54 protein-coding genes (2 of these 54 running past the window's edge) are annotated in these 56,247 nt (G+C 66.0%); 44 read left to right on the top strand and 10 right to left on the bottom strand.

All coding sequences use genetic code 11. From position 1 onward, the window contains the following. Positions 1-126, bottom strand: the 5' portion of a protein-coding gene (locus G7Y50_RS12040; protein WP_255464126.1) for a molecular chaperone. The gene continues 225 nt to the left of window position 1, outside the view; 126 of the gene's 351 nt are visible here — the first part of the coding sequence; the start codon lies at positions 124-126; its stop codon lies off the left edge, out of view. A gap of 106 nt (positions 127-232) precedes the next feature. After that, positions 233-445 (bottom strand): hypothetical protein, encoded by a 213-nt coding sequence (locus G7Y50_RS05825; protein WP_165056967.1) that lies wholly within the window; start codon positions 443-445, stop codon positions 233-235. A 12-nt stretch (positions 446-457) separates the two neighbouring features. Between G7Y50_RS05825 and G7Y50_RS05820 the strand changes: the two genes are divergently transcribed. The 24 genes from G7Y50_RS05820 to G7Y50_RS05705 all read left to right on the top strand — a co-directional run bounded on the left by G7Y50_RS05820 (position 458) and on the right by G7Y50_RS05705 (position 25,981). Then, complete coding sequence (locus tag G7Y50_RS05820; RefSeq protein ID WP_241156635.1) at positions 458-667, top strand: helix-turn-helix transcriptional regulator; 210 nt, start codon at positions 458-460, stop codon at positions 665-667. Between the two features lie 52 nt (positions 668-719). Beyond that, on the top strand, positions 720-2,087 hold the full coding sequence (locus tag G7Y50_RS05815; protein ID WP_241156636.1) for an aminoacetone oxidase family FAD-binding enzyme: 1,368 nt from the start codon (positions 720-722) through the stop codon (positions 2,085-2,087). Beyond that, positions 2,084-3,763, top strand: a complete 1,680-nt coding sequence (locus G7Y50_RS05810) for an NAD(P)/FAD-dependent oxidoreductase (RefSeq protein WP_165056643.1) — start codon at positions 2,084-2,086, stop codon at positions 3,761-3,763. The genes G7Y50_RS05815 and G7Y50_RS05810 overlap by 4 nt, the downstream gene beginning before the upstream one ends. Continuing rightward, complete coding sequence (locus G7Y50_RS05805) at positions 3,756-4,178, top strand: MGMT family protein (RefSeq protein ID WP_165056644.1); 423 nt, start codon at positions 3,756-3,758, stop codon at positions 4,176-4,178. The genes G7Y50_RS05810 and G7Y50_RS05805 overlap by 8 nt, the downstream gene beginning before the upstream one ends. Positions 4,179-4,400: 222 nt before the next feature. Beyond that, positions 4,401-5,000 carry an L-threonylcarbamoyladenylate synthase gene (locus G7Y50_RS05800; protein WP_165056645.1) on the top strand — a complete coding sequence of 200 codons (600 nt, stop codon included), beginning with the start codon at positions 4,401-4,403 and terminating at the stop codon, positions 4,998-5,000. A gap of 147 nt (positions 5,001-5,147) precedes the next feature. Beyond that, positions 5,148-6,110, top strand: a complete 963-nt coding sequence (locus G7Y50_RS05795) for an alpha/beta fold hydrolase (protein WP_165056646.1) — start codon at positions 5,148-5,150, stop codon at positions 6,108-6,110. Positions 6,111-6,540: 430 nt separating this feature from the next. Beyond that, positions 6,541-6,981 (top strand): ribose 5-phosphate isomerase B, encoded by a 441-nt coding sequence (gene rpiB / locus G7Y50_RS05790; RefSeq protein ID WP_165055229.1) that lies wholly within the window; start codon positions 6,541-6,543, stop codon positions 6,979-6,981. Positions 6,982-7,005: 24 nt separating this feature from the next. Next, entirely contained in the window at positions 7,006-8,262 is a 1,257-nt protein-coding gene (glyA, locus tag G7Y50_RS05785) for a serine hydroxymethyltransferase (RefSeq protein ID WP_165055231.1), read from the top strand. Between the two features lie 201 nt (positions 8,263-8,463). Then, complete coding sequence (locus G7Y50_RS05780; protein ID WP_165055233.1) at positions 8,464-8,745, top strand: hypothetical protein; 282 nt, start codon at positions 8,464-8,466, stop codon at positions 8,743-8,745. Positions 8,746-8,766: 21 nt separating this feature from the next. After that, positions 8,767-9,570 carry a F0F1 ATP synthase subunit A gene (gene atpB / locus G7Y50_RS05775; RefSeq protein ID WP_165055235.1) on the top strand — a complete coding sequence of 268 codons (804 nt, stop codon included), beginning with the start codon at positions 8,767-8,769 and terminating at the stop codon, positions 9,568-9,570. Between the two features lie 165 nt (positions 9,571-9,735). Further along, positions 9,736-9,954: a F0F1 ATP synthase subunit C gene (locus G7Y50_RS05770; protein ID WP_206214578.1), complete on the top strand. Its 219-nt coding sequence runs from the start codon at positions 9,736-9,738 to the stop codon at positions 9,952-9,954. Between the two features lie 50 nt (positions 9,955-10,004). Further along, positions 10,005-10,616, top strand: a complete 612-nt coding sequence (gene atpF / locus G7Y50_RS05765; RefSeq protein WP_165055237.1) for a F0F1 ATP synthase subunit B — start codon at positions 10,005-10,007, stop codon at positions 10,614-10,616. Continuing rightward, complete coding sequence (gene atpH, locus G7Y50_RS05760) at positions 10,606-11,184, top strand: ATP synthase F1 subunit delta (protein WP_165055240.1); 579 nt, start codon at positions 10,606-10,608, stop codon at positions 11,182-11,184. Before atpF ends, atpH begins: the two co-directional genes overlap by 11 nt. Continuing rightward, positions 11,178-12,749, top strand: coding sequence for a F0F1 ATP synthase subunit alpha (gene atpA, locus G7Y50_RS05755; protein WP_206214777.1), 1,572 nt, complete (start codon positions 11,178-11,180; stop codon positions 12,747-12,749). The genes atpH and atpA overlap by 7 nt, the downstream gene beginning before the upstream one ends. A 12-nt stretch (positions 12,750-12,761) precedes the next feature. Further along, complete coding sequence (gene atpG, locus G7Y50_RS05750) at positions 12,762-13,688, top strand: ATP synthase F1 subunit gamma (RefSeq protein ID WP_165055244.1); 927 nt, start codon at positions 12,762-12,764, stop codon at positions 13,686-13,688. Next, entirely contained in the window at positions 13,689-15,131 is a 1,443-nt protein-coding gene (gene atpD, locus G7Y50_RS05745; protein ID WP_165055246.1) for a F0F1 ATP synthase subunit beta, read from the top strand. Continuing rightward, entirely contained in the window at positions 15,131-15,574 is a 444-nt protein-coding gene (locus G7Y50_RS05740; protein ID WP_165055248.1) for a F0F1 ATP synthase subunit epsilon, read from the top strand. Before atpD ends, G7Y50_RS05740 begins: the two co-directional genes overlap by 1 nt. Positions 15,575-16,307: 733 nt before the next feature. Next, positions 16,308-19,754 (top strand): DNA polymerase III subunit alpha, encoded by a 3,447-nt coding sequence (dnaE, locus tag G7Y50_RS05735; RefSeq protein ID WP_165055250.1) that lies wholly within the window; start codon positions 16,308-16,310, stop codon positions 19,752-19,754. 885 nt (positions 19,755-20,639) lie between these two features. Then, positions 20,640-20,849, top strand: a complete 210-nt coding sequence (locus G7Y50_RS05730) for a hypothetical protein (protein WP_165055253.1) — start codon at positions 20,640-20,642, stop codon at positions 20,847-20,849. Positions 20,850-21,024: 175 nt separating this feature from the next. Then, entirely contained in the window at positions 21,025-23,391 is a 2,367-nt protein-coding gene (locus G7Y50_RS05725) for a molybdopterin-dependent oxidoreductase (protein WP_165055255.1), read from the top strand. Beyond that, the gene (locus G7Y50_RS05720) at positions 23,363-23,719 is read left to right on the top strand and encodes a 4Fe-4S dicluster domain-containing protein (protein WP_165055257.1); all 357 of its coding nucleotides are present in this window, start codon (positions 23,363-23,365) and stop codon (positions 23,717-23,719) included. Before G7Y50_RS05725 ends, G7Y50_RS05720 begins: the two co-directional genes overlap by 29 nt. A 28-nt stretch (positions 23,720-23,747) precedes the next feature. Next, positions 23,748-23,945: a hypothetical protein gene (locus G7Y50_RS05715; RefSeq protein WP_165055225.1), complete on the top strand. Its 198-nt coding sequence runs from the start codon at positions 23,748-23,750 to the stop codon at positions 23,943-23,945. 76 nt (positions 23,946-24,021) lie between these two features. Continuing rightward, positions 24,022-25,425 (top strand): MFS transporter, encoded by a 1,404-nt coding sequence (locus G7Y50_RS05710; RefSeq protein ID WP_165055259.1) that lies wholly within the window; start codon positions 24,022-24,024, stop codon positions 25,423-25,425. A 241-nt stretch (positions 25,426-25,666) separates the two neighbouring features. Beyond that, positions 25,667-25,981: a hypothetical protein gene (locus G7Y50_RS05705; protein ID WP_165055261.1), complete on the top strand. Its 315-nt coding sequence runs from the start codon at positions 25,667-25,669 to the stop codon at positions 25,979-25,981. Between the two features lie 17 nt (positions 25,982-25,998). Here the strand turns inward: G7Y50_RS05705 and G7Y50_RS05700 are convergent, their stop codons facing one another. Then, a complete protein-coding gene (locus tag G7Y50_RS05700) occupies positions 25,999-26,316 on the bottom strand; it encodes a hypothetical protein (protein WP_165055262.1) in 318 nt (105 codons plus the stop codon). 138 nt (positions 26,317-26,454) lie between these two features. After that, a complete protein-coding gene (locus G7Y50_RS05695) occupies positions 26,455-27,726 on the bottom strand; it encodes an MFS transporter (protein WP_165055264.1) in 1,272 nt (423 codons plus the stop codon). Positions 27,727-27,988: 262 nt separating this feature from the next. Between G7Y50_RS05695 and rimI the strand changes: the two genes are divergently transcribed. Beyond that, positions 27,989-29,311, top strand: coding sequence for a ribosomal protein S18-alanine N-acetyltransferase (gene rimI, locus G7Y50_RS05690; protein WP_165055266.1), 1,323 nt, complete (start codon positions 27,989-27,991; stop codon positions 29,309-29,311). Here the strand turns inward: rimI and G7Y50_RS05685 are convergent. Continuing rightward, a complete protein-coding gene (locus G7Y50_RS05685) occupies positions 29,306-29,527 on the bottom strand; it encodes a hypothetical protein (protein WP_165055268.1) in 222 nt (73 codons plus the stop codon). The two genes, rimI and G7Y50_RS05685, sit on opposite strands and share 6 nt — an antisense overlap. Positions 29,528-29,816: 289 nt before the next feature. Here G7Y50_RS05685 and G7Y50_RS05680 point away from each other — a divergent pair, with 289 nt between their 5' ends. The 4 genes from G7Y50_RS05680 (at position 29,817) to G7Y50_RS05665 (ending at position 33,289) form a co-directional block, all read left to right on the top strand. After that, entirely contained in the window at positions 29,817-31,748 is a 1,932-nt protein-coding gene (locus G7Y50_RS05680) for a response regulator transcription factor (protein ID WP_165056966.1), read from the top strand. Positions 31,749-31,860: 112 nt separating this feature from the next. Next, positions 31,861-32,580 carry a hypothetical protein gene (locus G7Y50_RS05675; protein ID WP_165055272.1) on the top strand — a complete coding sequence of 240 codons (720 nt, stop codon included), beginning with the start codon at positions 31,861-31,863 and terminating at the stop codon, positions 32,578-32,580. A 135-nt stretch (positions 32,581-32,715) separates the two neighbouring features. Further along, positions 32,716-32,991 (top strand): type II toxin-antitoxin system Phd/YefM family antitoxin, encoded by a 276-nt coding sequence (locus G7Y50_RS05670; RefSeq protein ID WP_165055274.1) that lies wholly within the window; start codon positions 32,716-32,718, stop codon positions 32,989-32,991. Beyond that, entirely contained in the window at positions 32,966-33,289 is a 324-nt protein-coding gene (locus G7Y50_RS05665; RefSeq protein ID WP_165055276.1) for a type II toxin-antitoxin system RelE/ParE family toxin, read from the top strand. Before G7Y50_RS05670 ends, G7Y50_RS05665 begins: the two co-directional genes overlap by 26 nt. Before the next feature lie 120 nt (positions 33,290-33,409). Here the strand turns inward: G7Y50_RS05665 and G7Y50_RS05660 are convergent, their stop codons facing one another. From G7Y50_RS05660 to G7Y50_RS05645, 4 genes are all read right to left on the bottom strand, one after another. Beyond that, positions 33,410-34,519 carry an LCP family protein gene (locus G7Y50_RS05660; protein ID WP_165055278.1) on the bottom strand — a complete coding sequence of 370 codons (1,110 nt, stop codon included), beginning with the start codon at positions 34,517-34,519 and terminating at the stop codon, positions 33,410-33,412. Positions 34,520-34,530: 11 nt separating this feature from the next. Beyond that, positions 34,531-35,679, bottom strand: coding sequence for an LCP family protein (locus G7Y50_RS05655; protein ID WP_165055282.1), 1,149 nt, complete (start codon positions 35,677-35,679; stop codon positions 34,531-34,533). Then, positions 35,660-36,445: a class B sortase gene (locus tag G7Y50_RS05650; protein ID WP_165055284.1), complete on the bottom strand. Its 786-nt coding sequence runs from the start codon at positions 36,443-36,445 to the stop codon at positions 35,660-35,662. The genes G7Y50_RS05655 and G7Y50_RS05650 overlap by 20 nt, the downstream gene beginning before the upstream one ends. Before the next feature lie 176 nt (positions 36,446-36,621). Beyond that, positions 36,622-37,344: a hypothetical protein gene (locus G7Y50_RS05645; RefSeq protein WP_165055286.1), complete on the bottom strand. Its 723-nt coding sequence runs from the start codon at positions 37,342-37,344 to the stop codon at positions 36,622-36,624. 310 nt (positions 37,345-37,654) lie between these two features. Between G7Y50_RS05645 and truA the strand changes: the two genes are divergently transcribed. The 4 genes from truA to G7Y50_RS05625 all read left to right on the top strand — a co-directional run bounded on the left by truA (position 37,655) and on the right by G7Y50_RS05625 (position 42,626). Beyond that, on the top strand, positions 37,655-38,443 hold the full coding sequence (gene truA / locus G7Y50_RS05640) for a tRNA pseudouridine(38-40) synthase TruA (protein ID WP_165055288.1): 789 nt from the start codon (positions 37,655-37,657) through the stop codon (positions 38,441-38,443). Next, the gene (locus tag G7Y50_RS05635; protein ID WP_165055227.1) at positions 38,443-38,730 is read left to right on the top strand and encodes a hypothetical protein; all 288 of its coding nucleotides are present in this window, start codon (positions 38,443-38,445) and stop codon (positions 38,728-38,730) included. Before truA ends, G7Y50_RS05635 begins: the two co-directional genes overlap by 1 nt. 170 nt (positions 38,731-38,900) lie before the next feature. Next, positions 38,901-40,937: an arsenosugar biosynthesis radical SAM (seleno)protein ArsS gene (arsS, locus tag G7Y50_RS05630; RefSeq protein ID WP_165055290.1), complete on the top strand. Its 2,037-nt coding sequence runs from the start codon at positions 38,901-38,903 to the stop codon at positions 40,935-40,937. A gap of 159 nt (positions 40,938-41,096) precedes the next feature. After that, positions 41,097-42,626 (top strand): sodium:solute symporter, encoded by a 1,530-nt coding sequence (locus G7Y50_RS05625; RefSeq protein ID WP_165055293.1) that lies wholly within the window; start codon positions 41,097-41,099, stop codon positions 42,624-42,626. Here the strand turns inward: G7Y50_RS05625 and asnB are convergent. Next, positions 42,569-44,551, bottom strand: a complete 1,983-nt coding sequence (gene asnB, locus G7Y50_RS05620) for an asparagine synthase (glutamine-hydrolyzing) (RefSeq protein WP_165055295.1) — start codon at positions 44,549-44,551, stop codon at positions 42,569-42,571. The two genes, G7Y50_RS05625 and asnB, sit on opposite strands and share 58 nt — an antisense overlap. Before the next feature lie 394 nt (positions 44,552-44,945). Between asnB and G7Y50_RS05615 the strand changes: the two genes are divergently transcribed. From G7Y50_RS05615 to larB, 11 genes are all read left to right on the top strand, one after another. Next, a complete protein-coding gene (locus G7Y50_RS05615; protein ID WP_165055297.1) occupies positions 44,946-46,346 on the top strand; it encodes a sodium-dependent transporter in 1,401 nt (466 codons plus the stop codon). Positions 46,347-46,598: 252 nt separating this feature from the next. Then, positions 46,599-47,672, top strand: a complete 1,074-nt coding sequence (ychF, locus tag G7Y50_RS05610; protein WP_165055299.1) for a redox-regulated ATPase YchF — start codon at positions 46,599-46,601, stop codon at positions 47,670-47,672. Positions 47,673-47,818: 146 nt separating this feature from the next. Continuing rightward, a complete protein-coding gene (locus tag G7Y50_RS05605; RefSeq protein ID WP_165055327.1) occupies positions 47,819-48,931 on the top strand; it encodes an aldo/keto reductase in 1,113 nt (370 codons plus the stop codon). Between the two features lie 225 nt (positions 48,932-49,156). Beyond that, complete coding sequence (locus G7Y50_RS05600; RefSeq protein ID WP_165055301.1) at positions 49,157-50,119, top strand: DUF5692 family protein; 963 nt, start codon at positions 49,157-49,159, stop codon at positions 50,117-50,119. Positions 50,120-50,135: 16 nt separating this feature from the next. Further along, a complete protein-coding gene (locus G7Y50_RS12035; RefSeq protein ID WP_241156510.1) occupies positions 50,136-51,452 on the top strand; it encodes a TetR family transcriptional regulator in 1,317 nt (438 codons plus the stop codon). 169 nt (positions 51,453-51,621) lie between these two features. Then, complete coding sequence (gene gatC / locus G7Y50_RS05590) at positions 51,622-51,933, top strand: Asp-tRNA(Asn)/Glu-tRNA(Gln) amidotransferase subunit GatC (protein ID WP_165055303.1); 312 nt, start codon at positions 51,622-51,624, stop codon at positions 51,931-51,933. Next, on the top strand, positions 51,933-53,435 hold the full coding sequence (gatA, locus tag G7Y50_RS05585; protein WP_165055305.1) for an Asp-tRNA(Asn)/Glu-tRNA(Gln) amidotransferase subunit GatA: 1,503 nt from the start codon (positions 51,933-51,935) through the stop codon (positions 53,433-53,435). The genes gatC and gatA overlap by 1 nt, the downstream gene beginning before the upstream one ends. 3 nt (positions 53,436-53,438) lie before the next feature. Then, positions 53,439-55,013, top strand: a complete 1,575-nt coding sequence (gatB, locus tag G7Y50_RS05580; RefSeq protein WP_165055307.1) for an Asp-tRNA(Asn)/Glu-tRNA(Gln) amidotransferase subunit GatB — start codon at positions 53,439-53,441, stop codon at positions 55,011-55,013. Positions 55,014-55,028: 15 nt separating this feature from the next. After that, positions 55,029-55,292, top strand: a complete 264-nt coding sequence (locus tag G7Y50_RS05575) for a holotricin-3 (RefSeq protein WP_165055309.1) — start codon at positions 55,029-55,031, stop codon at positions 55,290-55,292. A 281-nt stretch (positions 55,293-55,573) separates the two neighbouring features. Beyond that, the gene (locus G7Y50_RS05570; protein ID WP_165055315.1) at positions 55,574-55,966 is read left to right on the top strand and encodes a MerR family transcriptional regulator; all 393 of its coding nucleotides are present in this window, start codon (positions 55,574-55,576) and stop codon (positions 55,964-55,966) included. A 6-nt stretch (positions 55,967-55,972) separates the two neighbouring features. Further along, positions 55,973-56,247 carry the start of a nickel pincer cofactor biosynthesis protein LarB gene (gene larB / locus G7Y50_RS05565; RefSeq protein ID WP_165055317.1) on the top strand. 523 nt of this gene lie beyond the right edge of the window, so 275 of the gene's 798 nt are visible here — the first part of the coding sequence; its start codon is at positions 55,973-55,975; its stop codon lies beyond the right edge, outside the window.

Here is a 56,247-nt window from a genome sequence, read left to right as displayed (position 1 = left end):
CTGATCGGCGGCTTCGCGATACTCTCCGCTCGGCGCAAACCCGGCTTCGACGAACAGGCGGTTCAGGCTTTGGACGACGGCGCTTTCTGGCTCGTTTGCGTAAAGCGACTCGTACGGCGGGTTGATGCATTGGGCGTCTACGTGGCGTATCAGCCTCGCGCGGGTCGCGGTCGTAGACCTCCCGCAGCTTCTCGGCTGCGATGCCGATGGCCTCGTCCCAGGTGATCTCGACTCAGCCAGGATCGACGTCCATGCCCTTCTCAGGGTTGGTGCGCTTCATGGGCGCCTTGATGCGGTAAGGGTTGTACATGTTCATGATGGCGCCCTTGCCACGCGGGCAGAGCGTTCCTCTGTTGCTGGGTCGCGCAGGGTCGCCTTCGATGCTGACGACCACGCCGTCCTTGACCGTGGTGATGTTGCCGCAGGAGCCTCGTTCCATGCGCATGGCGCAATAGCCGTGACACTCTCCGTCCTTCGCGTCAAGCTTTCCGGCTTCGGACGCTGGTTCGCACCATGCTTCCTGGGGCGCAACGCAAAGTACGTCGGGGAGCGGCTCTACATATCGGAGCATACGGTGCGCAGCCACATCTACCGCATCTACCAGAAGATGGACGTCCACTCGCAACAGGAGCTGCTGGATGTCATTGATAACGAGAAGCGGCCCTGAGACGCAGATTGGCAGCGGGTTGCGCACGCGGCGTTGCCTTATAATGGCACCCATGAGGACTCTTGCGATCATAGGCGGCGGGGCCGCCGGGCTGGCGGCCGCCGTGGCGGCTGCGGAATGCGCGCGCGCGGACGCGGGCGTGCGCGCGAATGGGGACGGCGGCGCGAGCTCACCCGCAGGCGCGTTCGCGGCCTCGACGCTGGACGCGGGCGTGCGCGTGGTGGTGCTTGAGGCTGACGAGCGGGTGGGGCGCTCCATCCTCGCCACGGGCAACGGGCGCTGCAACTTCTCCAACGCGCGCATCGACCCGAAGCTCTACCGCAACGCGAAGTTCGCGGAGGCCGTGCTCGGCAACGCCGAGGCGCTCGCCGACGGCCGAGAGCCCTCGCGTCGGGCGCGCTTCGCCCCCGGCCCGGGCGCCGCCGTGCTCGACTTCTTCGCCGCTCACGGCCTCATGTGGCGCGAGGAGTCGGAGGGGCGGCTGTACCCGCAGGCCAACAAGGCGTCCGTCGTGCTCGACGTGCTGCGCGCCGCAGCTGCGGCGGCGGGCGTCGAGATGCGCTGCGACGTCCGCGTCGACGTCGTGGAGCCGCCGCGCGGGCCGGGCAGGCCCTTCACGCTGCGCCTGCATGACGGCGCGTTCTTCCGCGCTGACGCGGTGGTGGTTGCCTGCGGCGGGCGCGTGGCGCGTGCGATGCTGCCCGACGCGCTCGCGTTCCGCGAGCAGCGCCCGGTGCTCGGGCCGATCGCCACCGAGACGCGCCTCGTGCGCCAGCTCGACAACATCCGCGTGCGCGGCGCGCTCGAGCTGCGGCGCGCCGGCGAGCTTTTGCGGCGCGAGCAGGGCGAGGTGATGTTCCGCAAGTACGGCGTGTCGGGCATCGCGGCGTTCAACCTGTCGCGCGACGCGCGCCCGGGCGACGAGCTCGCGGTGGACTTCCTGCCCCGCGTCGAGCTCGCGAGCGCGCCCGACTTCCTCGCGCGCCGCCGCGCGCAGCTGGCCTCCCTCTTCGGCGATGCGCTCACCTGCGAGGACTTCCTGCGCGGCATGGTGCTGCCGCAGGTGGCCCACGTGCTGCTGGAAAGCCTCGGGTACGAGGACGCCGCGCCGCTCGCGAGCGCCTCCCTTGACGACCTCGCGCGCGCCCTCAAGCGCTTCGCGCTGGTGGTCGAGGGGCCGGGCGACGAGCGCCAGTGCCAGGTGACGCGCGGCGGCTTCGACGTGGCGGGCTTCGACATGCGCACGCTCGAGGCGCGCGCGGTGCCGGGACTCTACGTGGCGGGCGAGGCGCTTGATGTGGATGCGCCCTGCGGCGGCTACAACCTGCACTGGGCGTGGGCGAGCGGCCTGCTCGCGGGCCGCAGCGCCGCGCGCGCCCTCGGCGCCGCGCAGGGCGCGGAAGGCGCGGTGCGCGCATGACGCGGTGCGTGGAGGCCTCGAACATCCCGGTGTCGCTCGACGCCCTGCTGCCCGACAGCGCGAGCCTCCTGCGCCGGGAAGTGGCCGTGGCGCTCGGCGTCGCGCCCGATGAGGTCGCGGACGTGCGCCTGCTTCGGCGCAGCGTTGACGCGCGCAAGAAGAGGAACGTCCACTTCGTGGTGACCTGCGCCGTCGAGGTGCCGGACGCCGCGTCCCCGCGCCCTGCCAAGGGCGTGAGCGTGAAGCCCCACGTGCCGCCCGAGCCCCTGCGCGTGCCGGACTGCGCGGCTGCGCTCGCCGAGGCGGGCGAGCCGCGGCCCGTCGTGGTGGGCACGGGCCCCGCGGGCCTGTTCTGCGCGCTCTACCTCGCGCGCGCCGGCCTGCGCCCGCTCGTGGTCGAGCGCGGCTGCGCAGTTGAGGAGCGCCTCGCCGCCATCGAGGCGTTCGCGGCGGGCGGCGAGCTCGACGTGGCGGCGAACGTCCAGTTCGGCGAAGGCGGCGCGGGTACGTTCTCCGACGGGAAGCTCACCACGGGGACGAAAAGCCCCCACATCCGCCACGTGCTCGAGGCGTTCGCCGAGGCCGGCGCGCCGCGCGAGATCCTCGTGGCGGCCAAGCCCCACATCGGTACCGACAAGCTCGCGGACGTGGTGCGCAACCTGCGCAAGCGCATCGTCGCCGAGGGCGGGGAGGTGCGCTTCCTCACCCAGCTGTGCGGCATCGACGTCGCGGGCGGGCGCGTGGCCGCGGTGCGCCTGCGCGACGTGCGCACGAACGCGGAGCGCGTCGAGCCCGCCTGCCGCGTCGTGGTGGCCTGCGGGCACTCCGCGCGCGACACCTACGAGATGCTGCGGCAGGCCGGCGCGGCGCTCGAGCGCAAGCCCTTTGCCGTCGGCGTGCGCATCGAGCACCCGCAGGCGCTCATCGACCAGGCGCAGTACGGCGCGGCGGCGGGCCATCCGGCGCTCGGCGCGGCCGACTACAAGCTCGCGGCGCACACGAAGGCGGGCCGCGGCGTGTACACATTTTGCATGTGCCCCGGAGGCGAGGTGGTGGCCGCGGCGAGCGAGGAGGGCGGCGTGTGCGTGAACGGCATGAGCCGCTTCGCGCGCGACGGCGCCAACGCCAACAGCGCGCTGCTCGTGAGCATCGAGCCCGACGACTTCCCCGGCGCAGACGCGCTCGCCGGCGTGGCGTTCCAGCGCCAGATCGAGCGCGCGGCGTTCGACCTGGGAAGCGCCGGCGGACGAGCGCCCTACACGGCGCCCGCGCAGACGGTCGGCGACTTTTTGGCGGACGAGAGCGGGCATGCGAGCACGCTCGTGCGCCCGAGCTACCCGCGCGGCGTGGCGTGGACCGACCTGCGCGCGTGCCTGCCGCCGCTCGTGACCGACGCCCTGGCCGAGGGGCTGGTCGCGCTCGACGCCAAGCTGCGCGGGTTCGCGCACCCGCAGGCCGTGATGACGGGCGTCGAGGCGCGCAGCTCGGCTCCTGTGCGCATCCTGCGCGGCGATGACTTCCAGTCGAAGACGATCGCCGGCCTCTACCCCTGCGGCGAGGGCGCGGGCTACGCCGGCGGCATCATGAGCGCCGCCACGGACGGCCTGCGCATCGCCGAGCGCATCTGCGCGGAGCTCGCCGCGTGCGCGGGCGCGGGGGAGGCGTCCCGTGGCTGAGTTCTCGGACCAGGTGTTCGCCCAGGTGCAGCGCATACCGCGCGGCAAGGTGGCCACCTACGGGCAGATCGCGCGGCTCGTCGGGCGCCCGCGCTCGGCGCGCTACGTGGGCTTCGCCCTGCGCGCCAACCCCGCGCCCGGCCAAGACGCCTCCTTGATCCCGTGCCACCGCGTGGTGTTCAAGGACGGCAGCCTGTGCCGCGGCTTCGCCTTCGGCGGCCCTGAGGTGCAGCGCGCGATGCTCGAGGAGGAGGGCGTCGCCTTCGCCGACGAGGATCACGTCGACATGGGCACCTGCCAGTGGGATCCCGGCGAAGGGGCTGCGGGTGCGCCCGCCGCAGGCGCCTCTGGCGAGGCGATCCCCACCGCCCCGCCTCCCGGCTTCGACTGGTCGCGCGAGCTCGGCGAGCTGTGAGCAGCTGCGGGCGCCTCGGGTGGCCACGAGTAGCTGCGAAAAACCGTGGGCGGCCTTGGGCGTCTGCGGGCGGCTGACCCCGCGTTGCCCCTGAAGCGAGCCGTCACGCGCGTCTTGCGCGCGCCGCGTCGATGAAAGCGGGCTTGCGGTTCCATCGCGGGCTCGCTTTGCCTTATACTGGCGCCTAACGGCTCAGCATTCAAAGGCAGAAGGAGAGGCGCCGTGAACCATCCCGCCACCGCAGCCGAGGCCGTTGCCGCCCTCAGGCGCGGCGAGGCCGTGATCTTTCCCACTGACACCGTCTACGGCGTGGGCGTGTCGGTCTGCCACGCGGAAAGCCCCGAGGAGCTCTACCGGCTCAAGCGGCGCGACGCCCGCAAGCCCGTCGCGTGGCTCGTGGGGTCCCTCGGCGACCTGGCGCGCTTCGGCGAGGATGTCCCGGCGCCCGCCTCCGTGCTCGCGCGGGCGTTCTGGCCCGGCCCGCTCACGCTCATCGTGCGCGCGAGCGCGGACGTGCCGCGCGCGTTCTGCTCGGCGGCGGGCACCATCGGGCTGCGCATGCCGGACAGCGCCACGGCGCTCGGGCTCATGCGCCTCCTCGGCGCGCCCTTGGCCACCACCTCGGCGAACCTGTCCGGCGCGCCCGCGCCGCGCTCCTTCGAGGACATCGACGCCGCCTTCGCCGCGCAGGTCGGCTGCGTGGTCGTCGATGACGCGCCGCGAAGCGGCGTGGCGTCTACCATCCTCGACTGCACGGGCGACCACCCCCTGCTCGTGCGCGAGGGCGGCATCACCGTCGCCGACATGCGGGCGGTGGGCTAGGCGCCGGGCTGCCCGGGGCCGCCTGGCGGGCCGGGCGCGCTGACGCGTTCGCGCCCGCTGCGGCGCGCGCCCGCGCGGCTCGCCCGCTGACGCAGACATGCCGCATGCGAATGCGCGCGGCTTTGACGAGACGTGAAAGGAGGGCCCATGCTCTACCCCGTGGAGCGCACTGCGTTGGGATTCTCGTCCGCTGACGGGAAAAGCCAGATCAAAGGTCTGCTGTGGCGTCCGGCAGGCGCCGCGCCGAGCGTGCGCGGCATCGTGCAGATCGTGCACGGCATGTGCGAGCATGCAGGCCGCTACGACGCGTTCGCGCGCGAGCTGGCCGCGCACGGCTACGTGGCATGCGCGCACGACCACATCGGCCACGGCAAGAGCGTCTCGGACCCTGAGGACTGGGGGCACATGCCCGCGCGCGGGGGCGCCGAGGTGCTCGTGGAGGACGTCGACGCGCTCAGGCGCCTGGTGAGCGCCCGCTTCGCGCGCAGCGTCCCGTACTTCGTGTTCGGCCACTCCATGGGCAGCTTCATCACGCGCGTCTACCTCACGCGCCATGCCGAGGGGCTTTCGGGCGCCGTCCTGTGCGGCACGGGGAACAAGCCGCGCGCGGTGTCGAAGGCGGGCAACGTGATCGCGCGCTCGATCGCGCGGGTGTCGGGCGAGCGCGCGGAGAGCCCCTTCTTGCGCTCGGTGGCCGACGGGGCCTACTCCCGCGCCGTGGAGAACGCGCGCACGCCGTACGACTGGCTGTCGGCGAACGAGGCCAACGTCGACGCGTTCATCGCCGACGAGCTGTGCGGGCGCCCGTTCACGGCGGGCGGCTACGCCGCGCTCACCGCGCTCACCTACGACGCGGCGCGCCTCGACCTTGCGGCGAAGATACCGCCTGACCTGCCGATCCTGTTCATCGCGGGCGCACATGACCCCGTCGGCGACAACGGCGAGGGGGTGCGCGCCTCTGCCGAGATCATGCGCGCAGCCGGCGTGGAGTCGGTCGAGGTGGTGCTCTACCAGGGCATGCGCCACGAGATCCTGAACGAGGACGGGCACGAGCGCGTGTACGCCGACGTGCTCACCTGGCTCGAGGCCCACCGCGCCCCGGCCGCGTAGGCGCCCCGCGCGCTTCGCCGGTCCGCGCCCGCCGTCCCGCTCGCCCGCTTCGCGGGTCCATCGCGCCCGCGGCTCCGCCCGCCATTCTGCGCCCGCCGCCCGCCGCCCGCTGCGCGCCCGCCCGCCGTCCGCTGCGCGCCAACCGCCTGCCCGCCACCCGCCGCCCGCTCGCTTCGCGGGTCCACCGCGCCCGCTGCCAGCCGCCTGCCCGCCCTCCCGTGCCCGTGGAGCGCGTGCGAAGCCTGCGAATCGGGCTTCATGAGCGGCGCGATTCGTCATACAATGCAATCTGCCCCAAACGGGCACGACCGAAAACGGTCACAACCGAAAACGAGCACGACAAACGCACGAGTACAACGGCAAACGAGCACGACCGCGCCGCGTCCCTCCCGCAAACGCGAGCGCGGCGCCCGAAGGAAAGGTACAACCCATGCGCATCAGCATCGCAAGCGACCACGCGGGCTTCGATCAGAAGCAGCGCCTCGTCGACTACCTGGCCGCCGAGGGGCATGACGTGGCGGATCGCGGCCCCGACTCCGACGATCGCGTCGACTACCCGGACTACGCCGCGCTCGTGGCGCGCGACGTGGCGCGCGGCGACGCCGAGGCCGGCGTGCTGGTGTGCGGCACGGGCATCGGCATGGCGGTGGCGGCCAACAAGGTGCGCGGCATCCGCGCCGTCAACGTCATCAACACGCAGTTCGCCGCCCTCGCGCGCGAGCACAACGACGCCAATGTGGTCACGCTGTCGGGCCGCTTCGTCGACCTCGAGGAGAACAAGCGCATCCTGGACGCGTTTCTCTCCACCGAGTTCGGCGGCGGGCGCCACGCGGGCCGCGTCGAGAAGATCATGCAGCTTGAGGACAACTAGCGCGACGTAAGGAGACCGTGCCCCATGACCCTGGAATTCCTCGCCCAGACCGACCCCGAGGTGCGCGCCGCGCTCGCCGACGAGCTCTCTCGCCAGCGCGGCAGCATCGAGCTCATCGCGTCGGAAAACTTCACCTCGCGCGCCGTGATGGAGGCGGTCGGCAGCGTGCTCACCAACAAGTACGCCGAAGGCTACCCGTCCAAGCGCTACTACGGCGGCTGCGAGAAGGTCGACGTGGTGGAGAACCTCGCGCGCGACCGCGCCTGCGCGCTCTTCGGCGCGAAGCACGCCAACGTGCAGCCCCACTCGGGCGCGAGCGCGAACTTCGGCGCGTACCTGTCCCTCGTCGAGCCGGGCGATGCGGTGCTCGGCATGAGCCTCGACCACGGCGGGCACCTCACGCACGGCTCGCCGGTGAACTTCTCGGGCCTTCTGTACGACATCGCGTCCTACGGCGTGGACCCCGCCACCGAGCTCATCGACTACGACGAGGTCGAGCGCATCGCCAAGCAGGTGTGCCCGAAGGTGCTCGTGGCCGGCGCCTCCGCCTACCCGCGCGTCATCGACTTCGAGCGCATGGCGCGCATCGCGCACGAGGTGGGCGCCTTCCTCATGGTGGACATGGCGCACATCGCGGGTTTGGTGGCCACCGGCGCGCACCCGAGCCCGGTGCCGCATGCCGACGTGGTCACCTCCACGAGCCACAAGACGCTGCGCGGCCCGCGCGGCGGATTCATCCTCACGAATTCCGACGAGCTTGCGAAGAAGATCGACAAGGCGATCTTCCCCGGCGCGCAGGGCGGCCCGCTCATGCACGTGATCGCCGGCAAGGCCGTGGCCTTCGGCGAGGCGCTCACGCCCGCGTACGCCGCCTACATCGACCACGTGGTGGAGAACGCGCGCGCGATGGGGCAGGGCATGGCCGACGGGGGGCTGCGCCTCGTGTCGGGCGGCACCGACAACCACCTGTGCCTCGTGGACCTCACCCCTGCGGGCGTCACCGGCAAGGACGCCGAGCGGCTGCTCGAGGGCGTGGGACTCACGGCCAACAAGAACACCATCCCCAACGAGCAGCGCTCGCCGTTCGTCACGAGCGGCATCCGCGTGGGCTCGGCGGCGGGCACCACGCGCGGGCTCGGCGCGGAGGACTTCTACCTGGTGGGAGAGCTCATCGCCCGCGCGGTGTTCAACGCCGGCGACCCCGGCGTGCTCGCCGGCGTGCGCGCGGAGGTGGACGGCATCCTGGAGGCGCACCCGCTCTACCCGGGGCTCGCATACTAGCTTTTCGCCTATTGGAAGGACTTTTCGGGTGGGCGGCGCGCTGCCGGACGGCGGCCGCGTCGAGCCGCGTCGCCGCCTGCCGCTCGCCCGAAAAAACATGCGGGTTTGTTATGGAGCCTTCGCAAGTTCTTCACATTCGGCTATGATACGAAAGGCTCTGATAGGGCGTATTGTGCGCAGGGACGAACGAGAAAGTGGGCTATGGCGATAGCAGTCATCGTGGCGATCATCGTGGGCTTCGTGAGCCTCATCCCGTTTCGGGTGGCCACCAAGAAGATCCGCACGGTCAACCCAACTCATTCAATCGACATGCTCGCCCCGTTTCTGCTCACCATCATCGCGTCGTTCGTCATCCTCATCGCGGGCATGATCGCGTGCAAGCTCATCGCGCCTGACGTGGTCGTCGCCTACTCAGTAGCCGAGCTTCTGGCGTTCGTCGTCGGGGTGATCGTCTTCGGCTTGGTCTTGTCGAAGCGTCGATAGAGAAGGGTAAAGGAGAGGTACATGGCTTTTGAACTTACGGGCAATCCCCTGGCGGATATCGCTGGCCCGATTGAGGAGCTGAGCGAGTCGTTCAACTCCGCGTTCGTCGTCGACTTCGGCAACGGCTTCGGCATCACGCAGTACACCGTGTGGATGTGCATCATCTGCGTCGTGGTGCTGGCGGTCGTGCTCGCCGGCGTGCGCAAGGTGGACATCGCGCCGAAGGGCAAGTTCGCCGGTCTCATCGACTGGGGATACGACGCCATCTGCCGCAACATGGGCGAGGGCGCCATCGGGCACGGCTACAAGAAGCACATCCCGTTTCTGGCCACGCTGTTCTTCTTCATCTTCATCAGCAACGTGATCGGCCTCATCCCGGGCACGAAGACCCCGACCGGCTCGCTGTCCGTCACGTGGGCGCTCGCGCTGGTGTCCTTCATCTACTTCAACTACTACGGCATCAAGGCCAAGGGCGGCCTGGGCTACCTCAAGTCGATCGCCCCGTCCGGCCTTCCCGTGGTGATGGTCCCGATCATCTGGTTCTTCGAGTTCTTCTCCCTGGTCGTCCGCCTGCTCACGCTGGCCGTCCGACTCTACGGCAACATGTTCGCGGGGCACGTGATCCTCGGCGTGTTCGCCATCATGACCCAGTTCTTCATCCTGGACCTCATCAACTTCGCCAATCCCGTCGGCGTGGCGTCCATCGCCTGGTTCGCGTTCTTGTTCATCATGTACGTGCTCGAGTGCCTGGTCGCGTTCCTGCAGGCCTACGTGTTCACCATCCTGTCGGCGGTCTACGTCGGCCTGGCGACGTCCGAGCACTAAGCGTACCGCCCGCCCCGCGCACGCAGGGCCTCGGCGCCTGCGCGCCTCGAGCGGACTTCGCGTCCGCACCCTTGCTTCGGTTTCACCAGCGTAATCCTTGCGCTGAGAGACATATGTACAAGTGTTTTTGAGAAACAGGCTCAAAAACGGTAAAAGGAGGAAACTGTGGAAATTACAATGGTTCTCGCTGCCCTCAAGGTAGTCGGCTACGGCATCGGCACCCTTGGCCCTGGCATCGGCCTCGGCCTGTGCGGCTACGGTCTGTGCATCGGCTCCGCGCGTCAGCCTGAGATCGCTGGCAAGCTGTTCACCAACGCCCTGATCTTCGGCGCTCTGGCTGAGGCTCTGGCGCTCATCGGCTTCGTTCTCACCTTCATCTTCTAAAGACGCCTGATCGTACGATTACATCAAGCTTTAGGAAAGAAGGTGGATAAGTGAAAGCGAAACTGAACAAGAAGTTGGCAAAGGCCGGTGCCGCTGCAGCTGCTGCAGCAAGCCTTGCGTGTGCTTTCCCCACCCTCGCGTTCGCTTCTGAAAAAGAGGGCATCGCGGTGCTCATTCCCGATATGAACGAGTTCATCCCGATGCTCGTCGCCTTCGTCATCATTCTCGTCATCCTCGCGAAGTTCGGCTGGCCGGTGATCGACAACATCGTCACCAAGCGCGAGTCCAACATCAGGGAAGCCCTGAAGAAGTCCGAGGAAGCGCAGATCGAGAGCGAGCGCGTGCTTGCGGAGTACCAGAAGCAGCTGGCTGACGCGAAAGCGCAGTCCGCGCAGATCATGGCTGAGGCTCGTGCCACGGGCGATGCTGTCAAGGCTGACATCACCGCCAAGGCCCAGGCCGAGGCTGCTGACATGATCGCCAAGGCGAAGGTGGCCATCGAGGCCGAGAAGAAGCAGGCTATCGCCGATCTTCAGGCGTCTGTCGCTGACACCTCGGTTGACGTTGCCGCGCGCTTGATCGGTGAGGACCTCACCGAGGGCGAGCATCGCCAGATCATCGAGCGCTACGTCAAAGAGGCAGGTAGCTTCAATGCCAACTAATCGTCTTGTCGTCAAAGAGGAAGTTGCTGCGTACGCCGCCGTCATGTTTGACGCCGCGAACGAAGCTGGCGGGCAGGATGCCGTGCTCGAGGTGCGCAACCAGATGGAGGAGATCATCCACCTGATGCACTCCGACATGGACCTCTCCGGGGCCCTGTCTGACACCTCCTACACCCCTGAGCAGCGCAATGCGCTCGCTCGTGCGGTATTCGCCGAGTGCAACCCGGCGTTTGTCGAGGTCATGGCGGTTATGGCAGAGCGCGGGGACGCGGATCTCCTGAAGCGCGTCTTCGCGGCCTTTGGGGACGAGCTTGATACCAAGCTGAATTTGTGTGTGGTAGACGTTACGACCGTCGTTGCACTCGACGACAACCTGCGCCACATCATTATTGAGAAAGCTGAGGCCGAGCTGGGAAAGAAGGCGGTGCTGCGCGAGCGCATCGACCCTTCCATCTTGGGCGGCATCATCATGAGCGTGAACGGCAAGCGCATCGACGCGAGCGTCGTCTCGCAGCTGAACAACGCGCGCCACGTGCTCAAGGAAACAACAGATGGAGGTGAATGCTAGTGACTGAAATCACCGCTCAGGCTATTGACGCCGCACTGCGCAAGCAGCTTGACTCGCTGAACGTCAGCGTAGAGTCCCGCGAGGTCGGCACGGTCATCCAGGTCGGCGACGGCATCGCGCGCGTCGACGGTCTGCGTGACGCCATGGCCGGTGAGCTTCTCGAGTTCGTCGGGGAGGGTGGCAAGACCGTCTACGGTCTGGCCCAGAACCTCGAAGAGGACGAGGTAGGCGCCGTTCTTCTCGGTGACGTCACCGCAATCAAGGAAAACGACCAGGTCCGCACGACCGGCCGTATCGTGGAGGTTCCCTCGGGCAAGGGCATGCTCGGCCGCGTGGTGAACCCCCTGGGCATGCCGATCGACGGCAAGGGCCCCATCAAGGCTGAGGGCATGCGCCCCGTCGAGTTTAAGGCTCCGGGCGTTATCTCCCGCCAGCCCGTGCATGAGCCCATGCAGACCGGCATCCTGGCCATCGACTCGATGATCCCGATTGGCCGCGGCCAGCGCGAGCTCATCATCGGCGACCGCCAGACCGGCAAGACCGCTATCGCGATCGACGCCATCATCAACCAAAAAGACACCGACATGATCTGCATCTACGTCGCTGTCGGCCAGAAGGCGTCCACGGTCGCCGGCGTCGTCGAGACGCTCGAGCGCCACGGCGCCATGGAGAACACCATCATCGTGGCCGCCTCCGCGTCCGACTCGGCGCCGCTGCAGTACATCGCGCCGATGGCCGGCGCCGCCATGGGCGAGTTCTTCATCTACAACGGCGAGGACGGCAAGCCGGCCTCCAAGGAGAACCCGGGTCGCGCGGTCCTCATCGTCTACGATGACCTGTCCAAGCAGGCCGTGGCCTACCGCCAGATGTCGCTGACCCTGCGCCGCCCGCCGGGACGCGAGGCTTACCCGGGCGACGTGTTCTACCTGCACTCCCGCCTGCTCGAGCGCGCGGTCAAGATGTCCGAGGAGAACGGCTCCGGCTCCATGACCGCTCTGCCGATCATCGAGACGCAGGCCGGCGACGTGTCCGCCTACATCCCGACCAACGTGATCTCCATCACCGACGGCCAGATCTTCCTGCAGACCGACATGTTCTTCCAGGGCCAGCGCCCCGCAGTCGACGTGGGCATCTCGGTGTCCCGCGTAGGCGGCTCCGCGCAGATCAAGGCCATGAAGCAGGTTGCCGGCTCCCTGCGCCTCGACCTCGCGTCCTACCGCGAGCTCAAGGCGTTCACCCAGTTCGGCAGCGACCTTGACAAGGCCACCCAGGACCAGCTGACCCGCGGCGCCCACATGACCGAGCTTTTGAAGCAGGGCCGCTACTTCCCGATGCCGGTTGCCGAGCAGGTTGCCGCCATCTACGCCGGCAACGAGGGCTTCTTAGACGACCTGCCGCTCGGCGACGTCGTGCGCTTCCGCAACGAGCTGCTCGACTACCTGCGCGCCTCCAAGCCGGAGGTCCTCGCGGCCATCGTCAAGGAGAAGAAGCTGACCGACGAGATCAAGGCTGACTTGACTGCCGCCATCGAGGCATTCAAGAAGTCCTTCGCGACGACGGCATAAGGGACGGTCACTATGCCCAACCTTCACGACATTGAAAGGCGTATCAACTCCGTCACCTCGACGAAGCAGATCACGCGCACCATGGAAATGGTTGCTGCTGCGAAGATTCGCCGCTCGTCTGAGCGAGTGGCGAACGCCCTGCCGTGGGCATGCGCCATCTCGGACATGCTCATCAGCACGGCGAAGTACGCACCCGTTGACTCCGAGCCCCTCCTGCAGACGCACGAGGAGGTCAAGCGCGCTCTCATCGTTGTGGTGACGTCTGACCGCGGCCTTGCTGGCGGCTTCAACAGCAACGTGCTGCGTCACGCCGAAAAACTCATCAAGGAGAAGGAGCGTCAGGGCGTCGAAGTCGAAGTGGCCGCATGTGGCAAGAAGGCCATCGGCTACTTCAGCTACCGTGGCATCAAGCCGGTGTTCGAGTTCGCAGGACTATCTGCCGACCCGACGTACGAGCAGGCAGCCGAGCTGTCGATCTACGCCGGTGACGGCTACCATTACGGCAGGCTCGACGAGGTTTACATCGTGTACAACCACGCGAAGAACGCCGCCGAGCAGACGCTGGTCGAGCAGCAGGTCCTGCCGATCAACCAGCAGTCCTACGCTGAGCTTCTAGGGCTCACGCCCAAGGAGGAGGACGTCCTTGACGCCTACCGCGACAAGGACGAAGTCATCATGGGCGACATTGATTTCGAGCCTGATGCTGAGTCGGTCATGTTCTATCTGATGCAGGCGTACTTGCGCAACGCGTTCTTCTACGCCCTTCTCGACTCGGCCTCAGGTGAGCAAGGCGCTCGCCGCAACGCAATGAAGTCGGCAACTGACAACGCGAACGAGATGGTCTCGACGTTGACCCGCGTGTACAACCGCGTACGCCAGGGTGCAATCACCACCGAGATCACCGAGATCGTTGGCGGTGCCGCAGCTTTGGAGGAATAAATGGCTGAAACTAACGAAAAAACGGTCAGCCAGGGTGCCACGGGACGCATCGTCCGCATCGTTGGCGCAGTTGTGGACGTGGAGTTCCCGCCGGACCAGATGCCGGCGATCTACAACGCCCTGACCGTTAACGCAAAGACCCCGTCGGGGGAGATCAGCACGGTGCTCGAGGTGCAGACGCACCTTCCGGGCGACTTGGTCCGCACCGTCGCCATGTCTTCGACCGACGGCATGGTGCGCGGTATCGAGGCTGTCGACACCGGCGCCCCCATCATGATGCCCGTGGGTCCCGCGACCCTGGGCCGCATCTGGAACGTCATGGGCGAGCCGGTTGACGGCAAGCCCATGCCCGAGAACGTCGAGTGGCTGCCGATCCACCATCCGGCACCGGCGTTCGACACCCTGACCACCACGACCGAGGTGTTCGAGACCGGCATCAAGGTCATCGACCTCATCGAGCCCTACGTCAAGGGCGGCAAGACGGGCCTGTTCGGCGGCGCTGGCGTCGGCAAGACCGTCTGCATCCAGGAGCTCATCAACAACCTCGCCCAGGAGCATGGCGGCACGTCCGTGTTCACCGGCGTGGGCGAGCGTACCCGCGAGGGCACTGACCTGTTCCTCGAGATGAGCGAGTCTGGCGTCATCAACAAGACCTGCCTGGTCTACGGCCAGATGAACGAGCCCCCGGGAGCGCGTCTGCGCGTCGGCCTGGCGGGCCTGACCGAGGCCGAGTACTTCCGTGACCAGGGCCAGGACGTTCTGCTGTTCGTGGACAACATCTTCCGCTTCACGCAGGCCGGCTCCGAGGTGTCCGCGCTTCTGGGCCGCATGCCCTCCGCCGTGGGCTACCAGCCCACGCTGGCAACCGAGATGGGCGACCTGCAGGAGCGCATCTGCTCCACCACCACCGGCTCCATCACCTCGGTGCAGGCCGTCTACGTTCCCGCTGACGACCTGACCGACCCGGCTCCGGCCACCACGTTCACCCACCTCGACGCGAAGACGGTTCTGTCCCGCTCCATCGCGGAGCTGGGCATCTACCCGGCCGTCGACCCGCTGGAGTCCACCTCCCGCGCGCTCGACCCCGAGATCGTCGGCGAGGAGCACTACCGCGTGGCCGTGGGCGTGCAGCAGATCCTCCAGCAGTACAAGGACCTGCAGGACATCATCGCCATTCTGGGCATGGACGAGCTCTCCGAGGAGCAGAAGCTTACCGTGAACCGCGCGCGTAAGATCCAGAAGTTCCTGGGCCAGCCGTTCCACGTGGCCGAGGTGTTCACGGGCAACCCGGGCAAGTACGTGCGCGTTGAGGACACGGTGCGCTCGTTCGCCGAGATCCTCGACGGCAAGTGCGACCACATCCCGGAGCAGTGCTTCGTGTACAAGGGAGCCATCGAAGACGTCTACGCTGCCTATGATGCTATGCAGAAGGATGAGGACTAATGGCTACGCTCCACTGCACAGTGGCTATTCCTACGCGTGAGCTGTTCTCGGGCGAGATCTACTACGCGAACATCCCGGGCATCGACGGCGCCTACGGCGTCCTTCCGGGCCATGAGATGCTCGTGGCGACGAACAAGTCCGGCGGCGTCCTCACCATCAACCTTGATGAGGCGGGCAACAACCAGAAGAAGTTCATCCTGTACCAAGGTGCTGCCCAGGTCTACAACAACGTGGTCACGGTGCTCGGCCGCTTCGGCAAGGACGTCGAGAAGATCGACGTCGCCGAGATCCGCCAGAAGTTTGACCGGCTGCGCCTGCGCGTCGAGGAGCTTGAGAAGAAGCCGCATCCCGACAAGCAGGACGAAGCCGAGATAAGCACAGGCCGCGTCAAGCTGGAGTGGTACCAGATGCAGCTCGACTACGCGAACGGAACCACAAAATAAAAACCTCTAACCGAGAGCCTGTTTAAGGGGCCCGCGCCGCAAGGTGCGGGCCCCTTCATTTCCCCACGATGAGGCTAGGCGTTTTGGCTGCTACGAACAGGTGCTTTGGCCGCTGCGACCAGGCGTTTCGGATGCTGCGACCGGGCGTTTTGGCCGCTGTGGCCGGGCGTTTCGGCTGTTTCGGTCAGGCGTTTTAGCCACGTGCGGTTGACGTTAGCGCGCCCGCGCCCCGTGCTACTCTGCAGCTTCGTGTCATCCTGCAGTCCCGTGCCATCCTGCGGCCCCGTGCCACTCTGCGGCCCCGTGCCATCCTGAGCGAGCGAAGCACCCCCCCCTTATGTCATCCTGAGCGAGCGAAGCGAGTCGAAGGATCTGGCCCCGAGTGCGGTGCGCCCGCATGTGCCACCCGCCCACGACCAGATCCTTCGACTCCGCGCCCTGCGGGCGCTCCGCTCAGGATGACACGGGGCGCCATCCCTTCTCTCTCCACCGTGTTGCCGGTATGACATGGGAAGGTGGCGCAGGTATGCGTCTCGCTCAGGGCACGAGGGAGTCTGTGCTCTTGGGCGCCAAACGTTTTCCGCGAGCGCCGCTCCCTCAAACTCACGCAAACCCCACCGTTTGTTCGCCTTGATTGCTGGTATCATGGCACGCGAACGTAAGTTAGTTTTTTCGCGCACATCTTCCCTAATTCCAGCATGCGCAGGCGATACGTAAGCGAGGCGGTACCCCCATGGCTTTCGTCCATCTGCACAACCACACCGAATACTCCCTGCTCGACGGCGCCACCCATGTGAAGGACATGGTGCGCCGCGCGGCCGACCTCGGCATGCCGGCGGTGGCCATCACCGACCACGGCGTGATGAGCGGCGTGCCGGAGCTGTGCGACGCGTGCGCCGCGGTGGAGAAGGAGACGGGCAAGAAGGTCAAGCCCATCTACGGCTGCGAGGTGTACTTCACCACCGACGAGGAGCTGCGCACCGACGTCAAGCCGCGCCTCTACCACCTGCTGCTGCTCGCGAAGAACAACGAGGGCTACCACAACCTGCTCAAGCTTGTGAGCGAGTCGCACGTCGACAACTTCTACTACAAGCCGCGCACCACCTTCTCCATGCTGCAGAAGTACGGCCACGGCATCATCGGCTCGTCGGCCTGCATCGCCGGCATCATCCCGAAGCTCTTGGACAACCGCCAGTTCGACGACGCGGTGGAGTGGGCGCGCCGGTTCGCGAGCTGCTTCGATCCGGGTGACTTCTACATCGAGCTGCAGAACCAGGGCATCCGCACGGACGCGGGCTTCACGCAGACCGAGCTCAACCACCTGCTCACCGACGTGGCGCGCGCCGCGGGCCTCAAGACCATCGCCACGAACGACTTCCACTACCTTCTGCAGGAGGACGCTCGCGCGCAGGACATCATGCTGTGCATCGGCACGGGCTCGCTCGTGAACGAGACGAAGCGCATGAAGTTCGCCAACGACCAGTTCTACATGAAGACGGAAGAGGAGATGCGCGAGGCGCTGCGCGACTTCCCCGAGGCGTGCGACAACACCGTCGAGGTGGCGAACAAGGTCAGCGTCGAGCTCGAGCGCGACTCCATCCTGCCGCGCTTCCCCTTGCCGGAGGGCGAGACGGAGGAGAGCTGGTTCCGCAAGCGCGTCGACGAGGGCCTTGTCCGCCGCTACGGCGAGCCGCTGTCGCCCGAGGTGCGCGAGCGTGCCGACTACGAGATGGGCATCATCATCCAGCAGGGCTTCCCGGCGTACTTCCTCATCGTGCAGGAGTACATCGAGTGGGCGCGCAGCCAGGGCATCGGCGTCGGGCCGGGCCGCGGCTCGGCCGCAGGCGCCATCGTGGCGTACGCCATGGGCATCACCGACCTCGACCCGCTCTCTAACGGCCTGCTGTTCGAGCGCTTCTTAAGCCCCGAGCGCGTGGAGATGCCCGATATCGACGTCGACTTCGAGGATGAGCGGCGCGGCGAGGTCATCGAGCACATCAAAGAGGTGTACGGCGAGGACCACGTGTCGGGCGTCATCACGTTCGGCAAGCTGCAGGCAAAGAACGCCGTGCGCGACGCGGCGCGCGTGCTCGACTACCCGTACTCCACGGGCGACAAGATCACCAAGATGATCGGCGACGAGCTCGGCATCACCATCGACAAGGCGCTCGACACCAACCCCGACCTCAAGAAGGCCTACCAGACCGAGGAGGACGTGAAGGCCGTCATCGACGCGGCCAAGTCCATCGAGGGGCACGTGCGCGGCGAGGGCGTGCACGCATGCGCCACCATCATCTGCCGCGACCCCATGAGCGACCACGTGCCCATGAAGCGCGACACCAAGGGCGGCGGCATCATCACGCAGTACGACGGCCACTACACTCCCGACCTGGGCCTGCTCAAGATGGACTTCCTGGGCCTGCGCACCTTGGGCGTGCTGTCGCGCGCCTGCCGCAACATCGAGGCGCGCTACGGCACCAAGGTCGTCCCCGAGGAGATCCCCACCGACGACGAGGGCGCCTTCGCGCTCATGCGCGCGGGCAACATGGACGGGCTGTTCCAGGTGGAGGGCGCGCTCTACGTGAGCCTGTTCGCGCGCCTCCCACCGCACCGCTTCTCCGACATCGTGGCCTCCATCGCGCTGAACCGCCCGGGCCCGCTCGAGTCGGGCATGGTGGAGGACTACATCAAGGTGGCCTCCGGCAAGACGGCCATCCACTACTACGACGACCGCCTGCGCCCCATCTTGGAGGAGACCTACGGCACCATGGTCTACCAAGAGCAGATCATGCAGATCTCCATGGCCATGAGCGGCTTCTCCGCCGGCAAGGCCGACAAGCTGCGCAAGGCCATGGGCAAGAAGAAGCTCGACGTCATGCGCGCGCTGCAGGAGGACTGGAACACGGGCGCGGTGGAGAACGGCTTCTCGCTCGAGATCGCGAAGCAGATCTGGGAGGACGCCGAGAAGTTCGCGAAGTACGCGTTCAACAAGTCGCACTCGGCGGCGTACGCCATCCTGGTCATGCGCACGGCGTACCTGAAGGCGCACTACCCGAACGAGTTCATGGCCGCCGTGCTGTCCAGCTACATGGGCAACACCGACCGCCTCATCAAGTACATCGCGAGCTGCAACCACAACGGCACGCCCGTGCTGCCCCCCGACATCAACTCGTCCAACGCCGAGTTCACCCCCGTTGACGAGGGCATCCGCTTCGGCCTGGTCGGCGTGCGCGGCGTGGGCAAGAACGTGGCTGACGCCATCATCGCCGAGCGCGAGGCGAACGGGCCCTACACGAGCCTGCACGACTTCGTGAACCGCCTCGACGCCAAGTGCTACAACCGCAAGACGCTCGAGGCGCTCATTAAGGGCGGGGCGTTCGACTCCACGGGCTACACGCGCAAGCAGCTCATGCACTTCGTGGACGAGACGCCGCTGCTCGAGGGCGCCGCCAAGCGCCAGAAGGACCGCGACGCCGGCCAGATGGACATGTTCAGCATGTTCGCCGACACGGACGACTCCTTCAAGGAGGACGTGCCCGAGCCTGACGGCGTGGAGTGGGACAAGCGCACGAAGCTCGCCTACGAGAAGGAGATCATGAAGATCTACGTCTCGGAACACCCCTTGGCGCCGTACGAGGGCGCGATCGCCCGCATGACGAAGTACCAGCTGGGGGACTTGGCCGAGCGCACGAAGGAGATCAAGAACGCCACGTTCGTGGGCATGATCTCGAACGTGGTGGTGAAGCTCACCAAGCGCGGTACGAAGATGGCCACGTTCACGCTCGAGGACACCACGGGGCACGTCGAGTGCATCTGCTTCAAGTACGACGACTACGCCGAGATCATCCAGGAGGACGTGATCGCCAAGGTCAAGGGCAAGTTCGAGCACAGCGACCGCGGCAACCAGATCATGTGCTTCGAGCTGGAGTCCATCGAGCTCTCCGACGAGGACGCGCGCCCCGCGCACCTCGAGCTGCGCATCTCCTCGGCCGAGTTCGACCAGAACCGCAGCCTGCGCCTCAACCGCATCCTGCGGTCCTACCCGGGGCGTGACGGCGTGGTGCTGTTCGTGCAGCAGTCCGACGGCCGCAAGTTCCGCGCCGAGCTGCCCGTGAGCGTGGACGCGCACAGCCCCATCATGCGTAGTGAGCTCTCCGAGCTCTTCGGCCGCGCAGTGTAAGGGAAGCAGCAGGGAGCGGCGCAAAGGGGGCGCGTCGCTCTGCTTGCCCAGCGTAGGGGAGCGGCGTAGGGGCTCTCTCTGCTCTCCCAGCGTGGGGGATCGGAGGGGCACCCCTCCTGCATCATCGGGAGCAGAGAGAGGCGGCGCAGGGAGTGCGGAGAGGCGGAGAAGTCCCCCTTCCCATGTCACTGATAATCGTTACGGGTCTCGCCCTCCTGCTTCATCATGAGTAGAGCGAAGTGCCCCCCCATGTCATCCTGAGCGAGCGAAGCGAGTCGAAGGATCTGGTCCCGAGCGTGATGCGCCCGCATGCGCACTCCACTTGCGACCAGATCCTTCGACTCCGCGCCCTGCGGGCGCTGCGCTCAGGATGACATGCAGAGACGCTCGTCTCCCATGGTGTCGTATCTGGTCAAGTTGCGGGCGCTCCGCTCAGGATGACACGAGGGGCACCTTGTGCGCCTGCCTGCGCAACCCACCTGCAGCTAGGCTCTTCGGTTCTTCACCTGCAAGGACTCCGCTCGGGATGACGCAGAGGGCACAGCTGGCGCGTCCCACGGGCGTCCCGCGGGCGCTCGAAAAAGACAGAAGCCGTCTCCTCTGAGGCGGTGGCGAAACAGCGCGAGGGAGGCCCCGATCCGCTTTGAGGATCGGGGCCTCCCTCGTGTTAGCGCGCCGTTCCCCGTATGAGAACGCTTCGCAAAACACCTGCTCAAGCACTTGAATACTGCTGTATGAGCCTATAGCGCACAGTATTAGATCACCCTTTTTCATACGTGCCTCGGTACGGAGGCCTCGCGTTTCGTTGGTAGCCTGCGGCCTGTGGATGAGAGTCGTCCACTCGCACGGCGCAACAGTGCGGAGTCTTGAGAAAAGGATACTCACATGTGCTTTAGACCACCTTCGTTTGACGAGATGATGACCACCTGCCCTTCGTGCGGCCAGTTCAACCCGCCTGCTAACACCAAGTGCAAGAAGTGCGGCGCCGATCTCACGCCGCCCGAGAGCGCGGCCCCCAAGGCTCCGGGTGCCGCTCCCGTCGCGCCCGGCGCCCCGAAGGCCCCCGGCGCTCCGAAGCCTCCTGCGGCCAAGTAGCAGGATCCCGTTGGTTTTTCAGGTTCAGCTGCGCGCGATGAGGCGAGGAGAGAGAAGGCCTGCGGCGCTCTCGGGGTGAGGCGGCGTCAGGACTTGGCTGAAGAGCAACGCAGGGGACCTGGGGAATAGAAAGAAGAAAAGTCAGCTGAATCTCTTTAGAAAGGGGGGTTTGCTCATGATCAACGAATACAACAAAGATCTGTACAAAGATGATTGGCGTTGGTTTGAAGATGGTTATGAGGTGACGCGTACCTCGGTCTGGACGGGCCCTGGTTGTCACAACGGCTGCGGCGTTCTCACGTACGTCAAGGACGGAAAGCTCGAGAAGATTGAGGGTGACCCCAACTTCGGGTACAGCCAGGGTCGTCTCTGCCTTCGCTGCCTGAACATGGTGGAGAACATCTACAACAACGATCGCCTGAAGTGGCCTCTCCTCCGCGATGGCGAAAAGGGCGAGAACAAGTGGAAGCGCATCACGTGGGAGGAAGCCTTCAACTGGCTGGAGGAAACCTACGCGAAGGTGTGCGACACCATCAAGAACGAGTACGGCGGAATCGGGCCTGAGGGCATCGTCGCCCTGTCCGGCACGGGCCGCAACGCCATGTGGCACGGCGCCATGTGCCTGCGCGCCGTCTTCGGCTCTCCGAACATGGCCTTCGGCTTCTTGTCCGCAGACTCGTGCTACCAGCCCCGCATGACCGCCAACCTGATGAAGGACGGCGACTGCTGGATCCTGGACGCGGCACAGCTGCATCCCGATCGCTACGAGAACAAGGACTGGAAGTGCCCCGAGGTCGTCATCGTCTGGGGCAACGAGCCTCTGGCCTCGAACGGCGACGGCTTCATGGGCCACTGGCTCATCGACCTCATGCGCATGGGCACTAAGTTCATCGTGGTTGACCCGGCGCTCACCTGGCTGGCCTCCAAGGCCGACATCTGGCTGCAGGTGCGCCCCGGCACCGACTGCGCGCTGGCCATGGGCATGCTCAACGTCATCATCAACGAGGACCTCTACGACCACGACTTCGTCGAAAACTGGACGTACGGCTTCGATGACCTGGTGGAGCGCGTCCAAGAGTACCCGACCGACAAGGTGGCCGAGATCTGCTGGGTTGAGGAGCAGACCATCATCGACGCGTCCCGCATGTTCGCGGCGGCCAAGCCCGGCGCCATCCAGTGGGGCCTCGCCATCGACATGCAGATCGCTGCCATGGAGGCTTCGTTCGCCATCTCCGACATCACGGCGCTGTGCGGCAACCTCGACGTTCCCGGCGGCAACGTGCTCGTCCGCTACGCGTACAACTCCTCCAAGAAGTACGGCTGCGGCCTCGAGTTCATCTCCCAGGACATGCTCGACCGCCGCATCGGCACCAAGCAGTCGCCCATCCACAACGCGGGCTACACCCCGTTCATCCCGCCCGACCTGCTGCTGGAGGCCATGGAGACCGGCGTGCCCTACATGCCTCAGCTCATGTGGGTCCACGGCACCAACCCGATCGCCAACATGGGCGGCGACGCCCCGCGCATCTACCGCGCGTGGAAGAACGTCCCCTACACGGTCGTGGTCGACTACTACCTGACCCCGACGGCCGTCGCCTTCGCCGACCTGGTGCTCCCCGTCGCCATGTCCGTCGAGCGCGACTCCTTCCGCTCCTGGTGGCAGCCGCTGCGCACCATCACGGCCTCCGCTGACCGCTACTACGAGTGCATGATGGACGAGGAGCTCGTCTTCTACCTGGGCAAGCGCTTCAACCCGGACTTCTTCGGCCAGTTCGAGACCGTCCGCGACTTCCTGACCTACATGATCCAGGACGACGGCAATGGCGTCGACTACACCTTCGAGGAGCTCACCCACAAGGTGTACGACTGGTGGGACTTCAACGAGACCTACGAGAAGTACAAGAAGGGCCTGCTGCGCGAGGACGGCAACCCCGGCTTCGTGACCGCGACCGGCCTGTACGAGCTCTCCTCGCCGCTGTTCGACGTGTGGGGCTTCGATCCGCTGCCTCATCACATGGAGCCCTACGAGTCGCCTTACCGCACCCCCGAGCTCTACGAGCAGTACCCCTACATCTACACCTCGGGCCACCGCCACATCGGCCTGTTCCACTCCGAGCATCGCCAGCTGCCGACCATGCGCGAGGTCCATCCGACCGCCATCGCCGACATCTCGCCGGAGATCGCCAAGGAGCAGGGCATCAAAGAAGGCGACTGGGTCTGGTTCGAGAACCGCCGCGGCAAGTGCAAGCAGCAGGCGCACATCGCCCCGGGCCTCATGCCGAACCTCGTGCGCGCCCGCCACGGCTGGTGGTTCCCCGAGCGCGAGGCTGCCGAGCCCAGCCTGTACGGCGTGTTCGACTGCAACGCCAACAACCTGACGACCATGGGCGTCTACGGCCCGACGCACTACGGCGCTCCCTACAAGAGTTCGCTGTGCAAGTGCTACAAGGTCACGCCCGAGAACGATTGCTCGCCGAGCGAGATTGTCACACGAGGAGGAGGTTTCGGAGGCTATGACTACACCCGTTTCGAAGGAGACTAGCGAGTACGGTCTGCTTATCGACTATGAGTTCTGCACCAACTGCCACACCTGCGAGGTGGCGTGCAAGAAGGAGCATGACCTGCCCGTCGGCCAGTTCGGCATCAGGACGCTCGAGTACGGCCCGGTGAAGAACATCAACGGCGACTGGGAGTGGACCTACCTGCCGCTTCCCACCGAGCTGTGCGATCTGTGCGCCGAGCGCACCGCGAAGGGCAAGCTGCCCACCTGCGTACACCACTGCCAGTCGGGAATCATGTACTGGGGCCCCAAGGAGGAGCTGGCAGCCAAGTTGGCGGAAAAGCCCAAGATGGTGCTTTTCTCGATATAGTTCGTCTCGTCCGAGGAGGTAGACAGCAATGTCTAAGCAGGAAAAGGGCGGCTTCCGTCCGCCGCCGCTGGGGAAGATTCTGTGGAAGTGCGCTGAGTGCGACACGTTCAACGCCGCCGCTGCCGAGGTGTGCAAGAAGTGCGGGGCCGCCAAGGTCATCGACGACACCATCGCGGGCGCAACTTTCAAGCCCATCACAGACGAAGAGCGTCATCTGAGGGATTAGGCTCTGGTCTTGGGAGGGGAACCGCCTGCTTGGCAGAAGGGGTTCTCCTCCCTTTACGTTTCTAAGGAGGGGTTATATGGGTTCCACCGCGGCAAGCCCGGGAAAGTTCACCATTTCCCAGGCCATTGACTCGCTCGGAGTCAGCAAGTTCACCATCTCTATTCTGTTCTTAGTCGGCATCGCCATGATGTTCGACGGCTACGACTACATGATCATCTCTTACACCAACACGCAGATCATGCAGGATTTCTTCGGTCCGGAAGGCAATGACGCACTGAAGGGTGCCTTGTCCTCCTGGTCGACTATCGGCATCGTCATCGGCTCGTTCGCAGCCGGTCCGCTGTCCGACAACTTCGGGCGCAAGAGGGTGCTGACCGTCGGCACGTTCATGTACGGCCTGTTCACCATCCCGTGCATCTTCGCGCCGAACTACACGGTCTTCGCGGCGTTTCGCGTCATCGCCGGCCTGTTCCTGGGCGTCTGCACGCCTATCGTCACCACGATGTTCACGGAGTTCACTCCCACCAAGCAGCGCTCGTTCTTCATCACGTTCGGCATGGCGTGGATGATCGTCGGCTGGGTCATGGCGGCGCTCGTCGGCACGATCGTCGTCCAGATCACCACGTGGCACGTGTGCTACGCCATCGGCGCCTTGCCCGTGCTCTACGCGTTCGCCTTCGGCAAGTTCACGCCGGAGTCGGCTCACTGGTACGCCGTCCACGGCAACCCCCAGGGCGCCGTCGACACGCTCGAGCGCATCCAGAAGCGCGCCGGCAAGGCCATGCCGTATGAGCTGAAGGCCGAGAACATCATCATCCCGCCGGTCGCCGGCAAGTCGAGCCCGGTCGAGGTGTGGAGGGGCCGCTACCTCAAGACCACCATCGCCCTGGTCATCATCTACTTCGCAGGCAACTTCAGCATCTACGGCGTGAACGCGTGGCTGCCCGCCCTCATGCTCGAGGCGACCGGCGGCGTGGTCACCACGTCCTACATGCTGGCCATGGCCCAGAACGCCGCCTCTGTCGTGGCGAACTGCACGACGGGCTTCGTGTCCGAGGCCGTGGGGCGCAAGCGCAACCTCATGTTCGGCTACGCGCTCTCGGTGGCCGCCTGCATCATCACGGGCTTCGTGGTCACCATGCCCGCGGCAACCAGCTTCTGGCCGTACCTCATCTCGTTCGTCTTCATGGGCTTCTCGCTGAACTACGCCATCACCGCAGCTCAGCCGATGATGTCCGAGTCCTACCCGACCGAGTTCCGCAACTCCGGCGTGGCCACCATCGTGGCGCTCGGCAAGTCCGCCGGCATCTTCTCGCCCATCATCCTGGGCGGCTTGAAGGCGGCAGGCTGGGCGTTCTCCCCGCTGATCATGCTGCTCGCCGTTCCCATGGGATGCGGTTTTCTGGCAGGGTTCTTGCTGCCGAAGGGCGCTAAGGGTATGAACATCGATGACATCGCCGTCGATGCGAAGAACGCCTAAGGTTTGCGGCCTTCGACGCGCCGAAGCCTGAGGCTGCGTTGCCTGCTTCGGCACGCGAGGCCTTTGCGCAGAGGTGCCGCCAGCCGCGTCCCCCGAAAGGACGCGCTGGCGGCACCTTGCCGTTGCTTGCTTTCGACTGTGCTGCTGGGATGCGGGCGCCTGAAGCGCCCGGCGAGGATTGCGCCGGCAGACGCTTCAGGCGCCTTTGGGGGCCTGACGTGATAAGGACAGGGGGAATCTTATGTCGAAGAAGGCCAAGACGCAGAGGGCTCGTCAGAGGCGCCGAGAGGCGCTGGAGTCTGACGCCATCGTGTGCCCGTTCTGCGGGCGCATGTCAAAGTCAAGGAGCCGCTGCACCGTGTGCAACACGCTGTTCGACAAGGAGGTCTTGAGCGTGGCCAGCACCGTGGAGACCGACTCGCGCTCTGATTGGGTGGGGCCGCTGCCGACGAAGTGGGCGAAGCGCCTGCTGTGGGTTGTCATGATCCTGCTCGTCTGCGCGTTCGTCATCGTCACGGAGGTGACGGGCCAGGGCCTCAGCACCATGGGCAAGTAGCGGACCTTCGTGGCTCCCTAGTTCTTGCAGAAGGTCTTGATGTCCTCGTCGGTGATGCCGAGGCTCTGCTTCAGGTACTTGATGCGGTTTCCCGACTTGGTGAACTTCATGCTGGCTGACCCGCCTTGGATGGCGAGGCCTATGGAGGCGAACATGACCAGCGCCCGCACGATCATGTTCTCGCTTGCGCGCGAGAGGGCGAAGATCGAGGCAGCGATGACGATGACGGCCATGGCGAAGGCGCATACGCAGATGAGTATATTGGCACGTCGGGAGTCGCGCAGCTGCGCGATCTCGGCCAGTGCTTCCTCCCGGCGCTGGCGCTTCTTGCTCATTGTCGTGCTCCTTCCGCACGTCTGCTTGGCGAGGCGTTGCGTCAAGCAACGGTGAGGGGCGACCACCAGGGGGATTGAGCCGCCCCTCACCGTTGCTGCTGGGATGCTCCAGCAGCAACGGTGGTACATAGCGGGATGCTAGCTGCGCGCCTCATGCGCGGCGAGCTTCCCTTCGAGCATCTTCATGTCGGCGCTCCACCTCTTGGAGAAGGGGATGACGTCGAGCACGGCGATGACCGAGAGCGCGGCCATGACCGCGAACACGCCCAGGCGATTGGCGCCACCGCCGACGGCGCTCTGCGCAACGACGTTCAAGAGCGAGCCGAACACGATGGCGAAGTTCGCCAGCGACAGGTTCAGCGGGTACTCTTTCGCGCCGAAGCGCTGGCGGGCGAATGCCGAGGCGACCACGGGGACGCCGCCGTAGCAGAAGCCGCAGCAGAACGCGCCGACGATGTAGAGCACTGAGATGTCGGTGACGAACGCGCCGATGATGCAGACGGTCGCCGCCACGGCCACCAGGCCGTCGATGAGCATGGTGACCTTCACGTTGGTCTTGTCGTATATCATGCCGACGATCACGCGGCCCACGCCGTTGAAGGTGGAGACGAAGCCGACCAGCAGCGTGGCGAACGCCGCGTCGAGGCCGACCATCTGGGCGTCAGATGCGCAGTTTCCGATGGTGGCCAGGCCGATGGCGATGACGATGACGGCCCAGATCCAGTAGAGGTAGAACGTCGGGGTCTTGAGCGCCTTGTCCTCCTCGCCGGGATCGTATCCCGCGCCGGCCGCCTTCTCGGGCGCCATCAGCTCAACGACGTTGGCGGGCGGCCGCTGCAGGACGAGTGACAGCACGACGACGATGACGGCGGTGATGGCCCCCAGCGCGATCAGCACGGTGCCGAGGCCCACCGTCGCGGCGATGTTGACGGACAGCGTGCCGAAGATGAGCGAGCTGAGGCCGAAGCCCATCATGAGCACGCCGGAGGAGAAGCCCACCTTGTCGGGGAACCACACGTTGGTGGTGGCGATGACCGTGTTGTAGCCTATGCCCACGCCCAAGCCGCCGCACACGCCGTAGAACCCGTAGACGGCCCCGATGCTGCCGTAGCCGAGCAGGCCCGTGCCCGCAAAGCCGACGAGGAACATGGTGGCTGACACGACGAGCGTGCCACGCACGCCGAGCCTGCCCTCTATCTGCGATCCGATGACGGCGCCGACGCAGAACGCGATCATCATGATGTTGAAGGTGAGCCCCACGGCGTCCTTCTCAAGCCCGAACGTGGCGCACAGGGGCGCGGCGAACATGGAGAACGCGTAGATGAGGCCCAGAAACAGCAGCGAGAGCGTCGAGAGGACGAGGTAGACGGCCCTCTTGCGCTTGATCTGGGCTACAGCTTGGTCTTGCATATGGTTCCTTCCTCGTACGGCAGAGCGCGTCTGCGCGCGTGCGCGGCGCAAAAGGCCGTGCGGGTTGTGCGGCGGGCAGCACGCGGCGCAGGGCGCAGGTGAGCCCGCGCTCTTTTCCCCTGACATTGTGGGGCTTCTGCGCGCGGGTGAATATGGTCGCGCGTACCATATGGGCTCTGTTTCATACTCGCCGCGCTAGGGTGAGCACTTGGCGGGAGCGTAAGTTCTCACGGGTGCAGCGTCGGCATGAGAGGGGAACGGGATGGCGGTGTCTTGGAATGCGCGGCAGATGTCGCTCGTCGCGCAGGCTGACTTTGCGGATGAGTGCGCGCAGCTTGCTGACGTCGGCTTCCCCTTCGTCGAGCAGGCGCGCGTGCTCGACGTGGGGTGCTTTGACGGGGAGGCGACCGTTGCGCGCTTCGCCCCGTTCTCCAACGTGTCGGAGGTGGTGGGCATCGACCCGCTTCCCGACGCCGTTCTCGCGGCGCGTGAGCGCGCGCATGACGGGCGCTTCTCGTTTCGCTGCGCTTCGCTTGACGAATACGAGGGCGCGCCGGGATCGTTCGACCTGGTGTGCTTCTACCACTCCCTGCAGCACGTGCCTGACGCGGCCGCAGCCGCGGCGCGCGCCTTCGAGCTTCTGCGGCCCGGCGGCTGGGTGGTGGCGAAGACGGCAGACGACGAGGCGAAGCTGTCCTACCCTGACCCCGATCACCTGATGAGGCGCGTGATGGCCCTGTATGACCAGCGCATGCGATCCCAAATTCCCCATACGCGCCACACCGACCGCCATAACGGGCAGAAGTGCGCGACGATCCTGGGCCGGGCGGGGTTCTCTGACGTGCGGGTGCGGGTGCGCACGGCGAGCACAGCAGGGCTCGACGAGCAGGCGCGCGCCGCCCTCTTCGAGCGCTGCACGTACTTCCGCCGCGGCTCGCACGTCGCGTGCGAAAGCCTGCGCGCCGAGATGGCCGACCTGCTCGAGCAGTGGCGGCTTCTGTTCAAGCGAGACGACTACTTCTTCCTCACGTCGACGTTCTACGTGGCGGGGCGCAAGCCTGGCGCTGCGCCACGCGCATCGGGGCTTTTGCGCGAGGAGCGCCAGGACGGTCTGACCGTGCGAGCCATGGGGAAGGAAGACCTCTGCGCGGTCGTGGAGATCGAGATGTCATCGTTTGACGACCCCTGGTCCCCGACGGCCCTCCTCGCCGAGCTTGACCACAACCCGCGCGCCTGCTATGCGGTCGCGCTCGACGGAGGCGCGGTGGCGGGCTATGTGGGCTGGTGGGACCTGCCTGAGCAGGGCGTGGCCTCCATCACCAAGATAGCCGTGTCGCGCACGGCGCGGCGTTGCGGCGTGGGGAGGGCGCTCATGGCGTACGCCGCGCGATGTGCGCGCCGCGCGGGCGAGGTGGCCGCCCAGCTTGAGGTGCGCGCCTCGAACGCGGCGGCGCGGGCGTTCTACCAGCGCATGGGGTTTCAGGAGGTTGGCGTGAGGACAGGGTATTACGTCGAACCCCCGACGGCAGGCGGCTCGGCTTCGGGCTCGGTCGACGACGCCGTCATCATGGCCTTGAGCCTATGAGGGCGTTTCGCGCGGGGGCGTGTTCTTCTCGCAGACGCGGTAGGCTCCCTCGCCCAGGTTGTGGCTCGCGCTCTTGCCGCAGGGGTAGGCGCACATAAGGCCGCTGAAGCCGCAGCGCACGACGGAGGGGCGAACATCCTGGTTCAGATCCTCGCCGCACTTCTTGCACGCAAGCTGCGCGCCTGCGACTATGTCCCGCTTGTCGAAGATGGTCACCGTGCCGCACCGAGGACACGTCCCTGATTTTTTGGGTGCAGGTTGGCATCTTCCGCAAAAGGGGTTGCACACCCAGCATCCGCCCGCCATAATTCCTCCTCATACCGCGCTTGCCGAAAGCAGCATCCTGTTGGTGAAAGTAGCATGCTGTGGCTGGTTCCGCGTAGAGTTTGAGGTATGAATCGGATGCCATTTAGTACTTCAAGCTGTAGGTTTGACCGCGAAGTAACTGCTACGCTTCAACAACCACGTGTCTACGTGGGGGAGTGCATACAGGGGGATGCTTGCTTTGCTGACGACTACTTCGGATAGCTTCTTGAGCCTTGCCTTGAGCACGTCGACTGTCCGCGTGCTGAAGCAGCTGGGGTTTAAGGCCCTTCTGGGCTGGCATTACATCGTGCTGTTCTCCCCTTTGCTCATAAGCGCGCCTGAGCTGGTGCAAGACGCGTTCTTCGGGCGGCAGATGGTGCTCTACTTCACGCTCGCCGCTTCGTTCGGGCTGCTGGCGCTCGTCGATCGGCGGGCTACCAACGCGCGGGGGTTCTTCACCTCCCCGAAGCTCATCGCGTTCGTGACGGTGCTCGCGTGCCTTGCGACGGCGCTCTCGGGCACGCTTCTGGACACCAGCCTTCCGGTGCGCATGGCGACCGTCGTCTGCCTCGGCGTGAGCGAGGCGCTCCTCATGTTCGTGTGGCTGCACTACTTCGCGCGGCTCGCCATCTTGCATCCCTTCCGCACGCTTGCGCTTGACATGATCGGCGGCGGCCTCGTCGCGCTTTTAGTGGGCAGCCTGGTGCCTCCGGCCAACATGGTGGTGGCCGCGTGCCTTCCCCTGGTGGCGTCGCTTTCCTTCGCCGCGCATCGCGGCAAGTTCAAGCAGCTGCGGGAGCAGGCTTCGAGCGAGGCGGCGACGAAGCCGCGTGCCCGGTGGAACCTGCACGAGAAGACCACGCAGCGGTTCACGCTCAAGCGCATCGTTCCCACGGTCGTCTTCGCCTTCGTATTCGGGCTGGTTCAAGGCGGGTTTGCCGCCAACGGCATGATGCTGCTCATGGCGAGCAACGCGGTGGTGTTCGTCGGCATCATCGTGGCCGGCATCATCGTCATCTTAGTTCCCGAGCGCCCGTGCACGCATGCCGACATCGACATGATGCACCGGTTCGCGCTGATGTTCTTCGTATTCGGCGTCGTGGGGCTCGCCCTCGTGGGCGTGGTGAGCGACGAGGTGTCGGCAGTCACCGCGGGAGGGATTCTCATCATAGCCGAGATCGCCATCCTCGCCGGATTCAACCTTTTCGACTTCGGCGGGCTCATCCAGGGGATCAGCCTGGTGAGGCGCTTTGAGACGGGGTTCGGGCTGTTCATCGACAGCGGCCGCGTGTCGGTGTACCTGAGCCTGGGCTTGGGCCTGTGCGCGGGTTACTTCGTCGTGTCCGCCATGCCGGGAGGCAGCTTCGGCCTGGCGCTGCTCTTCGTGTGCGGCATGGCCATCATCCTCTTGGTGGCGACGGCGCTCGTCCCGTCGTTCAACCAGGACGGCTACGCCGACTTGGTCGCGCAGACCGCGCCGGCCTCTGGCTTGTCGGGGTCTTCTGCGGGCGAGCCGCTGAGCGAGGATGCGCTGGACCTGTTGTGCAGCACGTGCTCGGCTTCCGGCTCGTGCGTCATCAGGTCGGCGCTCTCCACGTCGCTGATCGGCGGCGCGGAGGCGAGCAAGCCAGGCGAAGCGAAGGGGAAGCGCGGCGCGGGCGATCCCGCTGCCTTGGTGCCCGCGGCGGGCGCAAGGGCGCCTGCGAGCGAAAGGGTGCCTGCGGACGCATCGGCTGCGGCGGGCGCGTCGTCTGTGGCGGGTGCGGGCGATCCTGCTGAGGCGCCTGGCGAGCGCAAGACGACGCCAGGTGCGAAGGGCTCTTCTGGCAAGCAGGCTGCGTCTGCGGCGTCTGCGCCGAAGCGCTCGCGGTCGAACGTGTCGCGCGACGAGCGGCGCCCGTGGCGCACCGCGTGTCAGGAGATCGCCGATCTGTACCGCCTGTCGCCTCGTGAGCAGGAGATCTTCTTCCTCATCGCCAAGGGGCGCAACGCCGAGTACGTCCAAAAGGAGCTCGTGATATCCATCCACACCGCCAAGACGCACATTGCGAACATCTACCACAAGCTTGGCGTGCATTCGGTTCAGGAAATGCTCACCTTGATCGACGCGTTCCTCGATAAGCAGAAGTAGCAAAGGAACGCACGGTCCTCGGTGATCATGTCAGCGCCGCAACGCGGCGTTACGTCAGTGCGGCTCGTTGCCGCAACCGCAAGAGGGGAATCCCTTGAACCAAGGAGGACGTATGTCAGAAAACGAGAAGCTACCGCAGATTGACTTGAGCTGGTTCTCTCTGGAGGAGATGAGCCCGGTCTCCATCACCTTGCCGCCTGCTCCCGCGTTCGGCGAGGAGGACGTTGACGCGCAGCTGTTCGGCTATGTCGCGCGGGCTGAGAAGGGGTCGGGCATCCATGCCATCTCCGACCTCGACGACAACTGGGTGAAGGCGCATTTTCCCGACTTGAGCTCGATCGCCGAGCTGCGCGAGGCCATCAAGGCGGATTTGGCCCGGGAGCACGCCTGCAACGTGGGCAACCTCAAGTTCAGCCGCTGTGCCGACGCGTTGGTGGAGCGGCTGGAGGGCGAGGTTCCCGCAGGCGTCCTGGCGGCGTACGCCAAGGCGTCGCGCGGCAGCTATGCCGCGCGCCTCGCGTCGGCGGGCCTGAGCAAGCAGGAGTACATGCAGCAGGAGGACCTGTCGGAGTCGCAGTTCGAGGCGAAGCTCGTCGAGGATGTGAAGTTCCAGATCAAGCTGAGCGCTGCGCTTGACCTCATCGCGAGGGAGAGCGGGGACGCGGTGGCTGACGAGGATCTGACGGCGTATCTGAGCGTTGAGGACCCCGACACGTTTCTGCAGGAAGCGCGCGACAAGGGCAAGCTCGAGGAAGCGCGCGCCGCGGCTTTGCGCGTGAAGACCATGCGCGGCATCGTCGACGGCGCGCAGGTTGAAGAAGCTGAGGAGTAGCGACATTCGCGCGAGTGCATTTACAACCACCCTGCCAAATGGACAACAGGCTCTGTTTCCGCCGTTTAGGACATTCGAAGCCGATCGTGATAAAATTCGGATAACATCTGGTAAATTCGAGCAAGGGGCGAAGCGATGAACATACGGCCGGTATCTGACTTGCGAAACCATTACCCTGACGTCGAGCGAGACGTTGTCGAGAGCGGCCCGGTCTTTCTGACGAAGAACGGATACGGCTCGATGGTCGTCATGAGCATCGAGCAGTTCGAGCATATAAACGGCACCGTGGAGTCGGCGCTCGACGCCTCTGATCTCCAGGCTGCTACGACGAATTTGCGCTACACGCACGAAGAGGTCTTCAGCTCGATCAGGGAGGGGCTTTGCGATGAGCGCCGCGCCGCAGCGCTATAGGCTGCAGTACCTGCCGCTGTTCTGGGACGACCTCAACGCGGCGGTTTCGTACCTCAAGTATGTTCTGCGGGCGCCTGAGGCGGCCGAGCGCTTCGTCGACGCAGTTGAGGCGGGCATCCTCGCTCATCTGGAGAACCCGACGATCGCCCTCGTCTACAAGACGACCCGGGAGCGACCTCTGCCGTACTATTGGTTCGAGGTGGGCAGCTACATGGTGTTCTACGTGGTGTTTGACGACGTGATGGAGGTTCGCCGCTTGATCTACGGCGCGCGTGACCTCACGCGGATGCTTCCCTGATCCCATTTTAGGTTCTCGAAGCCCGTCTGACGAAGTGCGCAACGAACCAAAGAAGCCCCGTTGTCTGTCAGTTGATGAAAGGAGGCGCCGACGGAGCCGCGTCGGCGCCTCTGCTTTCTGCTATTCGACCGGCTCGTAGTACACATCGAGGACAGTCTGGTAGAGCGCGTCGCGGTCGATGATGTACTGCTCCCACTCGCTCTCGTCATTGAAAGTCATCTCGCCCTCAAGGGTGATGAGGTTGATGGTGCCGATGCCGTGCTCGGTGAGCACCGATGCTAGGTAGGCGAATTCCGACGCCTCGAGGTTCGTGGTTGAGTATTCGGCGGCGGTGTTGTACAAGTCGGTGATCACGGAGGGATTGCTCTTGGCGGCCTCGAGTGCCTGGCTGGCGAACGCCCGCACGAACTGCTGCTCACGTGCCTGCCGGGCAAGCGGAGAGTTCATCTCGTGCATGTCGCGATAGCGCACGTACCAGGCTGCGGTGCCGCCTGTCCAGTTGACGTCCTCGCTGTCGAACACGATTTGCTCGCCGCCATCGGCGCCGTGCAGCGTCACCACGTCACCCTTCTTGATGTCGGTGTAGGGGATGTCCTCGAGTGCCTCTACCTCCACGCCGCCTATGGCGTCGGTGAGCGCGTCGAACCCCGAGATGCTGATCGTGTAGTAGTGCTCGATGGGGATGTTGTAGAGCAGGCGCGAGACGGTGGTGCACATGAGCTCGCCGCCCTCCTCATCATCCTCTCCGAGGGCGTAGGCAAGGCAGATCTGCATGCGCTTAGTGCCGCGAAAGTCCCCGCCGTGCTGCAGGTTGACGTCAACCATGCTGTTGCGCGGGATGGCGATGCAGGCGGCCTCACCGGTCTCGGTGTCGAGCGCCACCACCATGGTGGCGTCAGCCTGCCCGTTGAAGCCGTCGAGGTGCTCGCCTCCGTTCTCAAAGTCGCTTCCGATGACGCATATGGACGCCATGTTGTCTTTCAGGCGGTAGGTGACGCCCTGGTGCTCCACGGTCTTCGCGTCACCGGTGTCAGCCTTGACGAGGCTGCCCTTGCCGGCGTTGAGGAAGGAGGCGAAGGCGATGGCGGCAAGGGCGATGACAGCGATGGCAGCGAGGATGACGCCGATCACGATGCGCTTTCGTTTGCCCGCTCTGAGCGACTCCTGGGACGTGTAGCGATGCTCTTCTTGAGGTGCGACGTCTTCCTGCGCGTCTCCAGGCAATCTCATGGTTTCGTCGCTCATAGTTTCTCGCTCTCGTGAGGCTCTCCGACGGGCGTGTAGTACACGTCGAGGACAGTCTGGTAGACGGCGTCCTTGTCAAGGATGAACTGCTCCCAGAAGCTTTCCTCGTTGTGGACGGGTTCGCCCTTCAGATCCGTGAGACTCAAGGATTCTATGCCGCTTCCGGCGACGATCGAGGCGAGGTAGCTGAACTCCGCGGTGCCGAGGTTGGTGGTGGAGTATTCAGACATGGCGTTGAAGAGGTTGACGAGCGCGGCGGGGTCGCTCTTCGCCGTTGTGAGGGCCTGCGACGCCAATGCCGTTACGAATTGCTGCTGGCGCGCCTGGCGGTCGAGCGCTGTACCGTACCTGCTCTCGTCGCGCCACCAAACGTAGTCTAGCGCCTCGCTTCCGCGGAGCGTCACCGTTTCTCCCTCATGAATGCTCGTGTCGGGGATGGTTTGCAGTGCCTCCACGGTGACGCCGCCGACAGCGTCAGCGAGCGATGCGATGCCTGACATGCTCATGGTGTAGTAGTAGGTGAGCGGGATGTTGTAGAGGACGCGCGAGACGGCCGTGCACACGAGCTCGCTGCTCTCCTCGTCGGTTGCGCCATATGCATAGGCGAGACAGATCTGCATGCGGCTCGTGTCATGGAACTCCTTGGTGTCGGAATAGTTGCGATTGACCTCGACCATCGAGTCGCGGGGGATGGAGATGCCCGTGGCTTTGCCCGTCTCGGTGTCGAGCGCTATTACCATGATGACGTCAGCTTGCCCGTTGTATCCCTCGGCAGGCGTAGTGCTCTCCTGGTCGTTTCCGATGATGCAGATGGAGGTGACGTTCTCGTTGAGCTGATACGTCTGTCCATTGTGGGTGACGGTCTTGCCGGAGTTTTGCGAGACGGTCCTTTCGCTCGTCTTGACGTTCGCGACCCCTTGGAGGAGGCTGCTCTTCCCGGCGTTGACAAGGCACGCTGCTGTTGTGCTGACGACGGCGATAATGAGGATGACGACAATGCCGACTACGCGTGCCGCACGTTTGATCTTACGTGTGTGTTGCGTTGTGCGCTGCGCGCTGAATTGGGACAGCGGTTGCTTGACAGCGGGCCCTACATGTCGCGCGCACGACGCCTTATCGTCAGGGCTACTCGGTTGACTGCTCATTGACCAAGACTCCCGTGACGAGGTAGCGCGCCGCGTCGTTGGCGGGGCGCGTGCAGGTGCTCAGTTGGATGATGGAGTCCTCGCCTGCGACGAGTTGCTCGCCCTCGCGTACGTTCTTCACCATCGAGTCGGGGTTGACCACATAGTCGTAGTATTCCTGGACGACGGCGGGGTCGCTGAAGTCGAACGAGTTCATGATGTGGCGGTTGTCGTACTCGTAGGCGGACGCGATCTCGTAGGTGAGGATCTGCGTGGGCGTGTAGATGTAGAAGTTCGGATGGCTGTCGAAGAACTCAGCGTCCTCGAAGTTGTGCAGCGTTCCGAACATCTTGTCGCGCCATGATTGGTTTACCTCGAACGTGTGCCCGTAGAGGACGGTGACCGGATCGGTGAAGTCAGTGCTGTTGATCGACTGCGAGTAGATGGCGCCGAGCTCTGACTCGTTGCCGTGGACATCGTGGACGAGGTAGTAGTTGTCGGCGATGCGGTTCTGCAACACGGGCAGGTTGACCTCGGTGCCGGGGATGTAGATCCATGCGCACACGTCGGAGTTCTCTTCCTGCAAGGCGGCGAAGTCGATGGGGTTCTTGTCGGAGGGGAGAGCGGGCAGGTCGTTGGCATCGAGCGAGTCGATGCTCGGGCCTTGGACGCTGGCGGGGGAGCATCCCGCCAGGCAGAGGGCGAGCGTTGCCGTGAGGGCGAGGACGGCCGCGAGGTGCGCAACATACTTTTTCGGTGTTGCGGGGGAAAGGGGCGATATGGTCATGATGAGTCTCCTTTGCAGTTCAAGGCATACTGCCTTCTTGCTGCTTGAGGGGGGGGTGACGAAGCTCAGGGCAAGGCGGCTTCGTCGCTCAGGCGGCAAGAAACCAGTACGTAAAAGAGAGGCCCGCTCGCGCAAGCCTCTCTTTCAGCTGATCTCCGATGAGGAAAGGTCGGCTCTTAGAGCGCATCGCCCGTCTTCGGGGATTCTGCTTTGTTGTCGGTAGCGACAGCCTTGGCAACCTGAGGAGCCACGTCGCCGCCGTAGTTGTGCGCCGCATTGTACTTGTCAGCAGCAGCCTGGTCGAACGTCTCGGCAGTCAGGCCGAACGTGATAGTGGACAGGTTGCCCATGGTGAACGTGACTCGTCCACTCGGGTCGATGGGGAGACAGAACGACTCGGGGGCGCTGCCGTCGCCGTGCTCGACGTAGGCATAGCAGGTATAGCCCGTGGCATCCACGCCAGCAACCCAAGCGACGGTGACGAGGTCCTTGCCCGCCTTGAAGTCCTTGGAGGTAACCTCAAAAGACTGCACCTTGGTGTAATCCTTGGTGTTGTCGAAGTTGGAGGCCTTCTCGTCGGTCTTCACGACCTCGATGTCCTCGGCGCCCTTGGCCGTGACCTTAGCATTGAAGTAGTTGCCTTCGTCGTCATAGCCCCAGCTGACTCCTATGGCACCTTCGAGCTTCGGGGAATACCAAGAGGTTTTATGCTCGCCCGGCTCAGGCTTGTAATTGTCGGGACCTTGGTTGTCGTCCGGGCTGGTACCCTGGGCGGCGCTGGGGTTCATCTCTGCGCTAATGTTACCGCCGGCGTTCGCCGGGTCGGCAGCGAACGCCAAGGCCGGCATGGCCAGCGCGAGCATGGCGGCGCAGGCGATTGCGACAAACTTCTTACGCATGCGTTTCCTTCTTTCTCCTAGGTTTTCTTGTGCATGCACGAAAACGTACGCGTGAAGTTTACGCCTGAAAGTTGGAGCGGCTCAAGGGCCGAGAATGCTTCATTTTTGCCCTGCGACGAAACGATGAGTTTTTCGTCATGTAGGTCGCTACTCGGATACGATATATGCAGATTTTGTGAATCACCTGATGGGAGGCGGGCTTGTTCGGTCACTGTGCGGGCTCGGTGAATAATCATTCCAATCGCGCCGAAAGTGCGGAGAAGCCTGGCGCGGTATCTTCTTCGCCTGCCCGTTCGCTACAATACCCACCATGGACGCTAATGCTACATACTTACATGACCTCACGCTCTCGTGCACGGTGGCGTATGACGGGGCGCCGTTCTGCGGGTTCGCGCGGCAGCCGGGGCAACTCACGGTGCAGGGCGAGCTCGAGCACGCGCTCGAGCTGCTGTTCCGCCGCGAGGTCCCCACGACGTGCGCGGGGCGCACCGACGCGGGCGTGCACGCGCGCGCCCAGGTGGTGAGCTTCGACGTCGACGTGCCCGAGCTGCGTGACCGCACGCTGCACAGCCTGCGTCGCTCGATGAACGCGCTCACGCACGAGGGCATCGTCGTGCGCGCGGTCGAGGAGCGCCCGCGCGGCTTCTCGGCGCGCTTCGACGCCGTCGCGCGCGAGTACCGCTACCACATCTGCACGGGCGACGTGCCGCCCATCTTCATGCGCAGCTTCTCGTGGCACATCCCCGCGCCGCTCGACGTGGGGGCCATGGAAGCTGCCGCCGCGCACCTCATCGGCGAGCACGACTTCAAGAGCTTCTGCATGGCGGCGAGCGCTGTGGGCAAGCCCACGTGCCGCAACGTGAGCGAGATCTCGTTTGCGCGCGAGCGCGTGATGGGGGAGGACGTGCTCGTCATCACGGTGGTGGGGAACGCGTTTCTGCACTCCATGGTGCGCACCATCGTGGGCACGCTCGTGATGGTGGGTCGCGGGCAGCGCGATCCCGGCTGGGTGCGCGAGGTGCTCGCGGCGCGCGATCGCACGGCGGCGGGCGAGAACGTGCCGGCACAGGGCCTCGTGTTCTGGCAGGTGAGGTACTGATGGCTTCGCACGGCGGCGGGCGCGAGCACGGCGGCGGGCGCGAGCGCACGGCGGCGGGCGAACATGCGCGCGGATCGCGGGCAGGCGGCGCGGGCAGCCGGCCGCGCAGGGTGCGTCCCGAGGGCGCGCCGGCGTCGCAGGGCTCTGCCAGGCGCCCCGGCACACGCGATCGCTTGGCGCTCCCCGCGGCGTTCAGCATGCTCTACGAGAGCCATGACGGCCGCCTGTGCCTCTTCGAGGACAAAGACGGCCACCTGACCTCCGTCGACGCCTCGAAGCTCGCTTAGGGAAGGACAACCGCCTCGAGGCGCGGCACTCGCACAAGAGAGGGGGCTGGACGTGAGGGCGGTCCTTGTCAGCCCTTTCTTTTTTCACAGGGTCATTTTTTACTGGACACAATCAAATAATAGTTATAATCTTCATCTTAACGAATCACGGGGAATGCAAGGAGGATGGCGTGTCGTCGTGCGCAGCTCATGGGGTCAAGCGTCGCTTGTTCAAGGATGCAGGGCGAGCATGTCCTGTCGACTACCGCATCGCATCTGACGCCTTTGCCGGCGTGCCTCAGGTGCGCTGCGAGGTGCTCTACGTAGTAGGCGGCTTGTACGGCAACCCCTTTGCGCTCGATGCCATCGACGCGCTCGTAGAGGCCGAGGGTCAGAATACGCTCGTGGTCCTCAATGGGGACGTGCATTGGTTCGACAAGACGGCCGAGAACTTCGCCGCCGTCGAGCGGAGGATCGAGCGCTACGTGCCGCTTGTGGGCAACGTGGAAGCTGAGCTGCGCCGTCAGGTTGACGTGGGCGTGGGATGCGGTTGCGCCTATCCTGAGTGCACGTCCGACGAGTCGGTGAGCCGCTCGAACCGTATCCACAAGATGCTTTCGATTGCCGTCGACGCGCATCCTGAGCTCAAGGAGCCGCTTGAGGGCCGCCCTGCCGTCATGGCCGTTGACGTGGCGGGCTTCAAGGTGGGCATCACGCACGGCGACGAGAAGCTCATCGGCGGGTGGGGCTGCTCGCGCGAATCGCTGCAGGACATCATGCGCCAAGACGAGATCGACCGATTCATGGCCGACAACGGCATCGACGTGCTTGCCACCACGCACACGTGCGCACCCGCGGCCGTGGCCCTCGCTCGCGGCTGCGTCATCAACAACGGGGCGGCTGGTCTGCCCAACTTCGCGGGCCAGCGCTACGGATTGGCGATCCGCATAGCCGAGACGCCGCATGATGACGCGCTGTTCGGCTGCGAGCTTGACGGGCTCTTCGTGCAGGCTGTGCCCGTGCGCTACGATCACGACGCCTTTCTCGCCTGGTTCGACAACCTGTGGGACGAGCTTTCGCCGGCAGCCGTGTCGTACCGCGACCGCATCGTGGACGGGCCGGACGACCGCCTGGCCGACGCGCTGCTCGGTGGGTTCGCGCCGGGGCCGACGGCGCGTCGCGAAGCGCGTGAGCGGGCGGATGTTCGCGGCGAGGGCGTGCCGCGGGCTACGCAGCGCGACGTGGCTCGCGCCTTGGCGAAGCTCCTCTACTTCGAGGACATGGTCGACGACCCAGCATGCCTCTTTACGGTCGCCGAGCCCTCCACGCTGCAGCTCAACGTCACGGCGCGCTGCAACCTGGCGTGTGCCCACTGCCACGTGGGGTCGGGTCCGTCGCGCACGGAGGCCATGGGCCGTGCTGTCCTGGAGGCGGCTCTCAAGGTGGCGCGTGACCACGCCGTTGACGCCATCGACATAACGGGCGGCGCTCCCGAGATGCACCCTGACATCGCATGGCTCTTGCGCGAGGCGGTAAAGGCGGCTCCGCACGTCATGGTGCGCTCGAACCTCGTCATCCTGCAGGACCCCGCCTACGCTCCGCTGCTTGACCTGTACGCCGAGCTCGGAGTCGAGGTGGTGGCGTCGCTGCCCAACGTGTTCTCCGCCCAGGCTGACATGCAGCGCGGCAGACGCGTCTACGACGCCACGCTCGAGGTGCTGGGTGCGCTCAACGCGCGCGGGTACGGATGTGACGGCGACCATGTGCTCAGCGTGGTGTTCAACCCTCAGGAACCCGTGCTGCCGCCTGCTCAGGCCGACCTCGAGGCGTTGTACCGCCGCCGCCTCACTGAGCTCGGCCTCTCCTTCGACAACTTGTTTGCGGTGGCGAACAACCCCATCGGCCGCTATGGCGCGAGCCTCATTGACGCGGGGTCGTTCGACAACTACCTCGACCTGCTCATCGACAGCTTCAACGCCGACACGTGCCCGAACATGATGTGTCGTCACCAGCTCTCCATTGGCTGGGACGGGCGCGTCTACGACTGCGACTTCAACCAAGCGCTCGGCCTGGAGGCGACCGACGCGGCGGGCGCGCCTCTGACCGTGTTCGACTACGCTGCGAACCCGGCGCGCTCCCTTGCGCGCCCCATCGCGTTTGGCAACCACTGCTACGCCTGCACGGCTGGATTCGGATCGAGCTGCGGCGGCACGCTCGTCCAAGGGTAGAGAGGCGCTGCCCTGCGGCTTGTCCTCGTCTTCGCTCGGCGGCCTCAAGAGTTTCTTGCCCTGTTCTTCAATTTATACTATAGACATAGTATAGTAATAGATATACTCTTATAAGGGCACTAGTCAATACTTGTCTTTCGAGAGGAAGGGGCATTGCGCATGGACGGCTCTACCGGCATCCTCTTCTGGGGATTCCTCGTCGTATACGGCATTGTCATGTACGTCATCTCGCCGAAGACCGTGTCGGTCGGCGGCTTCTTTCGCGGAGAGGATCGCGCTGGCCGCGACGCGAACCCGTGGATGATCACGGCGTCGATCTTCATCGCGTGGATCTTTGCCAAGTCGGTCACCAACGCGGCGAACATGGGCGCGAGCTTCGGCATCGTCGGCGGCATCGGGTACGCGGTCTACTGGCTGTGCATCCCGCTCACGGGCTGGGCGCTCTACCGCCTGCGCCGCAAGTTCGGGGCGACGGGCCTCGTGAGCTTCCTCACCGAGCACTACGGCGTGGCGGCTGCGTTCTGCTTCTCCGCAGCCATTCTCGTGCGCCTGTTCAACGAGGTGTGGTCGAACACGTCGGTCGTGGGCGCGTATTACGGCTCGTCAGGGTCGGCGCCGTTTGTCATCGCCGCCATCTTGTTCACGTTCATCACGGTGGCCTACTGCTGTCGCGGCGGCATGCGCGGCTCCCTCATCACTGACGTGGTGCAGGCGGTCCTCTTCGCGGTGCTGCTCATCGGCGTCTTGGTGATGGTCGTCCCCATGGACCCGCTCGGCGACTACGTCACGAGCGGCGTGTGGTCGCTCGAGGGAGGTGTCGACTTCATCATCGGCGCTGGCTTGCAGTGCCTCTCCTACGGCTTCCATGACGCCGTGCTCACCGACCGCGGGTTCCTCTGCGAGGAGAAGAAGATGCTCAAGAGCTTTACGGTGGCGGGCCTGCTCGGCTTCGTGGCCATCGTGCTCTTCTCTCTCATCGGCGTTCACGCCTACCTCAACGGCATCTCCACCGCCGGCTCGAGCGCTCCGGTCGTCGTGTCGCAGTCCCTCGGCATCATGGCCTTCTTCGCCATGGCGGTCATCATGATCTCCACCGCGGGCTCCACGCTCGACTCCACGTTCACGGCGCTCGGCAAGCTCACCGCGCGTGACTTGCCCGGCATCCTGGGATACGAGCCCAAGAACGTGCGCCTCATCGGCATCGTGTTCATGCTGGCGTTCGCCGTCATCGGTAATCTGCCCATGATCATGGGCGCCGACATCATCACGGCGACCACCATATCAGGCACCATGATCATGGGCCTCGGCCCCATCTTCTTGCTGCATGGCGTGGTGAAGCCGACGAAGCTCGGCTTTCATCTGGCGTTTTGGATCGGCATGGTGCTCGGCGTTGTGGATACGGTGAGCGCATCGTCGCTTGCGTTCATGAACATCGGCACGGGCGCCTACGCGAATTTCCTCGGCGTGAACTTCTGGGGTGCCATCCTGTGCTGGATCGGCTACGTGGTCCCGGGCTTGGCGGCGCAGGCGGCCGAGAAGCGCGCGGGCGTCGAGCCGACCTGGAAGGGCCTCTCGAAGGAGGAGCTCGCTGCGCGCGACGCAGAGATGGCGAGCAGGGAGCGTGCGCTTCGCTACCGCACAGCCTGCGCGGCCTCCTCGGCGCTGCCCACGTGCGCCTCGCCGAAGTAGATCTCGTGCCACATGAGGAACATGTAGATGATCCAGATCTTGCGGCTGCGGTCGGCGCCGGCCCGGTGCTCGTCGAGGAGCTTCACAAGCTCGTCGACGTTGAAGAACCGCTGCGCGGTCTCGCCCGTGAACCACCCACGCACCAGGTTGTAGTAGCGCTCCTCGCGCAGCCAGCTCACCACGGGCACGGGGAACCCGAGCTTCTCCTTCTGCGCCCAGTCCTGGGGGATGGCGCATTCGGCGGCCTCGCGCAGCGTGAGCTTGGTCTGCTCGGCGTCAACTTTCAGGCGCGTGGGGATGGTGCGCGAGACGTTGAACACCTCCTTGTCCAGGAACGGCACGCGGCTCTCGAGCGAGTGGGCCATCGACATCTTGTCGGTCTTGAGCAGGATGTCGCCCACGAGCCAGAAGTACAGGTCGACGTACTGCATGCGCGTGGTCTCGTCGAGCCCGGCCGCCTCGGCGTACACGGGCGCGGTGAGCGCTTGGGGAGAGGGCCCGCTCACGGGGCGCTTGAGCAGCCGCGCGCGCTCCTCGGGCGTGAACGCCACGCCGTTGGCGTTGGTGTAGTACCAGTCCTCGCACGTCTCGCTCGCGCGCTCGAGGTAGTTCGCGCCGCGGACGTGAGCCGCGCGCATCACCTTCGACGCGCCGCGCAAAAGCCCCTTCGGCGCCCACGCTACCTTCTGGTTCGCGAAGGGCACCTGGTAGATGCGGTAGCCGCCGAAGAACTCGTCGGCGCCCTCGCCCGAGAGCACGGCCTTCACCTGCTTTGAGGCGATCTGGTCCACGAAGTACAGGGCCACGGCGCTCGGGTCGGCCGAGGGCTCGTCCATGTGCCATTGCACGGCGGGCAGGCTCGCCCAGTACTCCTCCTCGCCGATGTGCTTGCTCGCGTTCGCGATGCCGAGCTGGCCTGCCAGCTCGGCAGCCCAGCTGATCTCGTTGCGCTCGCCCTCGTATTCGGCGAACCCCACGGTGAACGTCTTGATCGCGGGGTTCTCCTTCGCGAGGCACGCCGCCATGTAGCTCGAGTCGATGCCGCTCGACAGGAAGCTGCCCACCTCCACGTCGGCCACGTTGTGGTAGCGCACGCTCTCGCGCATGGCGTCGTCGATGGCGCGCACCGTGTCCTCGCGGCTGCGTCCCTCGTCGAAGTCGTAGGTGGGGCGCCAGTAGCGCGTGGTCTCGAGGCGCCCGTCGGCGTGCACGCGCAGGCAGTGGGCGGGCGCGAGCTTGAAGATGCCCTTGAAGAACGTCTCGGGCAGCGCCGAGAACTGGAAGCACAGGTAGCTCTCGAGCGCCTCCTCGTTGAGCGCGCGGGTGTAGGCGGGGTGCTCCAGGATGCACTTGATCTCGCTGCCGAAGATGAACTGCGCGCCGCGGCTCGTGTGCTGCAGCGTGTAGTAGAACGGCTTGATGCCGAAGAAGTCACGCGCGCAGAAGAGCTCGCGCGTCTCGGCGTCCCAGATGGCGAAGGCGAACATGCCGCGCAGGCGGTTCAGGGCCGCCTCTCCCCAGGCGAGGTAGGCCACGAGCAGCACCTCGGTGTCGGAGTTGGTGGCGAACTCCCAGCCCTCCGCCTCGAGCTCGGCGCGCAGGTCGCGGTAGTTGTAGATCTCGCCGTTGAACACGATCGCGTGGCGGCCGCGCGCCATCCCGCGCGCTTCGCCCTGGATGAAGCTGCCGTCGGCGGCGAGGGCGGGGGAGGTCACCGCGCTTGCGTGCTCGCCGGTGGCGCGCACCATGGGCTGGTTGCCGCCCTCGAGGTCGATGAGCGAGAGGCGGCGGTGCCCGAGCGCGATGCCGTCGTCGAGGTACTGGCCCTCGCCGTCAGGCCCGCGATGCGCCATGACGTCGCACATCGCCTTCAGGGTGGGCAGATCTTCGGGCGTCGCGCCCGTGAAACCGCAGATACCGCACATAGCTTGCAAGCTCCTTCGCCGGGGCCCGCCCCAAGGCGGGCCTCTTGTCTTTTCGCAAGTCTCCATGATACCGCGCGCGGCCGCCGCTGCGGCGGCGCGTCATGCAATGCGCATAGGTTGGAGGGGTTTGCGCGCACGTTGCGCGTGGGTCGCGCCCCTGCCTGCGTTGCCCGCTCACCCGCGCGTACGCCCCGCACGTCCCGACCGCCTGCGGACCCGTTTCGAAAATGTTTGGCAACCTGGACGCGCGCGAGCCCATTCGCCGCTATAATCTGGTGGCTTTATATCTCGAGCACCTTCGTCCGCGCGCACCTTCGCGCAAGACGCGTGGGGAGGTCGGTGCTCCGCAAGGGGTTGGCGCGCTGCGCCGACGTGAGACGAACGGAGTAACATCATGGCTACAAAAGAGACGGCCCGCGCCAGCTGGTCTGGCAAGTGGGCGTTCATCCTGGCCGCAGCCGCCTCGGCGGTCGGCTTGGGGAACATGTGGCGCTTCCCGTACCTGGCCGCCAAGTACGGCGGCGGCGCGTTCCTTCTGGTCTACGTCATCCTGGTGGTGACGTTCGGCTTCGCGCTCATGATGGCCGAGACGGCGCTCGGGCGCCGGACGGGCCAGAGCGCCATCGGCGCGTTCAAGTGCTTCGGCAAGAAGTACGCGATCATCGGCATCCTCGCCAGCGCGGTCCCCTTCATCATCACGCCGTACTACGCGCTGATCGGCGGCTGGGTGACCAAGTACATGGCGGCCTACCTGTTCGAGCCGGCCAGCGTCATCGCAGGGGAGGACTACTTCACCGGCTTCATCCTGCAGAACCCCGAGACGTACGCGTGGATGCTCGTGTTCATCGCCTTGGTGGTGGTCGTGGTCGCCCTCGGCGTGAAGCGCGGCATCGAGCGCGTGAACAAGGTGCTCATGATCGCCCTCATCGTGATGGCCGTCGGCATCTCGGCCTTCTCGCTCACGCTGCCCGGCGCGCTTGACGGCGTGGCGTACTACCTCATCCCCGACTTCTCGAAGTTCAGCGTGGAGCTCGTGGTGGCGGCCATGGGGCAGATGTTCTTCAGCCTGTCGCTGGCCATGGGCATCATGATCACGTACGGCTCCTACTTCCAGAAGGACGAGGACCTCGAGCACTCCGTGCGCCGCATCGAGGTGTTCGACACGGGCATCGCCATCCTCGCGGGCTTCATGATCATCCCGGCGGCCGTGGCCGTGCAGGGCGGCGCCGAGGCCGTGGCCACCAAGGCCGGCCCGGGCCTCATGTTCGGCGTGCTCCCCCAGGTGTTCGAGGGCTTCGGCTTCGCGGCGAACGCCGTGGGCTTCGCGTTCTTCGCGCTTGTGTTCTTCGCGGCGCTCACGAGCTGCATCTCGCTGTTCGAGACGCTCGTCTCCATCGTGGAGGACGGCGCCAAGCGCGGCCGCACGTTCGCCATCGCCACGTGCTCGGTGTTCGTCGTCGTGGTGGGCATCATCGTGAACATGGGCTACAACAACCTGCTGTCGGTCGACCTCATGTACTCGGTCTTCGGCATCGGCGAGTACCAGGACGCGCAGCTGCTCGACTTCTTCGACTTTCTGTCCAACACCATCATGATGCCCATCGTGGCGCTGCTCACGTGCGTCTTCGTGGGCTGGATCATCAAGCCGCAGGTCATCATCTCCGAGGTGAAGCAGTCGAGCAAGTTCGCCGCCGAGAAGCTGTTCGTCGTGATGATCAAGTACATCGCGCCGGTGTTCGTGGTGGTGATCCTCGTGGCCTACGTGATGAACACGATGGGCCTCATCACGCTGTAGCCGCCGCGGCGCGCCCGCGCGGCGCGCGGGTTGCGCGGCGCCTGCGGCCTGTCCGGCCTCCCCGGCGCCTGCGGGCTTGCAGCCTGCGCGGAGCTTGCGGGCTTGCGGGCCGCCCGGCCTCCCCGGCTGCGCCCGGGGCTTTTCCCGCCTGACGAAGCGGCCTCCCTGCGCGGGGAGGCCGCTTTTGCTATCATAGGCGTCATTCCCAATCAAGCGGCCGCATGGGGCGGCCGCCTACGGCAAGGAGTTCTCGTGTCCCTCTCCATCGGTATCGTCGGGCTGCCCAACGTGGGCAAGTCCACGCTGTTCACCGCGCTCACCAACAAGGGCGGCCTGGCCGCCAACTACCCGTTCGCCACCATCGAGCCCAACGTCGGCATCGTGCCGGTGCCCGACGCGCGCCTCGACGCGCTGGCCGCCATCGACAACCCGGCCAAGATCGTGCCGGCGACCGTCGAGTTCGTGGACATCGCGGGCTTGGTGGCGGGCGCCAGCCAGGGCGAGGGCCTCGGCAACCAGTTCCTCGCGAACATCCGCGAAACCGACGCCATCGCCGAGGTGGTGCGCTTCTTCGGCGACCCGGACGTCACGCACGTGGCCGGGCGCGTCGACCCGCTAAGCGACGTGGAGACCATCAAGACCGAGCTCATCCTGGCCGACATCGCCACGCTCGAGAAGGCAGTCCCGCGCCTCGAGAAGGAGGCCAAGCGCGACAAGGCGGGCGCGCGCAAGCTCGAGGTGGCGCGCCGCGCGCTCGAGGGCCTCAACGAAGGCCACCGCGCGCGCACGCTCGGCCTCTCGGAGGAGGACGCCGCGGCCATCTACGAGCTGCACCTGCTCACGATGAAGCCGATGCTCTACATCGCGAACGTCGACGAGGACGCCGTCGACGCCGAGCTGCCCGAGATCGACGGCTGCGTCCCCGTGCCCATCTGCGCGAAGGTCGAGGCCGACATCGCCGAGCTCGCCGAGATGGACCCGGAGGAGGCCGCCGAGTACATGGAGGTGCTCGGGCTGTCCGAGAGCGGCCTGGCGCGCCTCATCCGCGAGGCGTACCACCTGCTCGGGCTCCAGAGCTACTTCACGAGCGGCGTCACCGAGACGCGCGCGTGGACCGTTCCCGTCGGCGCGAAGGCCCCGCAAGCCGCCGGCGTGATCCACACCGACTTCGAGCGCGGCTTCATCAAGGCCGAGACGGCCAGCTTCGAGGACTACGTGGCGCTCGGCGGCGAGAAGGGCTGCCGTGACGCGGGCAAGCTTCGCCAGGAGGGCAAGGAGTACGTCGTCCAGGACGGCGACGTCATGCACTTCAAGTTCAACGTATAGGGTTTGGCGCGCGGCTTTGGGAGGAGCTCATCATGGCTGACGTTACGACTGGCATTGCGGCTGGCATCCGGGACGGCGCCGCAGGTGTCGCACCCGACGCCCGAAGCGGCGCCGGCGCTGGCATCAAGAAGCTGGGGTTCGGGCTCATGCGGCTGCCGGTCTGCGCGAGCGGCAGCGCGCGCAACATCGGCGAGGCGACCGACCGGGGCGGGGAGCCCATCGACGTCGAGCAGGTGTGCGCCATGGTCGACGAGTTCATGGGCGCCGGCTTCTCCTACTTCGACACGGCGTTCACCTACCACGACGGCGCGTCGGAGCCCGCCATCAAGCGCGCGCTCGTGGACCGCTACCCGCGCGAGAGCTTCCAGCTGGCCACCAAGCTGCCCGCCTGGGCGGCGAAGAGCGCCGCGGAGGCGCGCGGCATGCTCGACATCTCGCTTGAGCGCACGGGCGCGGGGTACTTCGACTACTACCTGCTGCACAACCTCGGCGGCGAGCTCTCGCAGCAGTTCGAGGACTACGGGCTCTGGGAGTTCGTGCAGCAGAAGAAGGCCGAGGGGCTCATCCGCCGCGTGGGCTTCTCCATCCACGACAAAGCCGCAGCGCTTGAGGCGCTGCTCGCCGCGCATCCCGAGGTGGACTTCGTGCAGCTGCAGATCAACTACGCCGACTGGGAGAACCCCAAGGTGGAGTCGCGCAAGTGCTACGAGGTGGCCCGCGCGCACGGCCTGCCCGTCATCGTGATGGAGCCGGTGAAGGGCGGCTCGCTCGTGAAGCTGCCTCCCGCTGCGCGCGCCGTGCTCACCGAGGCGAACCCCTCAGCTCCGCTCGCCTCGTGGGCGCTGCGCTTCGCCGCGTCGCTGCCCGGCGTGCTCACGGTGCTCTCGGGCATGTCGAACATCGATCAGATGCGCGAGAACGTGGGCGTCATGCGCGACTTCAAGCCGCTGACCGCCGAGGAGGCGGCCGTGGTCGAGCGCGTGCGCGGCATCTTGGATGACGCGCCCACCGTGCCGTGCACCGACTGCCGCTACTGCGTGAAGGGCTGCCCGCAGCACATCGGCATCCCCTCTGCGCTCGAGAGCCTGAACATCATGGCGCAGTTCGGCGACGAGCGCCGCGCGAAGGAGAACTACGCGTGGAGCACCGGCGCGCACCCCGCGTCGAGCTGCGTCGGCTGCGGGGCGTGCGAGCGCGTGTGCCCGCAGCACATCGCGATCACGTCCGAGCTCGCCCGCGCCGCCGCGCTGTTCGAGTAGAATGCCGGAGCGCCCGCGCCCGCTGCCTGCCGCGGCGGCCTTGAGGGGCGCCCGCTTCCGAGGCCCCTGCCGCGCCGCCGCGCACGGCGATCGCTGCCTGCGGTTTCCCCGGGCCTGCCTGTTTACAGGCGGGCCCGTTCTGTAAAGACTCCGCCTGCTCCCAGATGCTACACTCCAGCCGTCAGGGGGAGCGCGTGCCTCCCCATTCGAGAGGAAGGGGCGGGCATGGGAGTTCTCTACCAGGCAGCAGACCCGATCTACTTGGCCATATGGCTGTTCGTTCTCTTTGCCCTGATGGCGTTCAACGAGTTGGGGCGCGTGAGGCCCTGGGCGGGCATCACGCTCTTCCTCGTCGTGCCGGTCCTCCTCACGATATTCGTGTGGCCGACCACCGCCGCCCCCGGCAACGAGTACGGCACGGGCACGTGGTTCAACTGGGTTAAGACCTACTCGGCGCTCGCGGGCTGCCTCGGGTTCATGGCCCTGCGCTTCGTCACGTGGAAGGGCAAGGACGGCCAGGTCCACCACCTCTACGAGAAGCGCTGGGCGCTGTGCTTCCCGCCGCTCATCCTGGCCGTCAACATCGCCGAGGCGGTCGTCCGCGACTTCCAGGTGTTCAGCTTCGGCTTGTGGGCGGGAGGCACCGTCGACAACCTGTGGACCATCTCCGGCCCGTGGAACATCATGAACGGCATCGCGGGCATCCTGAACATCCTCACCATCTGCGGCTGGTTCGGCATCATCATATCGAAGGACCGAACGCGCGACATGATCTGGCCGGACATGATCTGGGCGTGGATCATCGCCTACGATCTGTGGAACTTCGCCTACACCTACAACTGCATCTCCGACCACTCCGCCTACTGCGGCTTGGCGCTCCTGCTCGCCTGCACCATCCCCACCTTCTTCATCAAGCGGGGCGCGTGGCTGCAGCATCGCGCGCAGACGCTCGCGCTGTGGATCATGTTCGTCATGACGGTCCCGCAGTTCGCTGACGTGCTGGCCCCCATTCCCACCACGCACAACCCCACGGCGTTTTTCGTGGTAAGCTTGGTCGCGCTGGCGTCGAACGTGGCGCTTGCCGCATGGCAGGTCGTTCGCATCCGCCGCGCCAAGCTGAACCCGCTTGCCGACGAGATCTACGCCGACACCGCGGCGTACCGACGCGTCGTCGAGGAGAACGAGTAGCCGAAAGGAGCCGCCCATGCCCGAGCGTCCCTGCCGTGCGCAGGATGGCGGCCGCCGCGTGCGCATCACGGGGCGGCAGAAGGACGCGGCCGTCGTGCGGCTCGGCGGGCAGGCCGGCGACATCATGCAGGCGGCGCGGGCGTGCTTCGAGCGCGACGGCGTGCGCGCGACCACCGTCACGGCCATCGCCGCCGAGGCGGGCATCACGCGCGAGCTGTTCTACTACTACTTCGCCAGCAAGCAGGCCGTCATCGACGCCGTGCTCGACGACTACGTGGCCGACCTCGTGGAGACGGTGCTCGTGTGGAACGAGCTGCGCGTGTTCGGCGACACGCCCGCCTCGCTCAAAAAGGGCGTGCGCGCCCTGCGCCTCGCGCTCTACGACGCCGACGGCCCGCGCCCCATGATCCGCGTGCTCGAGGAGCTCGGGCAGCGTGACGCGTTCGACGTGCGCGCCGTGCGCGAGACGGTCGACTGCATCAACGAGCACATCGTCACCGAGTACGCCGCCTACCACCAGGTGGAGATCGACCTCGTGCGCGAGATGTTCTGCGTGGTGCTGTTCGGCCTGGTGGGGCTCTTGAAGGTGGAACCCGAGGTGAGCGACGAGGTGCTCATGCGCATCGTCGAGCAGACGCTGCGGCTTGACATGCGCGTGATCGAGCATCCCGCAGAGCGCGCGGTGGCCCCCGACGCGGCGTGGGTGGGGGAGGGGCAGCGCCTCGGCGCGGAGCCGCTTGAGGCGTTTCTCGCGCGCACCCCGCGGCTCGCGGTGGCCTTCTCGGGCGGCACCGACTCGGCGTACCTGCTCGCGGCCGCGCGCGCGGCGGGCTGCGAGGTGGGGGCGTACCTGGTGAGCACGGCCTTCCAGCCGGCCTTCGAGCTCGTCGACGCCCGCGCGGTGGCCGCGCGCGTCGGCGTGCCCCTGCGCGTGATCGAGGCCGACGTGCTCTCCCAGGCCGACATCTGCGCGAACCCGCCCGACCGCTGCCGCCTCTGCAAGCGCTTCATCTTCGCGCGCATTTGGCAGGCGGCGCGCGCCGACGGCTTTGCGGTGCTCGCCGACGGCACCAACGCGAGCGACGACCCGGCGCGCCGCCCGGGCTTCCGCTCGCTTGACGAGGCGGGCGTCGTCTCGCCGTTGCGCCGCGCAGGGCTCGCCAAGGCCGACGTGCGCGCCTCCTCCCGCGCGCTCGCCGCGCGGGCGGGCCTGCCCGCGGACGCCTATCTCGCCGACAAGCCGCGCTTCTCTTGCCTCGCCACCCACGTGCCGCACGGCGAGCCCCTCACGCGCGCAACCCTCGCCGCCGCGGCGCGCGAGCTCGGGATGTGACGTGGCCGCGGCGCGCGATCCGCGCGACCCTCGCCGCCGCGGCTTCGTGTTAAATCTCTAACGCGCGCGCCACGTGCGGGTTCATCGGTTCGCGGGTTTGCTATCATGGTTTGCTATGAGTCCGCCGCGCGCTGCGGCGATGAGCAATCCGAAAGAGGACCGACCAACCATGACACAGCACCTATCCGAGCATGATGTGCGCGGCATCGCCGAATACACGCGCATCGGCCTCGACGATGAGGAAGTCAAGCAGATGACGGTTGACCTGAACGCCATCATCGACTCGCTGGCTCCCATCACCGAATACGACCTCGCGGGCGTCGAGCCCACGTTCCACCCCATCGGCGACTTGTCCAACGTCATGCGCGAGGACGTGGAGCGCGAGGGCTTCACGCAAGGCGTGGCGCTCGAGAACGCCCCCAAGCAGCAGGACGGCTGCTTCCTCATCCCGTCCATCTTGGGCGAGGGGGGTGACCGCTGATGACGGCTTCGCAGACGTTCGGCTCCCTGAGCGTGCGCGCCATCCAGGCGGGCCTTATCGCCCGGGAGTTCTCGGCCGCCGAGGTGGCGCGCGGCACGTTCGAGCGCATCGGCGCCGCTGACGCGCAGGTGCACGCCTTCCTCGAGACCACCGAGGAAGCGGCGCTCGAGGCCGCGGCGCGCGTCGACGCGGCGCTCGCGGCGGGCCGCGGCCTCTGTGAGCTCGGGCCCCTCGCCGGCGTGCCCGTGGCGTACAAGGACAACATGAACCTCGCGGGCACGCACACCACGTGCTCGTCGCGCATGCTGGAGAGCTACGTGTCGCCCTACACGGCCACGTGCGTGGCGCGCACGCTCGAGGCGGGCGCGCTGCCCGTCGGCAAGCTCAACATGGACGAGTTCGCCTTCGGCTCCTCCACCGAGACCTCGGCGTTCGGCCCCACGCGCAACCCGTGGGACCTCGGCCGCGTCCCGGGAGGCTCCTCGGGCGGCAGCGCCGCGGCCGTGGCGGCGGGCCTCGTGCCCGTGACGCTCGGCTCCGACACGGGCGGCTCCATCCGCCAGCCGGGCAGCTTCTGCGGCATCGTGGCCGTCAAGCCCACCTACGGCGTGGTCTCGCGCTACGGCGTGGTGGCCTTCGGCAGCTCGCTCGACCAGGTGGGCCCCTTCGCCCGCACGGTGGAGGACGCGGCGCTCACCCTGAACGCCATCGCCGGCCGCGACGAGCTCGACTGCACGAGCCAGGAGGTCACGGTCGACTTCACGGCCAACCTCGCCGAGGGCGTGCGCGGCATGAGGATCGGCGTGGTCCCGGCGTTCATGGACGCCGCCGGCCTCACCCCCGAGGTGCGCGACAAGGTGGCCGAGGCGGCCGTCAAGCTCGAGGAGCTCGGCGCCGAGCTCGTGGAGGTGGAGCTCCCCAACGCGCAGGCCGCCATGAGCGCCTACTACGTGCTCGGCCCCTGCGAGGCGTTCTCGAACCTCGCGCGCTTCGACAGCGTGCGCTACGGCTACTGCGACCCGGGGCACAAGGACCTCGGCGGCCAGTACGAGGCCAGCCGCGCGAACGGCTTCGGCCCCGAGGCGCGCCGCCGCATCATGCTCGGCAGCTACCTTCTGTCCGCGGGCGTGTACGACACGTACTACTACCCGGCCCAGCAGGTGCGCACCCTCATCACGCAGGACTACGCGCGCGCCTTCGAGCAGGTCGACTGCATCCTGGCGCCGGTGGCGCCGCGCACGGCGTTTCGCTTCGGCGAGATCGCCGACCCCACCGAGATGTACCTGTCCGACATGTTCACCATCTCCATCAACATCGCAGGCAACGGCGGCATGTCGATGCCGATCGGCCTCGGCGCCGAGACGGGCATGCCGGTCGGCGCGCAGCTCATCGCGCCGGCCTTCCGCGACAAGAACATGCTGCGCGCGGCCGCGGCGCTCGAGACGGTCTACGGCCCGGCGCCCGTCGCGCCTGACTTCGCCGACGGAAAGGCGGGTGAGTAGCTCGTGAAGAAGCTCGAAGAGGTTTTTGAGACATGGGAGGCTGTCATCGGCCTCGAGATCCACGCCGAGCTGACCACGCTGAACACGAAGATGTTCTGCGGCTGCAAGCTGGAGTTCGGCGCCGAGCCGAACACCCACACCTGCCCCGTGTGCCTGGGGCTGCCGGGCGCCCTGCCCGTGCCGAACAAGGCCGCCATCGAGTCCATCGTGCTGGCGGGCCTGGCCACCAACTGCGACATCGAGAAGCACTCGATGTTCTACCGCAAGAACTACATGTACCCCGACATGGCGAAGAACTTCCAGACCACTCAGGGCCCCGTGGCGTTCTGCATGCGCGGGCATCTGGACCTCGACGTCGACGGCCCGGCCGCGCGCGAGCGCTACCGCCTGGACGACCTGGGCGTAGGCGAGAGCGACGGCAACATCACGCGCACCGAGGACGGCTACGTGGCGCACGTGGGCATCACGCGCATCCACATGGAGGAGGACGCGGGCAAGATGGTGCACGTCGGCGGCGGCGAGGGCCGCATCGCCGGCGCCACGCACTCGCTCGTGGACTACAACCGCGCGGGCACGCCTTTGATCGAGCTCGTGACCGAGCCCGACCTGCGCACGCCCGAGGAGGCGCGCCTGTTCATGCAGAAGCTGCGCCAGATCTACCTGGCCATCGGCATCTCGGACTGCTCCATGGAGGAGGGCTCGCTGCGCTGCGACGGCAACGTGAGCCTGCGCCGCCGCGGGGCCAAGGAGTTCGGCACGAAGACCGAGCTCAAGAACATGAACTCGTTCAAGAACCTGCACGACGGCCTGGCCTACGAGATCTGCCGCCAGGCGGAGGTGCTCGAGGAGGGCGGCGTCATCTACCAGGAGACGCGTCACTGGGATCCCTCCGCCAAGCGCACCATCGTGATGCGCGTGAAGGAGACGGCCGACGACTACCGCCTGTTCCCCGAGCCCGACCTGGCGCCCTACGACCTCACCGACGCGTTCATCGAGCGCGTGCGCGCCAAGCTGCCCGAGCTGCCCGACCAGAAGGCCCGCCGCTTCGAGGAGGCGTTCGGGCTCTCGGCTTACGACGCGCGGCATTTGGTGGAGCACCGCGAGACGTCCCGCTTCTTCGAGGCGTGCATGGAGGCGGCCGGCGGCGAGGCGGCCAAGCTCGCCAAGCCAGTGGCGAACCTCATCATCAACGACGTCACGGCGTATCTGAACGCGGAGGGCGTGGCGCTCGCCGCGACGCCGCTCTCCCCCGCGCGCGCCGTCGAGCTCGTGCGGCTGCAGGCGTCCGACGCCATCTCGTCCAAGCAGGCCAGGCAGGTCTTCGCCGCGGTGCTCGCCGAGGACAAGGACCCGGAGGCCATCGTGGAGGAGCGCGGCATGAAGCAGGTGTCCGACACGGGCGCCATCGAGGCCGTGGTCGCCGAGGTGATCGCCGCGAACCCCGACGAGGTGGCGCGCTACAAGGACGGCAACACCAAGGTCATAGGGTTCTTCGTGGGACAGTGCATGAAGAAGATGCGAGGACAAGGCAACCCGAAGGTCATCAACGAGCTGCTGGCGAGGAGGCTTGCCGAGTAGCGGAGGGGAGGCGTCATGGGCAACGAGCGCAGGCCGGGCGACTGGCAGCATCGCAGCCATCGGGAGGCGAACACCATCGTTCGCGACCCTTCTGCCAAGAAGTGGTACCGGGAGACGTTCTGGATCATCTTCTTCTTGGTGGTGCTCTGGCCGGTGGGCTTGGTGCTCATGTGGCGCGGCGACTGGCCCCTGCCCGTGAAGTGCGTGGTGACGGCAGCGCTCGCCGTCATCGTCTTCATGGTGTGGAGCATGTACCAGGCGGTGCTGCTCGCTTCGTGACGCCTCGCGAGCCCGCGTGGGGCGCGGCTTCGGCTGGGTGGCGCCCTTGTGCGGGCGCGGCCTTGGCTGGGTGGCGCCGCCGCGTGGGCGCGGCTTGAAAGCGGCTCGGCGGAGGCCGGCTTTTGCTTGGGTTCGCGTGGGGCGCGGCTTTTCCTTTGTGGAGGAATCGTGCCCTACGCGGGCGGAATCATTGCGCGTGTATTGACTTGCAGTTAACTCCATATGGTGTAATACGCCTTATTGGATGTGGGGATGATTACGTTTGCAAATTAAGGAGCGCAATGAAGATTGCAGAAGTGAGCAAACGGTACGACATCTCTGCCGACACCCTTCGGTACTACGAAAGAATCGGACTTCTCCGCCACGTGCCGCGCAACAAGAGCGGCATTCGTGACTACGACGAAAGCAGCTGCCGAACGGTTGAATTCGTCAAGTGCATGCGCGACGCGGGCATGTCCATCGAGGCTCTCGTTGAGTACATGGAGTTGCTCGAGCAGGGTGACGGAACGTTGCTTCAGCGCAGGGATCTGCTCGAGCAACAGCGCAGCCGACTCAGGAGACGCATCGGAGAGCTCCAAGAAGCTCTTGCGAAACTCGACTACAAGATCGAGAATTACGAGGAGACGGTTTTAGCGGGTGAGAACGCCATCCGCTTCACAGAGGAGAACTACTAGCACTACATGGTTTGCAAGGCACGGGAAATCGAATACATGCTGCGCGCCGTCGCAGAGGGAAGCCTCGCCGTTGACGAGGCTTCTCGTGCGTTGTGCGCCGAGATCGACCAGGCGCGCGGCTTCACGGACTTGGGGTACGCGCGGGCTGACCTCGCGCGCGGCGCGCGGCAGGGCGCTGGCGAGGTGGTCTTCGGCGAGGGGAAGACGCATGGGCAGATCGCGGGCATCGTGCAGGCGCTGCTTTCGGGCGGCCAGCCGCGCGTGCTGGTGACGCGGCTCGA

This window comes from Adlercreutzia sp. ZJ176, from assembly GCF_011038975.1.
Lineage (GTDB): Bacteria > Actinomycetota > Coriobacteriia > Coriobacteriales > Eggerthellaceae > CAAEEV01.
This window is presented reverse-complemented; position numbering and strand designations above follow the sequence as displayed.

What these genes read in the sequence shown, in the direction of transcription:
- G7Y50_RS05825 (WP_165056967.1), bottom strand. Translation starts at nt 445, where the DNA reads ATGCGCATGGAACGAGGCTCCTGCGGCAACATCACCACGGTCAAGGAC.
- G7Y50_RS05815 (WP_241156636.1), top strand. Translation starts at nt 720, where the DNA reads ATGAGGACTCTTGCGATCATAGGCGGCGGGGCCGCCGGGCTGGCGGCC.
- G7Y50_RS05810 (WP_165056643.1), top strand. Translation starts at nt 2,084, where the DNA reads ATGACGCGGTGCGTGGAGGCCTCGAACATCCCGGTGTCGCTCGACGCC.
- G7Y50_RS05795 (WP_165056646.1), top strand. Translation starts at nt 5,148, where the DNA reads ATGCTCTACCCCGTGGAGCGCACTGCGTTGGGATTCTCGTCCGCTGAC.
- rpiB (WP_165055229.1), top strand. Translation starts at nt 6,541, where the DNA reads ATGCGCATCAGCATCGCAAGCGACCACGCGGGCTTCGATCAGAAGCAG.
- glyA (WP_165055231.1), top strand. Translation starts at nt 7,006, where the DNA reads ATGACCCTGGAATTCCTCGCCCAGACCGACCCCGAGGTGCGCGCCGCG.
- G7Y50_RS05780 (WP_165055233.1), top strand. Translation starts at nt 8,464, where the DNA reads ATGGCGATAGCAGTCATCGTGGCGATCATCGTGGGCTTCGTGAGCCTC.
- atpB (WP_165055235.1), top strand. Translation starts at nt 8,767, where the DNA reads ATGGCTTTTGAACTTACGGGCAATCCCCTGGCGGATATCGCTGGCCCG.
- atpH (WP_165055240.1), top strand. Translation starts at nt 10,606, where the DNA reads ATGCCAACTAATCGTCTTGTCGTCAAAGAGGAAGTTGCTGCGTACGCC.
- atpA (WP_206214777.1), top strand. Translation starts at nt 11,178, where the DNA reads ATGCTAGTGACTGAAATCACCGCTCAGGCTATTGACGCCGCACTGCGC.
- atpG (WP_165055244.1), top strand. Translation starts at nt 12,762, where the DNA reads ATGCCCAACCTTCACGACATTGAAAGGCGTATCAACTCCGTCACCTCG.
- atpD (WP_165055246.1), top strand. Translation starts at nt 13,689, where the DNA reads ATGGCTGAAACTAACGAAAAAACGGTCAGCCAGGGTGCCACGGGACGC.
- G7Y50_RS05740 (WP_165055248.1), top strand. Translation starts at nt 15,131, where the DNA reads ATGGCTACGCTCCACTGCACAGTGGCTATTCCTACGCGTGAGCTGTTC.
- dnaE (WP_165055250.1), top strand. Translation starts at nt 16,308, where the DNA reads ATGGCTTTCGTCCATCTGCACAACCACACCGAATACTCCCTGCTCGAC.
- G7Y50_RS05730 (WP_165055253.1), top strand. Translation starts at nt 20,640, where the DNA reads ATGTGCTTTAGACCACCTTCGTTTGACGAGATGATGACCACCTGCCCT.
- G7Y50_RS05725 (WP_165055255.1), top strand. Translation starts at nt 21,025, where the DNA reads ATGATCAACGAATACAACAAAGATCTGTACAAAGATGATTGGCGTTGG.
- G7Y50_RS05720 (WP_165055257.1), top strand. Translation starts at nt 23,363, where the DNA reads ATGACTACACCCGTTTCGAAGGAGACTAGCGAGTACGGTCTGCTTATC.
- G7Y50_RS05715 (WP_165055225.1), top strand. Translation starts at nt 23,748, where the DNA reads ATGTCTAAGCAGGAAAAGGGCGGCTTCCGTCCGCCGCCGCTGGGGAAG.
- G7Y50_RS05710 (WP_165055259.1), top strand. Translation starts at nt 24,022, where the DNA reads ATGGGTTCCACCGCGGCAAGCCCGGGAAAGTTCACCATTTCCCAGGCC.
- G7Y50_RS05705 (WP_165055261.1), top strand. Translation starts at nt 25,667, where the DNA reads ATGTCGAAGAAGGCCAAGACGCAGAGGGCTCGTCAGAGGCGCCGAGAG.
- G7Y50_RS05700 (WP_165055262.1), bottom strand. Translation starts at nt 26,316, where the DNA reads ATGAGCAAGAAGCGCCAGCGCCGGGAGGAAGCACTGGCCGAGATCGCG.
- G7Y50_RS05695 (WP_165055264.1), bottom strand. Translation starts at nt 27,726, where the DNA reads ATGCAAGACCAAGCTGTAGCCCAGATCAAGCGCAAGAGGGCCGTCTAC.
- rimI (WP_165055266.1), top strand. Translation starts at nt 27,989, where the DNA reads ATGGCGGTGTCTTGGAATGCGCGGCAGATGTCGCTCGTCGCGCAGGCT.
- G7Y50_RS05675 (WP_165055272.1), top strand. Translation starts at nt 31,861, where the DNA reads ATGTCAGAAAACGAGAAGCTACCGCAGATTGACTTGAGCTGGTTCTCT.
- G7Y50_RS05670 (WP_165055274.1), top strand. Translation starts at nt 32,716, where the DNA reads ATGAACATACGGCCGGTATCTGACTTGCGAAACCATTACCCTGACGTC.
- G7Y50_RS05665 (WP_165055276.1), top strand. Translation starts at nt 32,966, where the DNA reads ATGAGCGCCGCGCCGCAGCGCTATAGGCTGCAGTACCTGCCGCTGTTC.
- G7Y50_RS05660 (WP_165055278.1), bottom strand. Translation starts at nt 34,519, where the DNA reads ATGAGATTGCCTGGAGACGCGCAGGAAGACGTCGCACCTCAAGAAGAG.
- G7Y50_RS05655 (WP_165055282.1), bottom strand. Translation starts at nt 35,679, where the DNA reads ATGAGCAGTCAACCGAGTAGCCCTGACGATAAGGCGTCGTGCGCGCGA.
- G7Y50_RS05650 (WP_165055284.1), bottom strand. Translation starts at nt 36,445, where the DNA reads ATGACCATATCGCCCCTTTCCCCCGCAACACCGAAAAAGTATGTTGCG.
- G7Y50_RS05645 (WP_165055286.1), bottom strand. Translation starts at nt 37,344, where the DNA reads ATGCGTAAGAAGTTTGTCGCAATCGCCTGCGCCGCCATGCTCGCGCTG.
- truA (WP_165055288.1), top strand. Translation starts at nt 37,655, where the DNA reads ATGGACGCTAATGCTACATACTTACATGACCTCACGCTCTCGTGCACG.
- G7Y50_RS05635 (WP_165055227.1), top strand. Translation starts at nt 38,443, where the DNA reads ATGGCTTCGCACGGCGGCGGGCGCGAGCACGGCGGCGGGCGCGAGCGC.
- G7Y50_RS05625 (WP_165055293.1), top strand. Translation starts at nt 41,097, where the DNA reads ATGGACGGCTCTACCGGCATCCTCTTCTGGGGATTCCTCGTCGTATAC.
- asnB (WP_165055295.1), bottom strand. Translation starts at nt 44,551, where the DNA reads ATGTGCGGTATCTGCGGTTTCACGGGCGCGACGCCCGAAGATCTGCCC.
- G7Y50_RS05615 (WP_165055297.1), top strand. Translation starts at nt 44,946, where the DNA reads ATGGCTACAAAAGAGACGGCCCGCGCCAGCTGGTCTGGCAAGTGGGCG.
- G7Y50_RS05605 (WP_165055327.1), top strand. Translation starts at nt 47,819, where the DNA reads ATGCGGCTGCCGGTCTGCGCGAGCGGCAGCGCGCGCAACATCGGCGAG.
- G7Y50_RS05600 (WP_165055301.1), top strand. Translation starts at nt 49,157, where the DNA reads ATGGGAGTTCTCTACCAGGCAGCAGACCCGATCTACTTGGCCATATGG.
- G7Y50_RS12035 (WP_241156510.1), top strand. Translation starts at nt 50,136, where the DNA reads ATGCCCGAGCGTCCCTGCCGTGCGCAGGATGGCGGCCGCCGCGTGCGC.
- gatC (WP_165055303.1), top strand. Translation starts at nt 51,622, where the DNA reads ATGACACAGCACCTATCCGAGCATGATGTGCGCGGCATCGCCGAATAC.
- gatA (WP_165055305.1), top strand. Translation starts at nt 51,933, where the DNA reads ATGACGGCTTCGCAGACGTTCGGCTCCCTGAGCGTGCGCGCCATCCAG.
- G7Y50_RS05575 (WP_165055309.1), top strand. Translation starts at nt 55,029, where the DNA reads ATGGGCAACGAGCGCAGGCCGGGCGACTGGCAGCATCGCAGCCATCGG.
- G7Y50_RS05570 (WP_165055315.1), top strand. Translation starts at nt 55,574, where the DNA reads ATGAAGATTGCAGAAGTGAGCAAACGGTACGACATCTCTGCCGACACC.